Origin of the sequence: Lysobacter yananisis (assembly GCF_031199375.1) — a bacterium.
GTDB lineage: Bacteria > Pseudomonadota > Gammaproteobacteria > Xanthomonadales > Xanthomonadaceae > Lysobacter > Lysobacter yananisis.
In genome coordinates this window covers 4,345,740-4,402,627 of the sequence record NZ_CP133568.1, presented here as the reverse complement: position 1 = coordinate 4,402,627, position 56,888 = coordinate 4,345,740, and the positions used below count along the sequence as shown (strand labels likewise).

Sequence of the window (56,888 nt, the reverse complement as noted above, 5' to 3'; positions counted from 1 at the left end):
TCAACCTGCACCGCGCGCTGAGCCAGATCGCCGGCGAGGATCCCGGCCCGCTGCAGCCGCAGGACATCACCGCGATGGCGCGCGAAGGCGACGTGCGCTGCCTGCGCGCGATCGACGTGTTCTGCGCGGTGTTCGGCGCCGCCGCCGGCGACCTGGTGCTGACTCTCGGCGCCTGGGACGGGGTGTTCCTGCCCGGCGGCCTGGTGCCCAAGCTGATGCCGTGGCTCGCGCATTCGGGCTTCCGCCAGCGCTTCGAACACAAGGGCCGGTTCTCGCCGACCATGGCGCGCGTGCCGACCCTGGCGGTGACCCACCCGCAACCCGGCCTGCTCGGCGCCGCCGCGCTGGCCGCGCAGTGCGCGTTGAAAGCCGCCGCGTAGTTGCGGCGCAGCGTCTGCAGGAGCGGCGCAAGCCGCCGCCCCGGGCAGCCGCTCTGCCCAAAACCCGTCATTCCGGCGAAAGCCGGAATCCATTTTGACTTTGCTCTTGATGGGGCCAACCCAAAGCAAGATCAAAATGGGTTCCGGCTTTCACCGGAATGACGGCGTGGGGCTTCGCTGAAACCACGGCGCGGAGGTTTCCGCTTTCGCTGGAATCGCGGCGAAGCGATTGCGGCTTGTCGATGGATGCCGACGCGATTCCGGCACGTCGATCGAAGCTCGGGCACGTCGACCGGCACGATCCGAATGCCACGCCCGAACCCGCTGCGTCCCGTCCCTGCCCGCCTTAAGGCGCAATCCAACCGCCTGCACATGAGGCATCAGTCACATTCACTCAGCACACCGGCTTAAACCCGCGCATGCGAAGATCGCCGCATGCTCGACGACCCCACTCCCGTCCCGCACGATCCCGCCCAGCCGGAGGCCGCGCCGTATCGCTGGCACGAGCATCGCAATGCCGATGCGTGGGTCTGGGCCTGCGCGGTGGCCATCGCCGCCGAACTGCGCCGCGACCTCGCCCGGCGCCCGCGTTCGCGCTTGCTGCTGTCCGGCGGCACCACCCCCGCGCCGGTGTACCGCGCGCTGGCGCGCGCGCCGCTGGACTGGGCGCGGGTCGACGTGGCCCTGGTCGACGAACGCTGGCTGCAACCCAGCGATCCCGACAGCAACGCCTGGCTGGTGAAGCAGAACCTGCTACGCGACAACGCGGCGATGGCGCGCTTCGAATCGCTGACCCGCCCCGGCCACGGCATGGAGGAAGCCGTCGCCTTCGCCAACGCCCACGCCCGCCAGGACGTCTCCGCGGCGGTGTTGGGCATGGGCGAGGACGGCCACACCGCCTCGCTGTTCCCGGGCATGGCCGCGTTCGACCGGGTGCTGGCGTCGAAGCAGCCGTACGTGGCGATCGACGCCGGCGGCCTGCCCGGCGCGAAGCAATGGAGCAAGCGCATCAGCCTGACCCCGAACGGCCTGGCGTATGCGCGCTCGCGGTTCCTGCTGATCCAGGGCCAGGCCAAGCGCGAGGTGTTCGCGCAGGCGCTGGCCGACGGCAATCCCAAGCGCTGGCCGGTGTTGCTGGCGATGCAGGGCGAGGTGGCGCTGGACGTGCATTGGTGTCCGTGAGCGCAGAGTCGTGGGAAGGGCTTCAGCCCCGATGCTTTCGTCCAAGACGCGGCGATCCGACTGGAAAGCATCGGGCCTGAGGGCCCTCCCACAACACCCGCAGCGAGCGTGGGCCTGAAGGCCTTCACACCCGGCCTGGCATCGACGCCGTGCTTTCCTGTGGGAGGGACTTCAGTCCCGACGCTTTCGTCCAAGACGCGGCGATCCGACCGAAAAGCATCGGGCCTGAGGGCCCTCCCACGGATCCTCGCGACTCACTCCACTTCGACCGTCACCCGCGCCGGCGTCCGCTCCAGCCTGAGTTCGCCGTCTTTCCATTCGCGCGCCTTGCCATCGATCAGCGTGCGCCCCGGTTTCGCCGGCAACGGCCACTTCAGCGCCAGCCCGCCCGGCGGCGCGCGCAGGCCGGCGTCGAGTTCGAACACCACCTGCGAACCCGAGCGGCGCAGGCGATAGCCCAACGCTCCGTACGGCGTGCGCAGGCCCGAGACCGTCACGCCCTCGCCTTCCAACCAATCCGCCGGCACGCCCGCGGCCAGCACCAGCGACCGGTCGAGGTCGCGGGTGTAGGCGAACATCTCCAGCACCGAACGCACGTAGTCCGATTCGACCCAGGCATGCGGCAGGTCGCCGACGAAGAACGGCTTGCGCGGCGTGCGCGAGACCACTTCGGCCCACTGGTTCCAGCCGCGCGGCTGCTGGTCCTTGAAGAAGAAGTCCAGCGCCTCGTGCGCGCGCTCGCGCCAGCCCAGGCGCACGAAGCTGCCGACGGTGCGCAGTTCGTAAGGCGTGTAGTCCTTCCATTCGCGGCGGCCGTCGCGGCGATCGATGAACTCCTTCCAGTAGCGCTGGAACGTATTGTCCAGCAGTGGCTGCGGCAGCCAGCCCTGCTCGCCGCCGGGCGCCAGCGCGATGGTGGTCGAGGTGGCGTCGAAATCGCCGAGTTCGGCCGCGCCGGGAATGTAGTCGATGCCGTGGCGGCGGGTGGCGTGGCCGATGGAGGCGTACAGGTCGGCGCGGAACTGGTCGCGCGAAGCGGCGAACGCGCGCGCGTCCTCGTCCTTGCCGAGCCACTGGGCGATCTCGACCGCGTCCTTGTAACCGCGCAGCGCCCAGAAATTGTCCCAGTACGAATGCATCGGCTTGGCCGAATAGCCTTCGTGGCTGATCGAGGCCGGCATCATTCCGTAGAAGGCCGGATCGCGCGCGCGGTTCGCCTCGGTGCGCTCGCTCGCGCGCAGCTGGTCCATGTAGCGCACCGCGCCGACCACGTGCGGCCACATCTGCCCGAGCAACTCGCGGTTGCGGTCGTAGCGGTATTGCTCGGCGATGGCGAAGATCAGCTCGCCGTGGCTGTCGTTCTCCGGCACCGGGTCGCTGCCGCGGTCGTCGACGCAGCACGGCACCTTGCCGTTGGCGAACTGGTGCGGCGCGTACCAGCGCAGGAACTGCTCGGCCACGTCCTCGCGTCCCAGCCGCAGCAGGCCTTCGTTGATCATCGCGCCGTCGCGGATCCAGGCGCGCGCGTAGGAGCGCGTGCCCGGCTGCAGGCGCGGGCCGGTGCGGCTGATCAGCATGTGCGCGAGCGCGGTGCGCAGCGTATCGACCACGTGCCGGCCGGACGCGGGCACGCGCAGCTTGACCCGGTCGAGCTTGTCGCGCCATTGCTGCGCCACGACCCGCTGGCGCTCGGCGGCTTCGGCCAGATCGACGAAGCGGCCGTCGTCCTCGCCGATCAGCGCGCTGCTCCAGGCGAACTCGCGCGACTGCCCGGGCGCCAGCGTGACCCGATAGACCAGCGCGCCGGAGGCCATGGCGTTGCGGTCGTTGTCGACGCCGGTCGCGACCGAACCGCCGAAGCGGCGCAGGAACTCGGCCTGCGCGCTGCATTCGCCGCAGCGCAGTCGCCAGTCGGCCTGGGCCAGCAGCTTGACCACATCGCCATGGTCGAAGCTCGCCGCCAGCGTGGCGTCGGCCGCGCTGGCCTGGATCCGCCGCGCCGACACCCGCCCCTCGCCGCCTTCGACGCTGAAGCCGTGGCGGTCGGTGGTCAGGCTGCGGATGCGGCTGACGCCGCCGACCTGGCTCAGGAACTGGGTCGGCGGATTGACCTGCAGCGGCCGCAGCGCCAGCACGAACTGGTAGCTACGTTCGCGCTCGGTGTCGTTGCTGAGCCGGTAGCGCGCGATCAGGCGCGAGCCGCCGCCGCTTTGCCGGCGGTCGTCGGCGAAGGCGGTGATGTCGAGCTTGAACTGCGGATGCCGCCAGTGCGACGACGGGATCGGCAGGTAGCCGTCCTGCAGCGTCTGCGAGGTCCGCGCGTCGGCCCAGCCGACCAGCGCGTCGTCGCTGACCACGAACGGCTCCAGGCTGAAAGCGCCCTTGCCCACTTCGATCGCGCCGTCCTCGCCGATCAGCGCCTGGTCGGTGCCGCCGTCGACGCCAATGACGGTCCAATAGGGCTGCTCGCCGCTGAAGCCGCGCGGGAAGCGGCCGCGCGGCGCCTCGGCGGCGACGGCGCGGACGAAGTCGTTGGGCGTGGCGGCGAAGTCGAGCGGTTTCACTTCGAGCTCGGCCAGCGCGATGTCGGCGCCGGGGCCGCCTTGCGCGGTCAGGCGCAGGTAGCGCGCCTGCGCTTCGGGCAGCGCGAGGTAGTCCGCACCGCCGTCGCCGTCGCCGAGCGCGGCGGCGTCGCGCCAACCCTGGCCGTCGTCGGACAGCGCCAGGCGATAGCTCGACGCGTAGGCCGCGCCGAGCCAGCGCAGCACCACGCCGCCGAGTTCGCGCGAACGGCCGAGGTCGAAGGTGAACTGCGGCGGCCGCGCCGGGTCGAGCCGCGCGCGCCAGGCGGTGTCGCGCTTGCCGTCGACCGCCTCGCCCGCCGCGCCGCCGGGCAGCGCGCTGCTGGCGCTGGCGCGGCCGCTGTACGGCCCGCCCGGATCGACCGGCAGCGGCTGCATCGTCAGCGAATCGAAGCACACCGAGCCCTTGCCGCCGGCGCTGTTGTAGACGGTGAATTCGAGCTTGGCGCTGCGGCGCAGGCTCGGGTCCGGATCGGGACCCCAGGCGCGCGCGATATGCCGCTTCTTGTAGACCACCGGCGTCCATTGCCTGGGGTAGTCGTAGCGCGGCTTGTTGACCCACCACACGTTGTCGCCGCTGGCGTCGACCAGCTTGAACTGCAGGTCGTTGGCCGGCGAATCGCCGCGCAGTTGGAACGCGAACTGGTAGTTGTCGGGGTACTCCAGCGGCAATTCGCGCTGCAGGCCGGCATAGCCGGAGACGCCGTTGAAATCGTAGTCCAGGCACAGCGCGGCGCCGTCGGCGCCTTCGGTCTTGCGCAGCGTGGCGGCGACCTGATCGGAAACGACGACCGTCCACGGCGCGGCGGATTCGAAGTCGTCGAGCATGCGCGGCGAAGCGACGGAGACGGCCGCAGATGCAGCTTGGGCGGAACAGGCGAGCGCCAGCAACCCCGCCGCCAACATCGCGCCCCATCGCGCCTGTCCAAACTGCCACACCGTCATTCCGGCGAAAGCCGGAACCCATTTTGTCGTTGCTTCCGCATCCCCCGCGACGAGGAGCGGTGAAGCAAGATCAAAATGGGTTCCGGCTTTCGCCGGAATGACGGATCGGGAGAACCGGATCATCGGATAGAACCACTTCGCCATCGCTCGCACTCCTTCCGCCGCCGCTCGCGGCCCATCCCTCGCGACTATCGCAGCCCCGGGCGCCCGCGAGCGCCCGACGCGGTCTCAGCCCTTGACGCTGCCCACCAACAGGCCTTGCAGGTAATAGCGCTGCAACACCAGGAACAGCAACAGCACCGGCACCACGGTCACCACCGAGCCGGCCATCATCATCTCGTTGTCCTGCACGTGCTCGCGCGAGAGCGAGGCCAACGCCACCGGCAGGGTCTGCAGGTGTTCGTCGCTGAGCACGATCAGCGGCCACATGAAGTCGTTCCAGGCGCCGAGGAAGCTGAAGATCGCCAGGGTCACCAGGATCGGCCGCAGCGCCGGCAGCACGATCTGGAAGAAGATCCGCAGCTCGCCGGCGCCGTCGATGCGCGGCGCTTCCAGCAGTTCGTCGGGAATCGAGCGCGCGTACTGGCGCACCAGGAAGATGCCGAAGATGCCGGCCATGCCCGGCACCACCGCGCCGGCGTAAGTGTTGATCAGGCCCATCTGCTTGAGCATCAGGAACAACGGCATCATCGACACCTGCGCCGGGATCACCAGCGCCGCCAGCAGCAGCCGGAACACGCCCTCGCGCCCGGCGAAATCGAGCTTGGCGAAGGCGTAGCCGGCCAGGGTGTTGAGCAGCACCGCGATCGCCGTCACCAGGGTCGAGATCAGGAAGCTGTTGAGCAGGTAGCGGCCCATGCCCATGCGCGAGAACAGCTCGCTGTAGTTGTGCAGGGTCGGCGAGGCCGGCCACAGCGGCGGCGGGAACGCCGCGGCCTCGCCGGGCTGCATCAGCGACACCGCCAGCATCCACAGCAGCGGCGCCAGGCTCAACGCCGCCAGGCCGATCAGCAGGCCGTTGACGATCGCGCGCGCCAGCCAGGCCGGCATGCCGTCGCGGTTCATTCGACCCCCTTGCGCCGCGCCAGCCACATCAACGCGCTGGTGCTCGCGGTCATCAGCACGAACAGCAGGAACGCCACCGCCGAGGCGTTGCCCAGGTTCCACCATTTGAAGCCTTCCTCGTACATCAGGTACAGCACGCTGACGGTGCTTTGCAGCGGGCCGCCCTGGGTCATCACATAGGGCTCGGCGAACAGCTGGAAATAGCCGGCCAGGGTCAGGATGCTGACCATCAGCAGCACCGGCCCGAGGATCGGCAGGGTGATGTGGCGGAACTGGCGCGTGGCGCTGGCGCCGTCGATGCGCGCGGCTTCGTACAGGTCCTCGGGGATCGCCTGCAGCCCGGCCAGGAAGATGATCATGTTGTAGCCGAAGTTCTTCCACACCGCGAACACGATGATGCTCGGCATCGCCCAGCGCGGATCGCCGAGCCAGTCCACCGGATCGATGCCGAGCCCCGACAGCCCCCAGTTGATCAGGCCGTAGCGCGTGTGCAGCAGGTAGCGCCAGATCACCGCCACCGCCACCACCGTGGTCACCACCGGGGCGAAGAAGGCGGTGCGGAAGAACGGCTTGAACACGCCGAGCTTGGAATTGAGCAGCAACGCCGCGCCGAGCGACACCGCGATCGACAACGGCACGCCGACGGCGACGAAGTACAAGGTGTTGCCCAGCGCCTTCCAGAACAGCGGATTGCGCAGCAACCCCAGGTAATTGTCGAAGGCGACGAAGCGCAGGTTCTCGATGTGCGCCAGCGAGTAGATGTCGAAGTCGGTCAGGCTCAGCGCCAGCGCGGCCAGCACCGGCAGGCCGAAGAACAGGCCGATCACGCCCAGCGCGGGCGCGGCGAACACCCAGCCGGCGGTGGAGGGCTTCATCCGCCCTCCCCGGGCTCGGCCGCCGGCGACGCGGACTTGGCGGCCCGCTGGTCGGCCTGGTCGAGCATCCAGCGCCGCTTTTCCAGGATGCGGTCGGCGCGGCGGTCGAGTTCCGCCGCCGCCTGGTCGACCGTGAGGCGGCCGTTGGCGAGCTGTTCGCCGACCAGCTTGATCTCCATGGCGATGCGCTCCCACTCCGGCACCTTCGGCGCCGGTCGCGCGCGTTCGAGCTGGTCGCGGAACGCGCGCGCATACGGGTCGCCGACCAGCGCCGGCGCATTCCACGATTCGCGCCGCGGCGGCAGGTTGCCGGTCAGGCCGTGGAAACGCATCTGGGTCGCGGGCTCGGACAGGTAGGCGATCAGCTTCCACGCCGCGTCCTGGCGCGGCGAGCCGCGGAACAGCACGAAACTGGCGCCGCCGGCCACCGACGCGCCGGGCCCATGCTCGCCCGGCAGCGGCATGGTCATCCACTTGCCCTGCAGGTCCGCCGGCAGGCGCCGCTTGAACTCGGCGATGTTCCAGGGGCCGTTGACGTAGAAACTGAAGTAGCCGCGGCCGAATTCGTTCCACACGTTGGCGATCTGGGTGTTGCTCGCCAGCGGCGCCCACTGCTGCGCGAACGCTTCGCGGTAGAACGCCAGCGCGCGCTTGAAGCCCGGGCTGCGGAAATTGCCGTAGCGGCCGCCGTCGCGCAGCAGCGGCTCGTCGGCCTGGATGCCCAGGTTCAGCAGCGGCTCGGGCTCGTTGAGCGGGAACAGGACGGCGTAGCGATCGGGGCCGACTTCGCGCTTGATCGCCGCCATCGCCGTCTTCCATTCGTCCCAGGTCTGCGGCGGCCGGGCGATGCCGGCGTGTTCCAGCAGGTCGCGGCGGTAGTACGGCAGCCGCGTCTCCACGTACCAGGGCACCGCATAGGCGCGCCCGTCGATCACGCCGGTGTCCCACGCGCCGGCGAAATAGTCCTGCGCGCGCAGCCCGGGCGTCGCCGCGATGCGCCGGTCCAGCGGTTCCAGCGCGTCGAGCAGGGCGAACTCGGAGACCCAGGTGTTGCCGATCGCGCACACGTCGGGCAGCGAATCGCCGGCGAACGCGGTCAGCAGCTTCTCGTGCGCGGAGGTGATCGGCAGTTGCTGCACCTGCACGCGGATGTCTGGATTCTGGCGTTCGAACTCGGGGATCAGGCGCGCGACCATCTCGCCCTCGAAACCCATCGCCCAGAACTTGACCACGGTGCGGCCGTCGCCGCGGCCCGAGCAACTGCCCAGCAGCAGCACGAGCGAGGCCAGCATCAGCAGCGAAGCGATGCGCCGGCCCCATCGCCCGCAGACATACCTCGCCGGCCGCGCCGGCCCGCCGCGGCCGGCCGCGTCCGCCGTCCGCTCCGCCGGGCTTGCTCGCCGCGCGCGCGCGCTCAGGCCCACGCCGTCAATCCGGCTGCTTCGACGCCGGCTTCGGCGGCGTGCGGCCGGCGCGCGATTCGGCCTCGCCGAGCGCGCGCGCGGTGGCCGGATCGATCGGACCGTCGGGCTTGGCCGCCGGCTTGGCGTCCTCGGCCTTGTTCGCGTCCTTGCCGCCGTCCTTGCCCTTGCCCGCATCCTGCGCCGGCGCCAGCCAGCCGCCCTTGAAGCCCGCGCGCTCCAGGCCGGTGCGGATGTAGGCGTTGCGCTTCATCACGTTCCAGACGAATTCGTTGCGGTAGTTCGAGATCATGGTCAGGATCGGCCCCTGGTCGATGCCGATGTAGTCGCTCGACACCCAGCCCTGGTTCGGCACCAGCCGCCCGGTCTTGAGCGGGATGTCGTAGTTGAAGCTGGGGTTGAACGAATCCAGGAAGCCGTAGCTGGAATAGATGTACTCGCCGTAGCGCTCGTGCATCGACAGCGTGGTCGGGATCACGATCTCCGGCGCGAACGGCAGCGAGGCGATCGCCGCGGTCGGGGCGATGGTGCCGTCGTCGAAGTTCTCGCGCAGGCCGGCGCCGCGCGCCGAGTAATGGCGGAACTGGCGCTGCTCGCCGCGGTATTCCTGCAAGGTCTGCTGCGGGCCGTCGCTCGCGGTCAGGCCCCACAGCTCGGGGCCGTAGTCCTTCCACTTCATCGGATTGGCGATGGCGTAGGCGCGCTGGGCGTAGGCAGCGCGGCGGCTGTTCTCGAAATAATCGATGCCGCGCTCGCGCATGTAGTCGTCCTGGATGCCGCGGAAGTCGATCCAGACGTGGCTGTACTGGTGGCCGAACAACGGGCCGAAGGCCAGGAACTCCTCGCCCTGGTACACGCCCCAGACATCGTTGTAGGTGCGCGTCCACACCGTCCAGGCCTCCGGCTCGACCGGATGGCTCGGCGAGCCCAGCGCCAGCACGTACAGCAGCATGGCCTCGTTGTAGCCCATCCAGTCGTGCTTGATGAAGCCCGACTCGGGGAACCAGCCCATCGAGATCAGCGGCTTGTTCTGCTGCAGCCACTGCCAGTCCACGCGCTTGTACAGGGTGTCGGCGATCTCGCGGATTTCCTTCTCGCGCGCGTCGTCGCGGTCGTAATAGGACTGGGCGAACAGCACGCCCATCATCAGCAGGCCGGTGTCCACGCTCGACAGCTCGACCCAGCTGTCGTAACGCTCGCCCTTCTGCATGTCGAGGAAGTGGTAGTAGAACCCCTTGTAGCTGCCCTTGCCGCTGGCCTGCGGCCCGGCCGGCAGGTCGCGCAGGAACTTCAGCGTGGTCAGGGTGCGGTCGACCGCCTGGGTGCGGCTGACCCAACCGCGCTCGATCCCGATCGGATAGGCGGTCAAGGCGAAGCCGACCGAGGCGATCGAGGCGAACGGGCGCGAGGGATAGCGGTCCGGCGTCAGGCCGTTGCGCTCGTTGCTGGTGTCCCAGAAGAACTGGAACGTGCGCTTCTCGATGTCGCGGAACAGCGGCGGCAGTTCCAGCCGCTCCTGCTTGAGCGGCTCGACCACGACCGGCCCGGGACTGACGATGGGCTGGGTCTGCGATTGCGTCTCGGGTTTCTTGCAAGCGGACAATGCGAGCAGCAACGTGCCCAGGAGCGTGAAGGAAACCGCGCGCGTTGTCGTTTTCGCCAGTTGCATGAAACCGAAGACCCCTGTGTCTTGGTGGATACGTCGTCGCGAACCTCGCCGCGTCCTGCGCGTCCGCGTTCCGCGCGACCGGCCGCCCGAACCCGGGCGGCCGGCGCGAGGTTTACCAGTTGAAGCCCATCGACAGCTTGAACATGCGGGTCGGCAACGCAATGTTGTCGCGCCGCTCGCCCAGCTTCGGATTGGGCGCGCCGACCACGCCGCGATAGGTGTCGTAGTCGATGTAATTGCGCCAGTTGAACACGTTGAGCACGTCGCCGCGCGCCCACAGCTTGAAGCCGGCGCCGGTGTCCCACTCCTTCTGCAGCGCCAGGTCGAACTGCTTGAAGCCGATCGTATCGTCCGGCGTGTACGGATCGAAGAAGCAGGCGTTCGAGCCGTAGACGACGCAGTTGGTCGATTCCTCCGCTTCCGGGCTGGCCAAGGTCAGCTTGCCCGACAGGGTCATGCCGTAGAAGTCCATGATCCCGGTCGCGACGAAACGATGCCTGGAGATGCCCAACGCGCGGGTGAATCCGACGCGGTCCAGGTTCGGATAGTCGAACGTGAAGATGTCGGAGTTGTTGCGGTTCTCCTTGGCGTCGGTAAAGGTGTAGGCGAAGCTCACGCCCCAGCCCGACTCCTGGGTGAAGGGTTTCTCCAGCGACAGCAGCAACTGCTTGGTCTTGGTCTCGACCGCGTTGTTGCCGAGGAAGAACTTGCCGAAGCCCGGCAGGGTGTCGCCGAACGGCGCGCTGCCGAAGCTGACCCCGGGCGGGAAGAACGTGCCGTCCGGACGGCGGTTGCCGAGCGAGAACAGGATGCCGTCCTTGCTGTGCACGTAGACCGCGGTCGCCGAGGAATTCCACTCCTGGCCGAACAGTTCGAAGGCGTTGCGCATGCCCAGGCTGAACTGATCCGAATACGGCGTCTTGAGGTCGTTGTTGAGCAGGAACACCTCCGAGCCCGCGTTCGGCCGCTGCCGCGACAGCGCGGCCAGGGTCTCGGGATCGAAGAAGCTCGGATCGAAATTGAAGCAGTTGCCGTTCGGCGTGACCGTGCAGCTGTGGTTCGGCGAGTTGAACTGGTAGGTCACCTGCTGGAACGCCAGGCGGTAACGCTCGTACGACAGGTAGTCGAACTGGTTGCGGTTGTAGGACCGCCCGGCGCCGCCGAAGATCACGTGGCGCTCGTCGCCGTTCAAGTCGTAGGAGAAGCCCAGCCGCGGCTGCCAGCCGTCCTTGAACGCCTTGCGGTTGTTGCCGTTGCTGATGTAGTCGTTGTAGTCGTAATCGACGTTGGCGTTGTTGATGTTGGACCAGCCGCGCAGCGCCGCGACCAGGTTGGCCGGAGTGCGGTAGTCCTCGTAGCTCGGGGTCTGCTCGTAGTCCCAGCGCAGGCCCAGGTTCAAGGTCAGGTGCTCGTTGACCTCCCAGTCGTCCTGCAGGTAGATGCCGAACTGCTTGTTGCGCGACTTCACCTCGGGCGGGAAATCGCCGGCGGTGCCGGAGAACACCACCTCGTAAGGCGTGGCGAAGTCGCGGATGTCGTAGCGGAACTGCGGCGAGTACGGCTGCTTCTCCATCGCGTTGATGTCGACGACCTTGTACTTGAAACCGGCCTTGACCGTATGCCCGGTCCAGCCGCTCCAGGTGAAGTCGTTCTGCAGCCCGTAGCCCTTCTGGCCCTTGTCCTGGAAGTCGCCGCCGCCGCCGAAGAACAGCACCTCTTCCATGTCGGGGTTGTTGCGGGCCTCCTGGCCCTGCTTGGGCACGCGCAGTTGGTAGCCGTTCAACAGCGTCGCCGGACGCGGGCCGAAGCTGACGTCCTCGAAGGTGAGGTGCGCGTCGTTGAGCCAGTTCTCCGCGCTGTACTGGTAGCGCAGGTCCAGGCGGGTCTCCTCGCCGGCCTTGAGCGTGCCGTATTCGGGCAGGCGCGCGCCGCCGATGCCGGTCAGTTCGTCTTCCTTGCGGTACTTGGCGGTGAACTCGACCAAGTGATTGTCGCCCGGGGTCCAGTCGATCTTGCCGAAGTACAGGTCTTCCTTGAACGGCGCGCTCGGCGACTGCCGGGTCATTTCCTGGAACTGCGCCGGCAACTGGTCGATGCGGTAGTTGCGGCCGGGAATGATGGTGCGCGGCGAGCTGTACTCCTTGGCCTCGTAGGTCACGAAGAAGTGCAGCTTGTCCTGGATCAGCGGGCCGCTGAACGACGCGCCGTACTGCTCTTCCTTCTGCTGCGCCTTGGGCACCTCGCCCTTTTCCTCGCGCGGGGTCTTCGACGCCCACTGGTCGGAGGTGTAGTCCCAGAAGAAGCTGCCGTGGAAATCGTTGCCGCCGGACTTGGTCACCGCGGTGATCGCGGCGCTGCTGAGCTGATCGTATTCGGCCTTGTAGTTGGAGGTGATCACCTTGTACTCGGCGATGCCCAGCTGCGGGAACGGATTGCCGCGGCTGGAGTCCTGCCCGGTGATGCCGCCCTTGAGCACGTAGTCCTTCTGGCCGACGCCGTCGACGTAGACGTTGATGCCGTTGCTGAGCTGGGCGCCGCTGCGCAGCTTGGTCGAGCCTTCGGTGCCGGTGGTGAACTGCACGCCCGGCACGATGTCGGCGAAGGCGAGGAAGTTGCGCGAGCCCTGCGGCAGCGCGGCGATCTGCTTGTTGCTGACGTAGGTGGCGATTTCCGAGGTCTTGTTTTCCACCAGCGCGGTCGAGGTCACCGTGACCTTGTCCAGGTCGGTGGCCTCGCCCGCCGGTGCGGTCTCGGCGACGCCGCCGGTGGACAGGTTCAAGGTCGCCGACTGGCCGACGGCGACGGTGACGTTGCGGGTATTGGTCTGGCCGTCGGCGTCGACGTCGATGCGGTAGTTGCCCGGCGGCAGGCCGGCCAGGGTGTAGTTGCCGTCGCTGCCGGTCTGGACCTTGCGCACCAGGCCGCTGGCCAGGTTGGTCGCGCTCACGCTGGCGTTGGCCGACGGACCGGCGTTGCCGCTGACCACGCCGCGGATGGTCGCGGCGGTGCTTTGCGCCAGCGCCGCCGGCGCGGCCATCGCCAGGCAGCTGGCGAGCGCGCACGCGAGCAGGCTGCGGCCGGGCGCGAATCGGGACGGAGCAAGTGCGGTCCGTACGTATTGGGGCCGGTCGGGTTGCGACCGTGGATGTCGGCCTTGCGTGTCGTTGTCGTGGTTCATCTGCGTTCCTCCCTCCAAGGAGCACGTGACTGCAGTGCAGCGTTGACGAAGCGGCATTCGTTGTAATCGCTTACACGCGCGGCCAAATTTTTTTCGCCCGGATCAGGCGCCGCCCCCCCGGCGAAGTCCCGATTCGCGCACGATCAATTCAGGCCGCAGCGGCTCGCTTTGCCGCGGTTTTTCCGGGTTGGAATCGTTGTCGCCCGCTCTGTCGGCGGGTGTCGGGTCCTCGTCTGTCCCAGCCGCGTGGGCCGGGTTGGCATGGGCCGCCGCCGCATCCGCCGCGGCCGGTTCGGGATTGAGCCGGGCCAGCAGCATCCGCGCCGCGCGCGCGCCCAACTCGGCGATATTGACCCGCATGGTCGTTAGCGCCGGGTGGACGTAGCGCGCCAGCGGGATGTCGTCGAAGCCGGTCACGGCGATGTCGCCGGGCACCCGCAGCCCACCCTGGACCAGCCCGAACAGGCAGCCCAGCGCCATCATGTCGTTGGCGGCGAACACCGCGTCGGGACGTTCGTCCGCAGCCAGCAGCGCGCTGCCGGCGGCGTGGCCGGAGGCTTCGTCGAAGCGGCCCGGCAGCACCCATTCGCGCGCGCCCGGCAGCAGCCGCGCCAGCGCTTCGCGATAGCCGCGCAGGCGCTCGTTGGCGTCGAAGTTGTCTTCCGGCCCGGCGATGAAGGCGATGCGGCGATGCCCCGCCCCGACCAGATATTCGACCATCGCCTGGGCGCCGCCGTAGTTGTCGACGTTGAGCGACGGCGTGTCGGCGCTGGCGTCCTGGGCGTTGATCAGCACCGTCGGCAGGGTCGCCGACAGTTCCTCGGCGATCGACACCTGTGCGGCCGCATACGGCGACATCACCAGCAGGCCGTCGACCCGGCCGCGCATCGCCCGCAGCGCCGAAACCTGTTCCTCGGGCTGGCCGTGGTAACTCGACACCAGCAGGTGCAGGCGATGCTCGCGCGCGACCTGGTCGACGCCGCGCACCAGTTCGGAGAAGAACTCGCCGTGCAGGTCCGGCAACACCACGCCCAGGGTCTGGGTGCGGCGGCTGCTGAGGCTGCGCGCCGCCGCGTGCGGCGTGTAGCGCAGGTCGTTGGCCACGGCCAATACGCGCCGGCGCACGTCCTCGGCGACGTTGCCATGGCCGTTCAAGGTCCGCGATACTGTCGCCACCGACACTTGGGCCGCGCGGGCGACATCTTTGATCGTCACGCTCACCACAGTCCTCGACCGCCCCTCGCGGCTGGAAACTGCGACGACTGTAAACGTTTTCAGGAACGAGTGTAAAGCGCTTGTTATGAAAACCGGCTAGCGGCCCGAAAACCGCGCAATCCCCGGCGGATCCATGTTGCGCTGCAGCGCAGGCGAAGAGCCGAGAAGTGAGCGAAGAGAAGTGAGGAGTGAGCAAGAGCAATGCGGCTTTTGCTCGCTCCTCACTCCTCTTCGCTGTTTCCTCAAGCCTCTCCCGGCGTCTTGGCGCTGATCGACAACGCATGGATGTCGGTGGTCATCAGTTCGCCGACCGCGGCATACACCGCGCGATGGCGCGCGATCGGGTTCAGGCCGGCGAACGCGGCGCTGACCACGGCGACGCGGAAATGGCCGCGGCCGTCCTGGGCGCCGGCGTGGCCGGCGTGGCGGTGGCTCTCGTCCTCGATCTCCAGCGCGGTCGGCGCCAGCGCCGCCTCGATCGCGGCGCGGATCGCCGCGACCCGCTGCTCGCGCGGCAGGCTCACGGCAGCACCTTGCGGAACGGCCGCACGTCGACCCGCGCGTACACGCCGGCTTCGACGTACGGATCGGCGTCGGCCCAGGCGCGCGCGGCGTCCAGCGATTCGAACTCGGCCACGATCACGCTGCCGCTGAAACCGGCCGGACCCGGGTCCTCGGCGTCGATCGCCGGGCACGGCCCGGCCAGCAACAGGCGGCCCTGGTCGCGCAGATCGTGCAGGCGCTGCAGGTGCGCGGGCCGCGCCGGGCCGCGCTTGGGCAGCGCGTCGGCGACGTCGTAACCTTCGATCAGATACCACATGGCGAACCTCGGCACAGCGGCGTGGGAGAGCGCGCATTGTAGCGGCCGCCCGCGCCGCGGCGGCATTGCGCGACGCGGCGTTACGGGCGCGCAAACGAAACAGCCCGCATCCGAAGATGCGGGCTGCCGGTAACGCGAACCGCCGTGGCGATCAGGCGACCTTGGCCGGAACCTGCTGGTTGCGCTGCTGCTCCTGCTGCTGGCTCTGGTCCTGCTGCTTGGCCGACTGCGGCACGTCCTGCTGCAGGCGCTGGGTCGACTGCTCCACGCTCTGGTTGACCGCCTGGTTGGCGTCGACATACGCGCGCTTGTGGCTGGGATCGTTGAGCTCGCCCTGCACCGCGAACAGGCCGTTGCCGCTGGCGTTGCGGGTGACGTGGTTGATCTCGGTCAGGCCACTGATGCGCGCGTCGTAGGTCAGCGTGGCCGCGGCGCGCTCGAGCTCCTGGTGGTTCTTGAAGCCGCCGAGCTTCTCCAGCCCCGACACCGCCTGCTGGTACATGGCGTTGTCGCGGTGGGCCGGGTCCGACAGCAGCGGGCCGGCGTTGGCGTCGTGGCGCGGCTGCGCGGTCTTGAGCTCGCGCAGGGTGTTGGGGCCGGCGATGCCGTCCACGGTCAGGCCCGGGTGGTCCTTCTGGAACTGCTCCACCGCGTGCTTGGTGCGGTCGCCGAACTTGCCGTCGGCGACCAGCGCCTTGCCCTCGGCGTCGCGGTAGCCCAGCGCGTTGAGCCGCTCCTGCATCGCCTTCACTTCCGGACCGTGCTCGTCCTTGCGCAGCACGCCGTCGGCCATCGCCGGGGCGTCGTGCTTGTCGCCGGGCTTGTGGTCGTGGTTGTGCGCGTTGCCGGCGTTGGTGCCGGGGTTGTGCACGATGCTGCCCTTGCCCGAGACGTCGCTGACCTTGGCGTTGCCGGTCAGGTTTTCCGAATGCGGCGGACGCTTGTCGGTGGTGATCGCGCCGCTGTCCATGTCGCGGATGTAGCGGTCGGCCTGCGGCAGGTAGCTGGTGTTGATGTCGAGGTGGACGTGCTTGCCGAAGGCGTTCGGGTTGCCCTTGTTGAAGCCGCCCTGGATGCCGACCGACTCGCCGTACTCGATCTTCTGGCCTTCGCGCAGGTTGGTGTTGCGCAGGTCCAGGTGGCGGTACTGGGCGATCATCTCGCGGCTGGGGTCGTTGGCCGGCTTGTCGTAGATCTGGACGATGCCGTTGGCCGGGTCGATCTTGCCGATGTAGCCGTTGGCCACCGCCGGCACCTTGACCGAGGCCGAGCCGCCGGCCTGCAGGACGAAGTCCTTGGACACGAAATGGTCGCCGTCGCGGGTGACGGTGGCGCGTCCGTTGTAGTTGCCGAGCAACTCCTCGCGCTCGCCGTTGACCGTGCCGTAGACGCGGCCCTTCTCATTGCCGCGGCTGGGGTGGTGGCGATCGATGTCTTCGAAGTCGTGGACGTTCTGGACCTTGCTGCCGACCGATTCGACGATCTTGTAATTGGGCATCGCACTTCTCCATGTCGATGTTTCGTTGCGCTCGCGCGCAGGGTGATGGGGCCGGACCCGCGTCGGTGTCGCGGGCGCGCTGGTCAGCGCAGCTGCAGGGTCAGCTGCCAGCACCCTTGTTGGTGTTGGAACACGTACGCCTCGGGCGGACCCAAGGTCTTGACCACTTCATCGTCGGGCGAGAACTCGGCCTTGGCGAAATCCAGGCGCATGCGGTCGCCTTCGAGCTTGCGGTCGAGCTTGATCCGGGCCAGCTCGCCGTCGGGCTTGCCGGGCTCGAAATAGGACCACTGGTAGTCGACCAGGGCGATCCGGAACGGCTCGGTCGGCCCGGTCTGGTGCGCGATCGGCTGGTCCGGGGCCTTGATCTCGCGGACTTCGAAATTCGGCGAGGTGTACGCGGCGCGCTTGTCCGGCTCGGCGATGAAGGCCTCCAGGAAGCTGGCGAAGCCGTCCTCGGTCTTGGCGCAGGCGCCTTCGGGCAGGGCCGAGCGCGCGGCGGCGGGCGCGGCCGCCGGGCTGGCGGCGGGCGCAGGCGCGGCCGCCGCGGGCGGCGCGGGTGCCGGCTTGCTGCATGCGGCCAATGCCACGGCCAAGGCGAGGGCCGCGATCCTTGCTGATTTCATCCTGTGATTCCCCAAAAGCCGCGCGAAACGCGCGCGATACCGCGAGTCTAGCCGCATGCCGTCCCCCAACGGGCCTGCGCATGCAGAGCATAAACCACCTGCGCGCCCTGCACATTTTCCGAATCAGCTTGGCGCCGTCGAGTCGATCATTTGCACTAGAACGCGCCGCGCCATGGCAGGCGGCCGGCCGGCAGCGGCCCCGCCGGGCGGCGCAGCGTTCATGCCGGCGCTGGACACCATCGCCCCCAGCCCTTACCCTAAACCCCGATTGCCGTCAGGCCGGATGCAGCAAACCCCGTCGCGACCGGAACCCCACGCCCGTCGCCACGTTCGCCCTCGTACTCCCCCGCACCTCTCGTGCGCCGGTACGCGTGCATCGCCGCAGTCCTCCGGCCCGCGCCCGCAAGCCTCCTCAGCCCCCGCCCGCCAGGTTCCGACCGGCGCGCAGGCCGGACTTGTTCGGGCCAGCAGCGCACACCTTTTTGAGTGGTCCGTAGCACCCGTAGGGACGTTTCGTCCGGCCGCAGGGGTCTTCCCCGCAGCCCGGCGTCGGTCCCGGCGCAGCCCCGTGCCGCGCGCATCGTCGCAACAAGCTGTGCCCACGGCCCGGAGGGGCCGGTTTCCGATGACCAACCAAGCCGCGCCCGCCGACGAATCCGCCGCGGACTCCACCGCCGAATCCGTCGCCGGGCCCAAACCAGGCCAGGTTCCAGGCCCGACCGCGCCGCAGCAGCAGGAGATGCCGCTGGCGGTGGTGCATGGTCAGCCGGTGCTGCAGATCCCCCAGGACCTGTACATCCCGCCGGACGCGCTGGAAGTCATCCTGGAAGCGTTCGAAGGCCCGCTGGACCTGCTGCTGTACCTGATCCGCCGGCAGAACCTGGACATCCTCGACATCCCGGTGGCGGACATCACCCGCCAGTACGTCGAATACATCCAGGCCATGCACGAGATGCGTTTCGAGCTGGCCGCCGACTACCTGGTCATGGCCGCGATGCTGGCCGAGATCAAGTCGCGCATGCTGCTGCCGCGCGCGGTCAACGAGGAAGGCGAGGAAGAGGACCCGCGCGCCGAGCTGGTCCGCCGGCTGCAGGAGTACGAGCGCTACAAGAAGGCGGCCGAGGACATCGACGCCCTGCCCCGCCAGGACCGCGACACCGCGCCGGTGCAGGCCTTCGTCCCCGACCGCGCGGCGGTGCGGCTGCCGCCGCCGGTGGAGCTGAAGGAACTGCTGCTGGCCCTGCACGACGTGTTCAAGCGCGCCGAGCTGTACACCCAGCACGCGATCAAGCGCGACGCGCTGAGCGTGCGCCAACGCATGGGCGAGCTGCTCGCGCGCATGTCGGACGGCGCGTTCTACCGTTTCGAATCGCTGTTCACGGTCGAGGAAGGCCGTCTTGGCGCGGTGGTGACCTTCCTCGGCCTGCTGACCCTGGCCAAGGAGCAGCTGGTCGAGATCGTCCAGGACGCGCCGCTGGCGCCGATCTACGCCAAGTCGCTGGCGCTGATGAAGGACCCGGACGAGATCGAGCTCAGCAGCGAGTTCGACTCGGCCGCCAACGACGAAGACCCGGCGTGAACCGGCGCGCCGGCCCGTCCGCGTCGCGGACCCGCAAGCCGGCGCGCCTGCCCCGACCGCTGCACCCGCCCCGCCCGGCCGCCCGCGGCCTCGCCCCATCCCCGTTCCCGAATCGCGAATCCAGGCTGTAATGGACCAACCGCTGATCACCCGCATCGTCGAAGCCGCCCTGCTCGCGGCCAACCAGCCGTTGTCGCTGGCGCAGTTGCACGCGCTGTTCCCGGAGGACCAGCCGCCGCCGCCGGACAGCGTGGAGAGCGCGCTGCAGGCGCTGCGCGAGGGCTGCGCCGAGCGCGGCGTGGAGCTGGTCGAGGTCGCCTCCGGCTTCCGTTTCCAGGTCAAGGCCGACGTCCACGCCTGGGTCGCGCGGCTGTGGACCGAGCGCCAGACCCGCTACACCCGCGCCACCCTGGAAACCCTGGCCCTGATCGCCTACCGCCAGCCGATCACCCGCGGCGAGATCGAGCAGGTCCGCGGCGTGGCGGTCAGCAGCAACATCATCAAGGCGCTGGAAGAGCGCGAGTGGATCCGCGTGGTCGGCCACCGCGACGTGCCCGGCAAGCCGGCCCTGTTCGGCACCACCAAGGCTTTCCTCGACTACTTCGGCCTCAAGCGCCTGGACGACCTGCCGCCGCTGTCCGAACTCAAGGAAATCGGCGAACTGGAGCCGCAGCTGCCGCTGGACGGCGCGCCGATCCCGGCCGGCGTGAACGCCGACGGCGACAGCGCCGCGGCGACCGGCGACGGCGCCGACGCGGCGGCCAACGACGAAGCCGGCGCGAGCGCCGACGCCGACGACAAGGCCGAAGCCGACGCGGCCGCCGGCGACGAAGCCGACACGAACGCCGGCTCCGAATCTCAGTCCGAATCCGAACCCGGCGGCGAGGCCCAAGCGCCCGCCGCCGATTCCCAGGCCCGCGACGGCGAACCCACCGCCGAGGCCGAACCCGAATCCCAGTCCGCCGACGCGCCCGCCGCGGCGACGGACGAAGACACCGAACACACCGTCCTGTCGGACGACCCCGAAGCCGCGCCGGGCGAGCGCGCGGCGGACGCGAACGAACACGAACAAAGCGAACCCGCCGTCGAGACGACGACCGACGCTCTTAACGAGCACGTTCCGCAACTTGAGGCCGAGTCCGAAGACGACCGGCCGGAGCAAGACAAATGACTGAAGAAACCCGTCGCAAGCTTTCCCTGAAGCGCGCCAGCGACGCCGCGGCCGAAGCGCCGCGCCTGGAAGAACGCCTGCACAAAGTGCTCGCGCAAGCGGGCCTGGGCTCGCGCCGCGCCCTGGAGCAGCGCATCGCCGATGGCCTGGTCAAGGTCAACGGGGATGTCGCCCAGGTCGGCGTCAGCATCAAGGGCGGCGACAAGATCGAACTGGACGGCCGCAGCTTCGTCGCCAGCGCCCTGACCGAGCCCTCGCGCGTGCTGATGTACAACAAGCCCGAAGGCGAAGTCACCACCCGCGAAGACCCCGAAGGCCGCCCGACCATCTTCGATTCGCTGCCCGCGCTCAAGGGCGCGCGCTGGATCGCGATCGGCCGCCTCGACATCAACACCACCGGCCTGCTGCTGCTGACCACCGACGGCGAGCTGGCCAATGCGCTGATGCACCCCTCCTTCGAGGTCGAGCGCGAGTACGTCTGCCGCGTGCGCGCTCCCGAGGGCGAGGAGACCGTGCCGGACAACCTGGTCGACCGCCTCGCCCGCGGCGTGTCGCTGGAAGACGGCCCGGCCAAGTTCGACGAGATCGAACGCATCGGCGGCACCGATTCGCACGACTGGTTCCGGGTCGTGGTCAAGGAAGGCCGCAACCGCGAAGTGCGCCGCCTGTGGGAATCGCAGGGCTGCCAGGTCAGCCGGCTCAAGCGCATCCGCTACGGCGGCGTGGCGCTGCCGCGCGAACTGCTGCGCGGGCATTCGCAGGAACTGGCCGGCGACAAGGTCGAGGCGCTGCGCAAGGAGCTGGGCCTGGAAGACGGCCAGCCCTCGGCGCTGACCCTGCAGCCGGTGATCGGCCAGCGCAAGGCGACCAAGTCGACCGTGCACCTGTCCGGCGGCGAGCGCGCCCACGGCTACGTCGGCGGCCACAACACCGCCGACGAAGGCCGCGAGCTGCGCCGCTTCGACCATGTGCGCGAAGACCGCGGCGGCCGCGGCCGCGGCGGCCCGCGCAAGCACGGCGGCCTCACGGTCAGCGGCGAAGCCGCGGCCAAGCAGTCCAACAAGCCGTTCAAGACCCGCAAGGACAAGGGCGTCAAGCCGCTGCCCGAAGGCAATCCGGCGGCGTTCCGCACCTGGTACGTGCCCGAGGGCGTCGAGACCGGCCCCAGCGGCCACCGCAACCCCGACGGCCGCGGCAAGAAGGGCGGCGGCGGCGGCAAGCCCGCGGGCGCCGGTGCGCGCGCCGGCGGCCGCGGCCGTTCGCAGGGCGGCGCCGGCTTCGGCGGCGCGGGCGGCGGCGGCAACCCCTACGGCGGTGGCGCTGCCGGCAACGGCGGCCGCAGCCAGGGTCAGGGCCAGCGCGCGGCGCGACCCTACGGCCACCCGGGCAACGCCCCGAGCTTCCCCTCCGACCACGCCAACCCGGGCGGCTTCAACCCCTACGGCGGCGAGCGCCCCGCGCGCGGCAACGCCCGTCCTGGCGGCGGCAAGCCGCCGGGCGCCGGGCGCGCCGGCGCGCGTCCGGGCGGTGGCAACGCCCGCCCGGGCGGCAATGCCCGTCCCGGCGGCGCGCCGCGTCCGGGCGGCCCGCGCGGCGGTGGCCGTCCCGGCGGCGGCCGCGGTCCGCGCGGCTAAGCGCGCGCAGGCAGCGCCAAGGTGACCGACGAAGGGCGCGCGAGCGCCCTTCGTCGTTTCCGTAGCCAACAGATGCCAGGCAACGCCGGCAAACAAGCCGACAACATCGGCAAACAACGGCGAATCCCTGCGCCGATGCCCGGCCGCGCACAATCCGTTGCGCGACACCGCAGTGTTTCGCCACGGTCACTTGTGCAATGCACAATTCCTGCCATTTTCGTAGCGTCCCTGCGCAGGAGTGCCCGTCATGAACCTTCCCGCCTCCGCCGTGCCCGCCGCGGCCCTGTCCTTGCGCGACCGCGTCGACGACGCGCTCGACCGCGCCCTGGCCGAACGCCGCCTGGTCGGCGCGGTGGTGCTGGTCGCGCGCGACGGCGAACCGGTGTACCGCCGCGCCGCCGGCCAGGCCGACCGCGAGTCCGACCGGCTGATGCGCGAGGACACGATCTTCCTGCTGGCCTCGGTGACCAAGCCCTTCGTCGCCGCGGTCGCGCTCAAGCTGGCCGAACAGGGCCGGATCGACCTGGACGCGCCGGTGACGCGCTGGCTGCCGCAGTTCCGGCCGCAACTCGCCGACGGCAGCGCGCCGGAGATCTCGTTGCGCCAGTTGCTCGCCCACCGCTCCGGCCTGAGCTACCGCTTCGGCGAAGCCGCCGGCAGCGACTACGACACCCACGCGGTGTCCGACGGCTTCGACCAGCCCGGCCTGGACATCGAGGAAAACCTGCGCCGCCTCGGCGCGACCCGGCTGCGCTTCGCGCCCGATACCGGCTTCAAGTACTCGCTCGGCCTGGACGTGCTCGGCGAAGCGCTGGCGCGCGCCACCGGCACGCCGCTGCCGCAACTGGTGCAGGAACTGATCGCCGCGCCGCTGGCGATGGCCGACACTGGCTTCCAGGTCGCCGACTACAAGCGCCTGGCCGCGCATTACAGCGACGGTGTCGCCGCCGACGGCTCGCGCCGCCCGCTGCGCATGCACGACGGCAGCGAACTTGCGTTCTTCGACGGCGTCCTGCGCTACGCCCCGGGCCGGATCGAGAAAACCGCCTCGTACCCCTCCGGCGGCGCCGGCATGGCCGGCAGCGCCGGCGACGTGCTCAAGCTGCTGGAAGCGCTGCGCCGCGGCGGCGGCGAACTGCTGGCGCCCGAGTCGGCGGCCTCGATGCTGCAGCCGCACACCCCGGCCCCGATCGAAGGCCTGGACCCGGGCTGGGGCTACGGCTACGGCGCCGCGGTGCTGGTCGATCCCGTCGCCGCGGCCACCCCGCAATCGCGCGGCACCTTCGCCTGGGGCGGCGTGTACGGGCATTCCTGGTTCATCGACCCGCAACGCGGTTTGAGCGTGGTCGCGCTGACCAACACCGCGCTGGAGGGGATGAGCGGACAGTTCACCCTCGACCTGCGCGATGCGGTGTACGCCGGGCTGGACGCCTGAGGCTCAGCCGCGCCGTCGTCGCCGCGACCGGCGCCTGCCGACGAGTTCGACGCTGCGAGGCCTCGCCCCGCGCTCGCGGTTAGCCCCGCCCTCGCGGGGACATGGGCGTTTGCGACCAGATCGTCCGCATCCAACGGCCGCTCCCTGTAGGAGCGGCGCAAGCCGCGACCGCGCCAACGCACCTACGACGACTGCCGCCCGCAGCCGACGCGGCGACGCGCGCTTGCTCAAGGTCGCGACGCGATCTGCTACCCCGCGGTCGCGGCTCGCGCCGCTCCTACAGGGCAAGTCCGACGCTGGCGATCTACCTGTAGGAGCGGCGCAAGCCGCGACCGCGGAAATGCAGCTACGACGACAGCCGCCCGCAGCCGACGTAGCGACGGGCGCTTGCCCAGAGTCGCGGTGCGACCTGCCACCCCGCGGTCGCGGCTCGCGCCGATCCTACGCGGGCCCGGTCGGACTACAGGCCCAGTTCGCTCAAACCCGGATGATCGTCCGGGCGCCGACCTTGCGGCCAGTGGAACTTGCGCTCGCTGGCGGCGATGGGCCGGTCGTTGATGCTGGCGATGCGTCGCGCCATGCGGCCGTCGTCGGCGAATTCCCAGTTCTCGTTGCCGTAGCTGCGGTACCACTGCCCCGAATCGTCGCGCCATTCGTAGGCGAAGCGCACCGCGATGCGGTGGCTGTCGTGCGCCCACAGTTCCTTGATCAGGCGGTACTCCAGCTCGCGGCTCCACTTGCGTTGCAGGAACGCGGTCGCCGCCTCGCGGCCCTCGACGAATTCGGCGCGATTACGCCAATGGGTGTCGACGGTATACGCCTGGGCGACGCGCTCGGGATCGCGCGAGTTCCAGGCGTCCTCGGCCAGTCGCACCTTGTGCGCGGCGGTGTCGCGGGTGAACGGGGGCAGCGGCGGGCGCGGTTCCATGGGACGGCTCCTAAGCGAGGTAGACAAACTTGTCTACGTCCACGCTACGCCTTGTAGACCAACCTGTCTACATAGATGGCGCGCGTAGACGAACCGGTCTACCATCGGCCCATGCCTGCTCGCGCCGCCACCCACAACACCCACCGCAGCGCCGTAGCGCCGCAAAGCGCGCGCGAGCGCATCCTGCAGACCGCGCACGACCTGTTCTATCTCGAAGGCATCCGCGCCACCGGCATCGACCGGGTCATCGCCGAGTCGGGCGTGACCAAGGTGACGCTGTACCGGCACTACCCGAGCAAGAACGAGTTGATCCTCGCGTTCCTGGACTATCGCCACGAACGCTGGATGGCATGGTTCGACGCCGCCCTGCGCCGCTTCGGCGACGACGCGGCGGCCTTGCCGCCGGCGCTGGCCGAATGGTTCGCGCATCCACAGTTCCGCGGCTGCGCCTTCATCAACGCCGTGGCCGAACTCGGGCCGACGCTGCCGCAGGCGATCGAGCGCGCACAAGCGCACAAGCGCGCGATGCAGGCGCGCATCGCCGCGCTGCTGCCGGCGGGGGCCGCGCGCGAGACCCGCGCGCGCGCGCTCGCAGTGGCGGTCGACGGCGCGATCGTGCGCGCGGCCTGCGATGGCGATGCGGCCGATGCGCTGGACGCGCTGCGTTGCATGGTCGCGGCCACGATGGCGAAAAAGCCGCGCTGAGCGGCGCGCGCTGCGCCCCTGCGCGCGCCTATCGGGATCGCCAGCGCGGAAAGCCACGCGCGACAGTGCGCACACCCTCGCCGCAAGCGTCGCCACGACCCGCCGAAAAACGCCCTCTCGCGCATTCATCCGACCGCGTAAGCGCTTTGCGCGTGACCCTCGTTGCCACTTCACACACGCTCCATACGCGCTTCGTCTTCGGCCGACACACTGCGGCGCACCCCCTACCGAGGTCCGCGCCATGCTCACCGATACCGCCCGTTTCGATTGCGACCTGGTCGTGGTCGGCGCCAGCTTCGCCGGCGCCGCCTGCGCGTTGGCGGCCGCGCGCGCCGGCCTGCGCGTGGTGGTGCTGGAGCGCAAGCGCGATCCGGGCGACAAGCTGCGCACCACCGGCATCGTGGTCAAGGAAGCGGCCGAGCAGACCTGGCTCAGCCGCGCGCCGGACAGTTGCGTGCACCGGGTCGAGCGCGTGCGCCTGTATTCGCCGAACCTGCGCAGCATGGCGCTGAGCGCGCCCGGCTATTACTTCCTGACCACCGACACGCCGCGGCTGATGCGTTGGCTGGCGCAGGAACTGCAGCGCCACGGCGTCGACCTGCGCCTGGGCGCCTCGTTCACCCAGGCCGAGCGCGACGGCGAAGGCTGGCGCATCGAGGGCGTCGGCCGCGCGCGCTTCCTGGTCGGCGCCGACGGCGCCAAATCGCGCGTGGCCGAGCGCACCGGACTGGGCCGCACGCACGAGTTCCTGTACGGGATCGAGTACGAGTTCCCCGGCGCGTCGCTGCCCGAATCCGGCGCCCTGCACTGCTTCGTCAGCAAGCGCTACGCGCCGGGCTACATCGGTTGGGTCGCGCAGAACCCGACCGGCGTGCAGGCCGGCCTGGCGCTGCGCCACGACCCCGAACGCGCGCGCGTGCCCGACATCGACGGCTTCCTGGCGCGGGTGCGCGACGCGGTCGGCCTCGCGCCGGACCTGCAGCCGGCCGCCACCCGCGCCGGACTGATCCCCTGCGGCGGCCCGGTGTTCCCGCTGGCGCGCGACGGCGCGATGCTGACCGGCGACGCCGCCGGCATCGTCTCGCCGGTCACCGCCGGCGGCATCCATTCGGCCTGGGCGCACGGCGAGACCCTCGGCCAGGCCATCGCGCTGCACGCGCGCGGCGTCGGCCCGGCACCGGAATCCATCGCCGAAGACGCGGCCCCGCGCTTCCGCCGCAAGCGCGCGCTGCGCTGGGCCTTCGACCGGTTCCAGTTCGACTGGCCGTTCGACCTGCTGCTGAACTCCACGCCGCTGCGCTGGGCGGCCGAGCAGGTGTATTTCCACAAGCGCGGGCTCAGCGAAGAAGAGATCCAGGCGGACGCGGCGCGCTCGCGCGCGTCGGAGCACTATTGAAGCTTCGAACGCGCTTGCGGCGCGGATCGGGGGGCGCGAAACCTCAAGACCGTCATTCCGGCGAAAGCCGGAACCCATTTTGATCTTGCTTCAAAGCTGCCCGCAAAACAGAGCGCGGCAATAAATCAAAATGGGTTCCGGCTTTCGCCGGAATGACGGTGTGGAGACTTCGCGCGCAGGCGGTTGCGCATGCGCACAGGCCGCAACAGCCGGTGCGGCACCGCCCGCGACGGCTCAGGCCAGTTCGAACCGATCGCCGTCCAGCATCGCCGGGAACCGCGCGCGATGCGTGGCCAGTTCCGCCGCCTGCAACGTCGTGGTGACCACCACTTCCTCGTCGGTGCATTCGCTGACAGGATGGCCGAGGAAATCGATCACGGCGCTGTCGCCGGCGTAGTGCAGGCCGTTGCCGTCGGTGCCGACCCGGTTGAGGCCGGCGACGTAGCACAGGTTCTCGATCGCGCGCGCGCGCAGCAGGGTCTTCCACGGATAGGCGCGCGCCGACGGCCAGTTGGCGACGTACAGCAGCAGGTCGTAGTCGGGCGCGCCGGGGCGCTCGACGTCGTAGCGGTTGCGCGAGAACACCGGGAAGCGCAGGTCGTAGCAGACCAGCGGACAAATCCGCCAGCCCTTCCATTCCACGCTCAACCGCTCGCGGCCGGCGGCGTAGCGCTCGTGCTCCTTGGCATAGCGGAACAGGTGGCGCTTGTCGTAGGTCCGCAGCGCGCCGTCGGGCGTGGCGAACAGCAGGCGGTTGAACACGCCTTCGTCGGTGCGCAGTTGCACGCTGCCGCAGACCGCGGCGTTCAGGCGCGCGGCCTGCTCGCGGATCCAGGCCACGGTCGGCCCGTCCATGGTCTCGGCGTTGCCGATGGCCTCGTTGCTGAAGCCGCTGGTGAAGGTTTCCGGCAGCAGCACCAGGTCGGTGATGCCCTGGGCCTGGCCGATCAACTCGCCGTAGTACTCGCGGTTGGCGGCGGGATCGTGCCAGCGCGTGGCGCCTTGGATCAGGGTGATGCGCAGATCGTTCATGGGAGTCGGCCGGGCGTGCGTGCTGCCGGCATTATGACCCGCCGCCGCGTCGTTGGCGCGCGACCCGCGCCGCGAATGCCGTGCGCCGATGCCCTATTCCCAGAACCCGCAGTCATAAGCGAATGCCCGGCGCCAGGCGTCCGCCGCCGGGGAGGCCATGATCCGGCGCGCGTCAGGCCGCAGCCGCGCCGCGAGGCGTCACGATGCCGGTGAAATCGACCGGAATCGCGAAGCCTTCCAGCTGCATCCACGGCTTGGGCTGCTCCTGCACCTGGATGTCGAAATCGCGGGTCAACAGCGCGCAGAACAGCACCAGCTGCGCATGGCCGACGGAGCTGCCGATGCAGGCGCGCGAGGAGAATCCGAACGGCACGAACGCACCCTTGTTGGACTGCCGGCGCGAGGCCAGCCAGCGGTCCGGGTCGAACACGTCCGGCGCGTCCCAGTAATGCGGGCAATGGTGCTGGTAGTACGAGGAAATCTCGTACGCCCCGTCCTTCTTGACCCGGATGCCGTCCACTTCGATGTCGTGGAACGCCGGGCGGCGCAACGCGAACAGGCCCGGCCAGACGCGGATGGTTTCCTTGATGAACCGCGCCGTGCACGGCAGCTCCCTCATCGGCAACGCGCACAGCGCGTCCAGGCTCAGCGCGGCGGTCTCCGCGCGGATCCGCTCGCGCCATTCGGGAAAACGGTACATCGCGTACGCCAGGCTGGCCGCGGTGATCCCGGGCAGGCCCGACATGCCCGCCAGCACCACCGACACCAGGTAGGCGACCCGGTCCGTGCCGATGCGCTCGGCCAGCGGCAGCAGCGACTGCAGGAAATCCTCGCGGCGATCGCCGTCGCGCAGCCGCTGCCGGATCTGCCGGCTCACCGCGCGCGCCGCCCTGCGCGAACGGCCGAAGTCGACGATCCGCTGCCAGGGCGAGAAGTTCTGCAGGACGATGCCGTTGTAGCGGGCCTTCTGCTCGCCGATCAGCGCGTCCGTGTCGGCCTCGTCCAGGCCGTCGATCAGCATCGGCAGCAGCGATTGCGAGATGGTCCACCAGCTCAGCTCGCTGAGGTTGCGCACCGAGCCGGCGCGCTGCGCCAGGAACGCCTGCATGCGCGAGTAGAGGCCGCGCAGGTGCTCGGGTTGCGAGAGCCGCCCGGACTGTTCGATCAGCACCGTGCGCACCACGCTCCAGGCCAGCGGGTCCCTGGATTTGCGCAGCCCCAGGAAATCGATCAGCGAATCCGGCACGGTGAGCCGGTCGGTATTGGCCTTGTCGACCTTGACCGCCAGGACCGGGTCGAAGATGCCGACCACGTCGCCCTGGAAGTCGAGCACCGGCCCTTCCTGGCGGACGCGCTCGAGCAGATGGTCGATGGAAATCACTTCCGCGTTCGTCGTGCGTTCCGTCATCGAGCCTCCAAAGACCAGGGATGGTCTGCGACCATCCCTGGCGCTGCTACGAACTACGCGGAGCGTTGTCGCTTAGAACAGGATCCAGTAGATGTACTTGGAACGGATGCTCTGGGTCGAATTGTTGGCGCGCATGTTCAGCGACACCTGCACGGCACGGATCAGATTGCTCACGTTACGACTCCTTTTCGTTTCGTGGTTGTTCCGATGGAGCCAAGCCTGAAGGCCCGGCGATTCCGTTCTAGCACGCGGCCTTCGCGGCGATTGCTAATAAATTGTTAGCCGAACGAAACGCCAAACTCAGTCAAGTCGGCAGCGGCACTGCCCCGTTTCGCCGCGCGCGACGGCCGCCGGGTCGGAGCGGCGCCAACGGCGCCCCGCCCTCGCCCGCCGCGCCCCGCCCGTCCGCCGCCTGCGCGAGAGCCGGGGGCCGCGGAAACGAAAACGCCGCCGGAATCCGGCGGCGTCCTGGTGCGGTGCGTCCGCGGGCTCCGGCCCGATCAGCCGACCTTGATGTCCAGCATCGGCACGTTGACCTTCGGCAGCAGGCGCTGGGTGAACAGCTTGTCCTGGTAGTACTTGATCTTGTCGCACTTCACCGGGTGCGGGATGCCTTCGTACAGGAACACCTCGGCGTCGAAGCCCATCGCCTTGAGTTCCTGCGGCAGCATCAGCGCGCGGCGTTCCTCGGACTCGCTGCGCGAGACTTCCTTGCCGCGGGTGACGTTGGTCTTGCGCACCGTGGTGTAGCCGAGCATCTCGGAGTAGTCGTTGGCGTCCTGCTGCTCGCGCGGGGCGTAGATGATCTGCAGCGCGTGGTTGGTGATGATGGTGCGCGAGACGTCCTTGCCGTAGGTCGCGTCGAGCTGCGACATGCTCTGGATGATCGGCAGCAGGCGGATGTTGTAGCCGGCCATGTACGACACCGCCGAGGCGATGATGTCGACCTTGCCGATGGAGGTGAACTCGTCCATCAGCAACAGGCACTGGTGCTTCAGTTCCTTGTTGTTCTGCGGCAGCTCGCGGGTGTTGAGGTTGATGATCTGGCTGAAGAACAGGTTCACGATCAGCCGGCTCTCGGCCAGCTTGTTCGGCTGGATGCCGACGTAGATCGTCATCTTCTTCTTGCGCACGTCGGTCAGCAGGAAATCGTCGGCCGAGGTGGCCGCGTCCAGCACCGGGTTGATCCAGGGGTTCAGCGGTTCCTTGAACGTGCCCAGGATCGAGGCGAAGGTCTCGTCGGCCTGCGACAGCATGTTGGCGAACGCCGACTTGGCGTTGGCGCTGAGGAACGGACGCTCCGACAAGCCCTTGAGGAACGGCTTGAGCTCGCTCTTGCCGTCGCCGGACGACAGCCGGTAGACCGCGCCGATGGTCGGCTGGGTCGCGAACGGGAAGCCGACCTTCTGCGCGTCGTCGTAGGCTTCGAACAGGTACAGGGTGAAGGCCATGAACGCGTTGCGCGCCTGGCTGATCCAGAACTTCTGGTCGTCCGAGCCGTCCGGGTAGAGCATCGCGGCGATGCTCATCAGATCCGAGACCCGGAACGCCGGGTCGCTGGACACGTAGGTCAGCGGGTTCCAGCGATGGGTGCGGCGGTCTTCGGCGAACGGGTTGAACAGGAAGATCTCCTGGCCCTGCTGCGCGCGCCAGCCGCTGGTCAGGTCGAAGTTCTCCTGCTTGATGTCCAGCACCACCATCGAACCCTGGTAGTTGAGCAGGTTCGGGATGACGATGCCGACGCCCTTGCCCGAGCGGGTCGGCGCGGCGAGGATCACGAACTGCTGGCCGCTGAGCTGGACCAGCTTGCCGTTGTACTTGCCGACCACGACCGAGGTCGGGGTCGACTTGAACATGTCCTTCTTGTCCAGGTCGCCGGCGGTCGCAAAGCGCGCGTCGCCGTGCATGGACTGCTTCTTGGGCATGAACAGCAGATACAGCAGGCCCAGGTACAGCAGCACGGGGAAGCCGAAGCCGAGCAGGCCGCCGGCCTTGATCTTGCCGGCGTAGGGCTTGACCTGCGGCAGGTCGAGCGCCTTGAGGTACTGCAGATAGGTGTCCCAGGCCAGCGGCGCCTGCAGCTTGAGCAGCATCAGCGTCAGATAGCCCGACAGGTACAGTCCCGCGACCGCAGTCGCCAGCAGCGCCACGATGGCGCCAATCGCCTTCCCTTTCACGTTTTACTTCCTGCTTGATCCCCGAACCCGCTGTCGGTCAGCGTCGCTTCCGGCCTGTCCGGAGCCCGGAACGCTCCGCCGGGCGCGATTGCGCCATCATATCCGGCGAAAGGCTGCCGTTGGACAACAATTCCTTGAGGATCTCGTCATCCATCCACTTCTGGGCGTCGCCCAGGGTCAGTTCCTGGCGCAGCTTGACCCCGGCCGAGGACATCACCGCATAGGCGTAGACATCCTGCTGGTCGAACTCGGACTCGCGGGTCAGGGCGACGATCTGGAACTTGCCCTTGGTCTGGACGGTGTGGCGGTATTCGCTGGTGTTGCTCATCGGTCCTCCTGGGCCTGCGCGCCGGACGGCGCGCTCAGTCGCGCTCGCGCGTCAATGCGCGCGCGGCCGCGGACTGCTGCGGTTGCTGCTCGTCGTTGCGTTCGGGGTTCTGGCGCTGGCGCTCGTTGTCGCGCTCGCGCTCGGCCTGGCGCTGTTGGTCGCGCACGTCCTGTTCGCGCGCCAGCTGCGCGAATTGCTCGCTGCTGCGCTGCAGCGATTGCTGCGCGGCCTGTTCGGTGTCGACGAAGCTGATCCGCCGGGTCGGCGAATCGGCTTCGCCCTCGATCGCGAACGCGCGCTTGCCGTCCTGGCTGAAGGCGACGCCGTCCACGCGCTGGCGCTCGCGGGTGGCCTCCAGCAGCAGCGCGCCGGCCAGGTTGTCGCGTTCGCCGGGGCTGAACTGGCGTGCCGCATCCTGGCGGTCCAGGCACACGCGCACCTGCGAGAACAGATCGTGCTGGGGGTGGCTGGGGCTGCTGAGCAGATTGCGCTGCTGCGCCCGGCGCACCTCGTCGAGGGTCTGCGAGGAGGCATCGGTGCCGGCCCGCAATTGTTGGTCCTGCGAATTCATCGTCGTCTCCTTGCCGGAGCGGCTCCGGTCGCGATTCACGGCCGCCGCGGGCCCATCGAAGGCCCGCCTGCAGCCTACCCCTTTGCCGTGGCCATGGTCGAACCGGGGCGTCCGGCCATGCGCTTGCGACCCGCGACCCGCGAGCCCGGGCAAGCGGCAGCGGCAGGCTCGATCTCCCTAGCGATCGAGCCTGCCGTGCCTGCCCCGCCCTCGCGGACGAAGCCGGGACGTCCTTGTCGCGAACCCCGCAGAGACTTCGATGCCGTCCCTGGCCTGCGGGATCCTCTCGACCGATACCGGCGCTCCACCTCCACCGAAGACGCGGTGCCGGTACCGATCGAACTGCTGCGCCGCCGCGGCGTCCGTGCCGGGCGATGCCTGCTTGCTGTCGCGGCCGCGGCGCATCCGCCGCCGCGGCCCAACCGCATCAGCCCAGCGTCATGCGCGGCGGCTGGTGCTGCTGGGTCTGCTGTTTCTCCTGCGCCTGCTGGTCGAGCTTCGGCGCCGGCGCGTCCTGGGCCAGGCGCTGGCTGGTCTGCTCCACGCTCTGGTTCATGGCCTGCTGCTTGTCGGCGTACACGCGGTGATGGGCCGGATCGTTCAAGCCGCCCTGCACCGCGAACACGCCGTTGCCGTTGACGTTCTGCACGACATGGTTGATCTCCTTGAAGCCGCTCATGCGCGCCTCGTAGGTCAGCGTCGCGGCGGCGCGTTCGCGGTCCTGCGGGGTGCGGAAGCCGGCGTCCGGGCCGAGCCGCTCCAGGCCTTCCAGCGCCTGCCGGTACATGCGGTTGTCGGGGTGGTTCGGATTGGAGATCAGCGAGGTCTCGTCGCGGCGCGGGCCGGCCTCGCGCAGCGCGTCCAGGGTGCGCGGGCCGGCGACGCCGTCCTCGCGCAGGCCGTTCTCGCGCTGGAACCGCGCCACCGCCTGGCGGCTGCGTTCGCCGAAATCGCCGTCCGCCGCGAGCGGCCGGCCCTGATCGTCGCGATAACCCAGACGGTTGAGGGTTTCCTGCATCGCGCGCACTTCGGCGCCGCGCTCGCCCTGACGCAGCACGCCGTCGGCGCCCGCCGCGGCCGGCTGCGCGGCGCTGTGCCCGCCGGTGTTCTGCCCGCCGACGTGCTGGCGGCGGTTCCAGAAGTCTTCCGGATTGAGGTTGTTGCCCTGCGCGTCCTTCATTTGGTAGTGGACGTGCTGCGCATATTGCGCCTCGCCGTTCGGCCCGCGCCCGCCCATGGTGCCGATCGCGGTGCCCGGCTCGACCCGCTGGCCGACCACCACCGACTGGCTCTGGGTGTGCAGCAACTGGTGGCGGTTGCCCTCGCCATCGACGATGGTGACGGTGCCGTAGCGGCCGCCGACGAACTCGACCGTGCCCGCCACCGGCGAGTGGATGGTCGGATGGGTCAGGTTGACCCCGGCCTGGCCGCCGACGTAATTGAAGTCCGAGCCGCCGTGCGGCCCGTTGCCGCGGTGCTCACCGTAATGGCCGGTGATGTGCGGCGAACGTCCCTGCTGCGGCGGCAGGATGGTGTTCATGACGTCTTGGTAGGACATGTCGGCTCCTGGAATCCTGGAGTGGGTGACCGGTCGCGCCGGACTTGCGGATCGAAGCGGCGCTGATCGAAACGGGGTTCGTCAGCGCGGCCCGGTCACAGCGAGTCGTCGCGCATGCGGTACAAGGTCCAGCACTCGCCCTTGCGGAAGAAGAACGAGAGTTGGTAATCGGTATCGGGCTTGGCCAGCATCACTTGCTTGTCGCCGTTGAGCTCGGTCTGGCTCAGCACCAGTCCGTCGGCCTGCTGCTTTTCGCGGCTCGGCATCAGCGGGAAGCTCAGCGCATCGCCGTCGAGCATCGCCACCACCGGCTTGGGCTCGGGATCGGCGTTGGCGTCGACGCTCTCGCTGCGCAGCGGGCGCTGGGTGAAAGCACGCTGCACCTGCGCGCTGTCGGCGAACGCGGCCAGGAACGCTTCGAAGTCCTGCGACGGGCACGCCATCGCCGCCGCTGCCGGCGCGGGCGCCGCCACCGACGGTTTTTCCTGCGCGGCCGCCGCCGGCGGACTGTTGGAGGCCATGTCGCAGCCGGCCAAGGCCAGCAGCGCGGCCAGCGCCAGAATCCGGGAGCACCGCGTCGTCGTGAATGTCATGCCTTGCTTCCTCGTTGGAACACTTCGATCACTGTCGCAGCCGGAGCCGTCGACGTTCTGCGCACCGCGGCACGTCGTCCGCATCGGCCGCCTGCCGCCCCATCGCCGGGCCGTACGCGGCCCCGGCGTCCGCAACGCGCCAGGGTCCGGCGCTCACTGCCTGGGCGGCGATCCCTCGCCCGGCCGTCCCTGGCCTGCCCTCCCTTGCGCGCCGTCCGTTGCCGCTGCTGCCCTGCTCGCCGTCCGTGGCGGTGTTGCTTCTGGCGTCCTTGCATCGTGCGTGGTGCATCGTCCCTGTTGCGTCGTCCTTGATGCCTCGCGTCCCTGCTGCGTCCTTGCCGCTTCGTCCCTGATGTCTCGCGTCCGTGTCGCGTCGTCCTTGATGTCTCGCGTCCCTGCCGCGTCCGTGTCGCGTCGTCCTTGATGCCTCTTCCGCGCCTCGACGTCCCTGGCTTGCGATCCATCGCCGCGTCGTCCCTGACGGCGCATCCAGCGCCGCGGCTTCGTCCTTGTCCCGGCCTGCACCGAATCCTTTCGGCGCAGGCTTCGCTACCCGACCGAGTCCCCGCGCCGATGCGCATCCGCGCACGGCAGCGCGAATCGGCCGGCACGACTCAGGCGGTCATCGTCTTCGGAGCGCGCTCCTGCGCCTGCTCCGGCGCGAGCTTCGGCTGCTCCGGCACGTCCTGCTTCAGCTGCTGGCTGGAACGCTCCAGCGGCGTGTTCACCGCCTGCTCCTTGTCGGCGTGGACGCGGCGCGCGGACGGATCGTTCAATTCGCCCTGCACCGCGAACAAGCCGGTGCCGTTGGCGTTGGCGACGACGGCGTTGATGCTGGTCAGGCCGCTCACGCGCGCCTCGTAGGTCAGCGTGCCGGCGGCGCGCTCGAGCTCGGCGCGATCCTTGAACGCGCCCGGGCCGAGCTTCTCCAGCCCTTCCACCGCCTGCTTGTACAGGCCGTTGTCGCGGTTGGCCGGATCCGACAGCAGCGCGCCCTTCTCCGGCGGCGCCTTCTTCAGCGCCTCCAGGGTCTTGGGACCGGCGATGCCGTCGTCGTCCAGGCCATAGGCGCGCTGCGCCTGCTGCAGGGCGTGCTTGGTCGCGGCGCCGAAATCGCCGTCGGGCTTGAGCGGCTGGCCCTTGGCGTCGCGGAAGCCCAGTTCGTTCAAGCGCTCCTGCATCGCCTTGACCGCCGGGCCTTCCTCGCCGTGGCGCAGACGGCCGTCGGCCATCGCATCGGCCGGCTTGGCCGGCGTCGCGGGCTTGTGCTCGCCGGGCTTGTGTTCGGGCAGTTCCGGCGCGCCGCGGCTTTCGGCCAGGGCGATGCCGCGACGCATGGTCGGGCCGTTGAACACCTTGGCCAGTTGCTCGGCGTAGTGCGGGTCGGTGGCGTAACCGGCCTTCTGCAGCGCCTTGGCTTCCTTTTCCAGGTTGCCCAGGGTGCCTTCCTCGAACAGGCCGGCCTTGGTGTAGCGGCTGTTCTCCTTGAGGAACTTCACCCGGTCGGTCAGGGCTTCGTCGATCGAGCCGTAGACGCGGAAATCCTGGTCTTTCCAGACCTTCTTGCCGCCCTCGATCTCCCACACGTTGAAGGTCTTGCTCGGGCCGTCCCAGCCCTTGCTGTCCTTGATGTTGAAGATGTTGTTGGTGCCCGGCAGGACCTTCTCGCCCCAGCCGGTTTCCAGCGCGGCCTGCGCCAGGATCAGTTCGGCCGACATGCCGGTCTGCTTGGACACGCGCACCGCGGCCGGGTACAGGTCGGCGATGAATTCTTCCTTATTGCCCATGGTCCAACTCCTTGTCTGGTTTTCAGGCGCGCCGCGAAGGCCGGCGCCGATGAAAGGGAAACGTCGGCGGGAATCCGCTCAGGGGCCCAGGTCGGGCTTGAGCGTGGTGGAGAAATCGCGGCGCTGGTCGGGCGCGTCGAGCTGGAAGTACTGGCCGGACACCACGACGTTGCCGTTGTCCCAGCGCAGATGCTTGGCGCCCTCTTCCGCCAGCGCCGAATACGCGCCCTGCGCGCCGGGCACGGCCACGTCGCCGCCGGCCTGCACCGCGCCGTCGGCGAGGTTGAGCTTGACCACGCGCAACAGCGTCTGCGAAAGCGACTGCTCGGGCTGGGTGTCGGACTGCAGCAGCACGTACAACGCGTCGCCCTGGCGCAGGCAATGGGTGGCGCGGCTCTGGTAGGTGTCGGCGGGCAGGTCCAGCGTGCGGGTCCAGATCGGCTTGCCCGAGGCCTGGGCCAGGTAGGCCACCGGACGCTGGTTCATGCCGTCCTCGTCGCTGGCCGCGCCGGCCACGCACTGCTTGTTGTCGCCGATCGACTCGGACGCGTAGGAAGAAAAACCCTGCGGGATTTCGTTGTTCATGGCAGCGGCCTGGGCGGGGACGGAAGAAGCGGACGACGGAGAATCCGGGCGGGCGGACGCCGGGCTGGAGCCGGCCGCGCCGTCGGCGGGCGCCACGGGGGACGATGGCGCGCTCGCCTGCCGATCGCAGCCGACCAGCGCCAGCGACAACAAGGCGGCAAGGATCGAGAGGCGGTGGCGGTGCGAATTCATCGGCCGGTTCCAGGTGATGTCGAAGGTCATGGGTAGAAGAGCGGATTCGCCGGCCGACGCCGGCGCATCCGCCGAACACGAAAGAAACGAAACGACAAGGGACTGCGGGTTGGTGCGCCCGCCGGACCAGCCGGCGGACGCACCATCCCCAACGCTTGCGCGCGCGCCGCGACGGCGCGCGCGCCCGGCCTCACGCCACCCGGCGCGCGGCCTGCTCCTGCTCGCGCGCCTGCTCCGGCGCGGCTTGCTGCTGCGGCTTGTCCTGCGCCAGCTGCTGCGTGGTCTGCTCGACCGAACGCGACACCGCCTCCTGCGCGCCGACATGCACGCGCTGGTGGCTGGGGTCGTTGAGGCCGCCCTGCACCGCGAACAAGCCGCTGCCGTCGCCGTTGCGCACGACGTGGTCGATCTTGTTCATGCCCGCCACCGACGCGTCGTAGGTCAGCGCCGCGGCGGCGCGCTGCATCTCTTCCGGATTGCGGAAGCCGCCGTTCGGGCCGAGCTTGGCCAGGCCTTCCAGGGCCTGGTTGTACATCGGGTTGTCGCGGTTGGCCGGATCGGCCATCGACGGCGCGCGGGTCTGCTCGCCGCGGGTCTGCTCGGGCTGCTGGCCCTGCTGGCGCTCGACCGCCTCGCGCAACTTGCCCAGCGTGGTCGGGCCGGCGATGCCGTCGTCCTTGATGCCCTGGTCGCGCTGGAACTGGCGCAGCGCCTCGTCGGTGCGGCCGCCGAAGTGGCCGTCGGGATTGAGCTCGTTGCCGCGCGCGTCGCGATAGCCCAGCTGCTTGAGCTGCTCCTGCATGCGCTCGACCGCATCGCCGCGCTCGTTGAGCTTGAGCACGCCGTCGGCCATCGGGTCGCGGTTGGCGCGGCCCTGCGCGGGCAGGTTCACTTCGCCGCGCGCCAGGCCCTGCATCACTTCCGGGGTCAGCATGCCCTGCCACTGGGTCACCGCCGCGCGGCGCTCCGGCAGGTGGTTGTAGCCGCCGTTGATGTCGTGGGTCGCCGCGCGCACGTCGTCCTGGTGCCCGCGCGCGACCACCCGGCCCTGCCAGTAATGCACGGCGATGTTGGCGGCGTTTTCGCGATTGGACGCGAGGTCGGGATTGGCGGTCACGTCCAGGCCGGTTTCGCGCTGCACGCGCTCGTAGTTGTCGCGCCCGGTCAGCTGCACGTAGCCGCGGCCGTGGAAACGCCAGCCGTCGCCCTGCTCGGTGTTGCCCAGGTTCTCGCGGCCCCAGTTGCCGCCGTAGATCGCATTGGCGATGCCCTGCTGGCCGCCGCGCGCGACGGCGTCGGCTTCGGCGCGGGTGTCCATGCCGTTGCGGCCCGGGAACACTTCCAGCAAGCGTTCGCCGCTGTAGTTGAGGTTCTCGTGCATGCTGCGGAAATTGCCGGATTCGACCTGCATCTGGCCCATGAACGCGGCCAGTTCGCGCGGCTCGCGGATGCCGGACTCGTAGGCGCGCAGCAGCAGGTAATCGCGATTGTTCAACTCGGACATGATGTATTCCTCCCTGATCTGGTGAATGTCTTGGGCCGGTCAGCGCTTGGCCGGCAAACCGTGCTGGTCGATGCGCTCGTCGCGATCCCAGCTGCGGGTGAACTTGAACAGCGCGTCGTCTTCGTTGCGCACGACGCTGCCGGGCTCGCAGCCCAGCGCGGATTCGGCCTTGTCGGCGTCGCCGGCGACGGTCAACACGCCCTGCTCTTCCAGGCCGCGTTCGCCGGACACCGAATAGAAGATCCGCTTGCGGCCGCCGTCCTCGAACGAATACGCATAGCCGCCGGTGTTGCCGGCGAAGCCGAGCTGGGTACGCTTGAAGCGTCCCGCCGGCGCGGACTTGTCGGCCGGGAACACGTAGTCGGGCTTGCCGGCTTCGCCCTGGGCGAAATAGACGGTGCCGGACTGGTCGCTGACGCCCTTGGACGCGCACAGCGACAGCAGTTGCGCGCCGCCGGCGACCTTGCACGAAATCACCACGTCGTCGCCCGCGGCGCACAGCGAACGCGCGTCGCCGACCGGCGCGGCGGCGGCCGGCGCGGTCGTCGCAGTCGCAGCGTCCGCGCTCGCCGGCGCGGCGGCGGAGGACGTGGCGGCGGGCTCGGCGGCCGGCTTGGCGGCCGCTTCGGGCGCCGATTGGCCCGAGCACGCGGCCAGCGCCACGGTCATGGCAAGGCCCAACACATTCGCTGTCTTCATGGCATTTCCTGACTGTTTCATCGTGGGGAACGTAGTCGTCCAGGCGTGCGGCGCGATGGCCGCGAGCGTCCGCGCGCAGGCGCCCGCCGCCAGCGCTGCGCGCAGCGGCGGGCGAACGCGGACGTTCGCGCGCCACCGCGGCGGCGGCTCAGACGCTCTGGGTTCGGGCCTTGGGATCCTGGCTGGGCGCGTCGGTTTGCGGCGCGTCCAGCTTGACCTGGTGGGTCGACTGCTCCAGCGGCTGGTTCGCCGCTTGCTGCTTGTCGACGTGGACGCGCTGGTGGCCCGGATCGTTCAGGCCGCCCTGCACCGCGAACAGGCCGGAGCCGTCGGCGGTGGCGACGACGTGATCGATGCGCTTGAAGCCGCCGATCTTGGCTTCATAGGTCAGCGTACCGGCGGCGCGTTCGAGATCCTCGCGGTTCTTGAACGCGTTCGGGCCGAGCTTTTCCAGCCCCTCGACCGCGCTCTTGTACAGGGCGTTGTCGGGATTGGCCGGATTGGACAGCAGCGGCGATTGCGCCGCCTGCTTGAGCGCGTCGAGAGTCTTGGGGCCGGCGACGCCGTCCTCCTTGAGCCCGTGCGCGCGCTGGAACGTGCGCAGCGATTCGCCGGTGCGATCGCCGTAGTCGCCGTCGGCGCGCAGCGCATTGCCCTGCGCGTCGCGATAGCCGAGCTTGTTGAGCGTGTCCTGCATCGCGCGCACTTCCGCGCCGCGCTCGCCGTGCTTGAGCAGGCCGTCGTCCATCGCCGGCGCGTTCGCCGCGGCGCGCGCCGGATGCGCCGGCTGCGAATCGTCGCCGCGCGACAGCGTCTTCGGATCGCGCGCCATGTAGGCGTTCAAACCGTCGCGATCGCGGGTGATGTCGTGCAGGTAGTCGTAATTGCTGGTGCCGTTGGCGTCGCGGATCGCGCGACCACCGGTGACCGCGGCCTTGGCGCCGCCGTAGCCGGCGATGTGGCGCGCCTTGAGGAAGCCGGCCACCAGCTCGGGCTTGGAATCCTCGTCCAGCACGCCGTCCTTGACGGCCTGGCGGTACGCCTTGTCGCTGTTGATCTTGAAGGCCTTGTCCTGCAGCTCGGCCGAGCCCTTGTACTGGTCCAGGCTCATGCCCTGGTTCCAGTTGGACTTGTCGTCGAGGAAGCGGGTCATGCCGCCGGCGCTCGCCCACTTCCATTCCGCGCCGCGCACGGTGGCAGGGTCGAAGCCGTCGCGTTTCATCGCGGCGTCGAGTTTCTCTTTATCGACATAGCCTGCGTCGGCGAGCCAACCGGCTCCCGCTTGATAGCGACCGACGTAACCTTGCTTGTTGGTGATGGCCAGATCACCGCCGTTGCTCTCGGTCATGACCGTAGAAGCAACCAATCGCCGGGTCATCGCGTCGTCCAAGTTCGCGATAGTACCCTGGTGGTACTCGTGGGCAGTGGCCGCTGCCTTCTCACGTCTATCAGCCATGACGCTGTTCCTATATGGATAGACTGGATCGTTAAGTTGTGTGTGGTCCTTTCCGGGACCGGGTGCCGCAAGCCTCCGTCAGAGGCTTCAGAACTCCTTGCAACGCATCGACGCGATCTTCTGCGCCGGCTTGGTGAGGGTGAACTGATAAGTCGTGGTGCCGGGGCCTTGATTGCCGCCGTCGTCCACATAGCCCTCAGCATACACGATTTTCGCGTCTGTCAAGCGCACTTCGAAAAATTGATTGGCCTGGGTGTTCTCGGCCGTGGTGCCGAAGTCGAGCGCGCATTGCCCGGTGATCGGCTTCACCATCGCGCCGGCGCCGAACTGGCGCTGCAGCACCTGCTGGTAGTCCTCGCTGGCTTCGAACTTGACCAGCACCAGCGAATGCACCCGCTGCGCGTCGCCGTTCAACGTCGCCCCGACCTCGCCCTCGTTGGCCTGGCGAGTTCCCGCCTCGGCGCCGACCTTGCCGTCGGGCACCTCGATCGTGCCGCTGTACCCGCTCAGCAGCAAAGTGCCGGCGCGGTAGCGCACGTTGTCGGGAGCATCGGAATCGGGATTGTCCTGCGGCGCCGGATCGCGCCACTGCACGCCGGGAACGCGCTCGAACGCCGACCACGCAGCCCCGCCCTCGGCGAGCAACACATCCAGCAGACCTTGCAGCGGACTCATTTCCTGCTTTCCTTGCTCAGCTTGCGCCGTCGCGGCGGCCGCCGGAGCCGCCGGCGCGGCGGCCGGCGACGTCTGGGCGGACGACGGGGCCGAAGCAGGCTTACAGCCTACCATCAGGGCCACGGCGACCATCAATGCGCAATGGGGCGAATACTTCATGCGGACCTCGCCGACGAGCGGCGCGTGAGGTGGGGGTGTTGTATCACACTTGCGTGCAACGGCTGGGATGGGGCCGCGCTGCGACCGTACGCCTCCACAAGCGCCAACGCGCTCGCTTCTGCCGCCTACCTGCCCTCATTTGACCAGCGCGAAATCGGCCGATATCGATAAGCCGCCGCTTGTGGCGCGATCGCGCGGTGATCACTGGCCGCCGATCGCAATCCTGCACGCCTGAGGCTCCTGTCCGCATACCGCCTTTACAAGGTATTGGAAAAAGGAACCGGCTCGCTGCAACCGGAATAGAACACTTCGCACTCGCCGGACGCGGAATTCGGCGCGCAGGCCTGCTTGGCCGACGCCACGGCCGCGCCCAAGGTCGCCTGGCTGCGCGTCTCCATCGTAAAGCCCTGCCCGCTTTTGCTCGGTCCCCATACCACCGCGGCGCAACCGTTCGAGTACCACAGCACTTCCTTGCAGTCCGTACCGCCCTTGGACTGGCAATGCTGCAACGCCTCCTTGCGCGCGCGACGTCGGTTCTTCTGCCCCTCGCCGATGCCGACCAGCCCCTTCTCCGCGTCGAAGAACACCGCGCCGTAGCTGTTGTTCCACCCGGAATACTCGAGGCTTCCGCCAAAACTGCCGATGGGGATGCACTGCGTCGCACCCGGCGTGCCGGTCGGCGCCGGATTGGGAGTGAAGCCGTCCGGACAGCCCTGCTCGGCCTTGGCGTGAGTGGATAGACCCGCCAGCAACACGCCGACAAGCGCCACATATCGAAACTGCATGATCGATACCTCGTTCCTTGATGAGAATTGCAGAAGGCTGAGCCTCGTCCATACTCGCCCTGAGTCTTGCCTCCTGCCTATCAGCGACAGCGCGCCGCAAAGCCTGAGCCGAAGCGAAACTACGGATCGCGGCTAGCGAGGCTGCCCCCTCATGTCAGCGAGAGGAGGAATTGCGGCAGCATACGTCGCCCAAGCCAATAATCGCCAATCCGCGGGGCGAATAGCCCTGCTCGCAGCACATCGGGAAGATTAAAAATCCACCATTTCTACGCAAGTGCCCAAAACGAAATCGGCGCCCGAAGGCGCCGATTTCATAGCTCGCTTCCTTGCCGAATGCTCACTGCACCTGCTCAGCGTAACTGCATTCAGTTAAGAAAATTTCGCAACTTCCGGCACGCTTTCCACATTCCTGCAAGGCCGAACTCTTGGCCACCCCGGCGTTCACGCCGCTAACCGCAGAAACCGCAGTCGAACCTGCCACCTCTTTGCCCCATGCGATCGCCGCACATTGGTTGGTGAAGGCCAACAAAACCTTGCACTGAGCTCCGCCACGAGACTGACAATCACGTAGCGCTTCCTTCTCAGCCTTGCGCTTGCTGGACATCGCGGTTGCGACACCAATCTTGCCGGTTTGCGCATCGCTGGTGAAAGCGCCCCAGCGACGCTCCCAGTTCACGTAGGTGCCGCCAGAACCACTGCCACCCTGCCCGCCCGCAGGAATGCACTGAACATTTGGCGTGCCCGCAGCATTGGGGATGAAACCCGAAGGACATCCACCTTCCGCTGCTGCAAAGCGAGGCAAGGCCAGAGCCGACACCAGAACCATGAAGCCTACGAAATTTTTCATTCTTGTCGACCTCAGTCAGAAACTCTCAATCCCGGTGAATCTATGTGGATCGCTACCTACCCGGCTGCCCACTGTTCATCGTGGTATTGCCCATCGACTGGTTGTAGTTGCCAGGCGCGTAGCCGCTGCCCGGATGACCCGGAGGATAAGCGCCGCCACCGCCACCAGCACCACCACCTTGTTGCGGCTTGAAGTGTTCCGTGTTGCGTTCGAACGAGTTGGCGCCGTAGAACGAACCCATCACACCGTTGAAGAACGCACCCGCCATCGGCGGAGCGGCGAGGATCAGGGCCGACAGGATCGTGCCCAGACCGCCCTGCTGCAACGCCATGCTCATCAAGCTTTCTTTGTTCGTGCCCAGGCCCGGAATCATGCTCGGGACCCAGAACGCCGCGCCTACTGCCAGGATCAGGTCGATCGCGATGGTGGTCATGGTGATCAGCACCGCCATCGACATCATCGTGGCTATGCCATAGAACAACCATTTCTGGAACAACGCCTTCGTCTGGTCGAACAGCAAGCACAGGATGAAGAATGGTCCAAGTCCTATGAACAGGGCCATAGCGATCTTGTTGAGCATCATCGCGATCATCGCCATGATCACCGGGCCGCCGAGGCCGACGCCGATCATGGTCATGGATTTCTGCTTGGTGTCGTTGGTCATCACGTCGCCGCCGACGTCGATGGAGTTCACCAATTCGATACCGACCTGCAGCACGCCGAGCACCTTGTCCATGTCGGCGTACGGGCCGTCGTCGGTGCGGCCGGTCATGACCTCGCGGACCACCTTCGACAGGCCGTCGGTCAGGGCGTCGTAGCTCTTGTCGGCGGTGACCGCGGCCGACAGGGCGATGCCGACGATCAGCACCGACTTCAGCGAGTTCACCACCAGCGCCATCATCGGCTCGCGCGACTGGCCGGTGGCGATGCGGAAGCCCTGGACCAGGATCCAGAGCGTGACCACGGTCGCCGCGAACGCGCCGATGATCTTGCCGACGCGATTAAGCAGCCTGCCCTGGAACTGCAGGATCATGGTGTCCAGATGATCCTTGATGAGGGCGAAGAAGGCCATGTTCGGCAGATCCGCCGCCTGCATCCAGTCCATCAAGGAACTGGCCCCGAACGACACCATGTGGCTGTCCATACGTGTGTTTCCGTCTCCGTCGGCGGGCGCTGCGCCCGGCCGGTCCTATGCGATTGCTTCGTTAGCCGGACGCCGCACCCCCTAGGCAGCGGCGTCCGGAGCGGATCAGAGGTCGCGGCTCTCGGCCGCCTTCAGGCCCGCCTTCAGCGCGACGCCCTGCACCGCGGCGCCGGCCATGCTGCTCAGCCAGCCCTTGCCGCCGGGCTTGTTGGTCAGCGCGCGCTGGGCCAACGCGACCATGTCGTCGTCGAGGGTCTGCAGGATGGTGGTGTAGGTATCCAGAGTGGTCTTGCCGTTCTGGATATCGTTCTCCATCTGCGCCTGCAGCTGCATGACCTGGTTGGTGTTGGCGTCGAGCTTGCCCTTGTTCTCCGGACCGGTCAGGGTCTTGCGGTCGTTCATGAGCTTTTCGATCTGCTCGTCGCGCTTCTTCACTTCCTTGAGCATCTTGACCATCGCGTTGAAGCGCAGGTTGCTGATCTCGACGCGCTTGGCGCAGACCTTGTACTGGTCGTCGGCGACGCTGCTCTTGCCCTTCTGGCAAGACTCGTCCAGCCCGTAGCTGGCGGCCGGCAGGCGCTCGCTGAGTTCCTGGCTTTCCTTGTCGCGGAAGCCGGTCAGGCTACCGAGCTGGAAGTTGCCCGGGTTCAGCTGGTCGAACTGGGCCTTCAGCTGGGTGACCTGGTTGCGCAACTCGGTGAGCTGCTGCACCAGCTTCATGTTCTGCGCCTGCAGCTGGACCTTGTTGAGGACCTGGGTGATTTCGGAGGCGTAGAACGCCTGCGCCGGAACCGGCGCCAGCGCGGCCGCGCCGGCCACCACAACGGCCAGGGCCAGGGGCAGGATCGAGAGACGCTGAGTGATCGTCTGGTTCATGATCGGATGTCCTTAATCGTCGATATGGAAGGGGGGCGTTACAGGTCGCGGCTTTCGGCCGCGGCGAGGCCGGCTTTCAGCGCGGCCCCCTGCACTACCCCACCCAGAACGCTGCCCTTGTTGGCCAAGGCCTTGTTGGCGAGCAAGGCCATTTGGTCGTCCAAGGTCTTCAGCATCGTCGTGTACAGCTCCATGGTCGCGACATAGCTCTGCATGTCGTTCATCATGGCCGCGTCGATGGTCTTGCTGGCGTTGTCGTTGCCGGCCAGCCTGCCGTTGTCCTTGGGTCCCGAGATGCCGGCGCGGTCGGAGCGGATCTTCTGGATGTTCTGGTCGCGCTTTTCGATGTCCTTGAACATCTGCACCATCACATTGAAACGCTTGTTGCGCAGCTGCACCGCGTTCACGCAGACCTTGTACTGCTCTTCAGCGACGCTGCTCTTGCCCTTATGGCAGGTCTCGTCGCGCCCCTCGTTGATGTCGCGCGGCTTGAGGTCGCCGAATTCGCGGTTGCCGGCGACGGAGCCGATGTTCAGGCTGCCGGGATTGAGCTGCTCGAAGCGGGCCTTTTCCTGCTCCAGCTGCTGCTTCATCCGGTTGATCTTGTTCAACTCGGAGCCGACGTTCTTGATCATCTGCGCCTTGTTGAAGATCTGGCTGCCTTCGGTGTTGCAGATGCCGACCAGCTTTCCGTAGTACATGTAGCAGGTGAACGCCTGCGCCTGGGCCGGGCGCGGCGCGAACACCGCGAGCAGGCCGAGCAACAACGGCGCCAACGTCGACCAAACATGCGATTTCATCTTCATCGGTCGATTCTCCTCCCGGTATCCCTATCCCAAAGGCTGAACAACACAAGAACGCTCGTACTATTGTAGAACGGAACCGCCGGGGCGCTCAGGCCCTGGCCTTCCGCTCCTCGGCCACCGCCTTGCCCTTGCCCGAGCCCTTGCGGTTGGCGTAGAAGTCGGCCAGCCACTGCTCGGGGGTCAGGTCGTCCGGGCTGACGCCGGCCTTGTCGGCGGCGTTCTGCAGGACGCGGTGCATGATTTCGATGTTGTCGGTCGACGCCGAGATGACCGCCAGGGCGTCGTCCATGCCGCGCAGGTTGAGCTGGCACACGGTCGCCGCATGGCCCTGCTTGACCAGGAAGCAGCGCGAACGCTCGTCCAGGTTCTTCACCACTTCGTACTCCGCGTCGGTCAGCTTGAGGCCTTCCATGTAGTCCTCGCGGCTGGCGTTCGGGTTCGGCAGCAGGATCAGCGTCGCGGTCTGTTCGATCAGCGAGGCGGAGATGTCGCTGGCCAGCGCATCTTCCGGGCTCTGCGTGGCGAAAATGCCCAGGCCGTTCTGCTTACGGATGGTCTTCTGCTTGTTCTTGGCGAAATCCTTGAGGGCGCCGCCGCCGTCGAGGATCTTCCAGAACTCGTCCATGACGTAGATTAGCGGGCGTCCGTCGATCAATTGCTCCAGACGGTGCAGCAAATAGTTGATGACCGGGACCCGGACCTCGACGTTATCGATGACATCGGTGTAGTCGAAGCCGATGATGTTCGCCTTCTCCAGGTTGATCGTGTCCACCGGGTTGTCGAACACCCACCCCAGCGAGTTGCCGGCGGTCCACTTGCGCAGGCGCGCATACAGGCCGTCGTCGCCCATGTTGGGCAGGCTCTTCTGGAAGTTGGTCATGCTGCGCAGGTGCATCGGCGTGTCGAGGATGTTCTCGACCGCGCGGAAGATGTCCTCGTCCTCGCGCGCCGAATACTGCGACTTGTTGGCCAGCACCTTGATCAGGTCGGCGAGGAACTGGACGTTGGTCTCGTTGTTCTCGCACTGGAACGGGTTGAAGCCGGTCGGCTGGCCGTTGTCCAGCGCTAGGTAGTTGCCGCCGCAGGCGCGCACGAAGATCTCGGCGCCACGGTCCTTGTCGAAGAAGAAGATCGTCGGCGTCGGCTTGAGCTTCTGCACCTGGCTGAGCAGGAAGTTGATCAGCGCGGTCTTGCCGGTACCGGACTTGCCGATCACCATCGTGTTGGCGATCGCCTTCTCGCCCAGCGAATTCTCGGCCGGATGGGTGGCGTGGAAGTTGAAGTAGTACGGCTGGCCGTTGGTGGTCTGCAGCGTGGTCACGCTGTCGCCCCACGGGTTGTTGTGCTGCTTGCCGGTGGCGAAGTTGTGCAGCGGCGACAGGCCGAGGAAGTTCAGCGAGCTGACGTTGGCTATGCGCGTGCGGAACTTCCAGTTGGCCGGGAACTGCGAATAGAAGGACGCGGCGATCGCCATGTCCTCCTTGGCCGAGACGAAGCCGGCGTTGGACAGCTCGGCGCGCGCGGCGGCGACCTGGGCCGCCAGCTTTTCCTGGCTTTCGGCGTAGATGGCGAAGGTGAAGTGATACTCGCCGAGCACGAAGTTGCCCGAGGCGAGCTGGTCCATCGCGTAGTCGAGCTCGACGATCTGGCTGACCGCCTTGTCGCCGGAGGACACCATCATGCCCTTGGTGCGGTCGAGCACCTTGAGCGCGTCCTGGCGCCCCATCGGGCTGAAGGAATGGGTGATGACGTACTCGAAGTCGAGGTACTTCAAGCCGTTGAGGATGCCGGGGTACGTGCCCTCGGCATACTCCTTGACGTTGAGGATCGCGCCGAAGTTGTTGACGCCGGTCGGCGTGGTGATGACGAAGTCGCCGGTCTTGGCCGACAGGGTCAGGCGGCTCACCGGCAGGTAGTTGTAGACCGGCGCGTTGAGCACCGGCACCGGCTCGTCCAGGCGGTTGAGCAGGTAGCCGAAGAATTCCAGCGCCTCGGAGAACACGACGCCGTTCTTGGCCTCGTACATGCCCAGGCGGTACGGCGCGTAGTCCTTGATCACCGCCTCGACGTTGCCGGCCAGCTCCAGCATCTTGGCCACCGACTGATCCTGCTGTTCCTGCAGCATCTGCACGCTGGTCGACTTCTCGACGAAGCGTTTGCTGCCGACGATCGGCCGGTACAGCATGGTCAGGTACAGCTCGTTCTGCATCAGCTTCTGCGCCGACAGCGAGGCGTAGTAGCCGTCGGACATGTTCTGGTTGAACAGCTGGTCGAACTTGTTCTCGGTGCTGATGCGGCGGCGGCGGCGCACGTCGTGCACCCAGAACGCCACGTTGGTGAAGTCCGGCGCGCGCAGGGTCTGCAGCAGCCGGTTGAAGGTGTTGTGGCGGTGCTCGAGCTCCCACTCCTCGCGTCCCACGAACGGCAAGCCGCCCAGGCGCCAGACCAACATGAAGTCGCCTCCCGTGGTCTTGATCACGGTGGGCGCCACGTGCGTGGACAGCGGAATGAATTCGCTGATGGGAGTATCGGGCGTGAACATGAAGTGTTGGCGCTTTCCGTGATGAGGTAACGGGGACGACGCAACCGATCCGGGGCTAGGGTTCCCGAACCGGTGCAGCCGCCATGCGCGGTGCGCACGGCGGCTGCGGTACGGTCATTTTCAGGGTTTCTTGTCGCCCGGACTGCGATAGTAATTGGGCGTGAATACCCACATGCCCTGATGCTGCTGCAGGTTCCTCATCCGCATGCGGAACTGCAGGCGCAGCCCCAGCAGGCGGAAGATCATTTCATCGCGGCGCGCCATCTGGCGCATGATGAAAATGACGATCGGCAGCAGCAGGATGCAGAACATGTCGACGTAGAACGTCAGGAGCAGGCAGGCGCCCGCTCCGAACGTAAAGGGGATGTACGGCACGCCCAGGAACATGGCCGGGCGCGTACAACCCCTGAACAGCACGTTCTTATGCATAGTTCTGCAGGACGGCCATCACCATCGAGGTGGTGGTGTCGGAACCGACGTCTTCCGGAATGACCATCTTGGCCAGCTGGGCGGCGGCGCCGATCAGGAAGCCGCCGATCAGGACCGGGGCGACGTCCGACAGACGCTTGTGGGCGAAGGCGATGCCGTAGCCGGCGAAGATCACCGCGATGGTCACGATCGCGACCGAAGCGATGTTCAGCAGCGAGTTGAGGTTGTTCATGAAGTTGGACACGCGCGCCTTGGCGTCGGTCTGGGCGAAGCTGACTTCCGGCAGCATCAGCAGAGCGACGAACGCGGTGGCCATCAGGAACGCGGACAGGAAGTTCTTGACGTAGATGTTGGAGTTCATGAGATATCCCTTCTGTTCGTTGTGGGCGAAATCGAGATCGAGCTTGGAACGTAGGTGACGCGGTCGGTGGAGGAAAAACGGTACTGGCAGTGCGGGTTCGGTTCGATGCGGATTACGGACTGAACGGCGGAATCGACTGCAAGCGGATCGAAAATGAGGCAGGCGTGCTGAAGGCTTACCACTAGAAAACGAAGGCCTGGTCGCCTTGCGAAGGCGGCTGGGCGGGCGGCCGCGCCGGCGCGGCGGCGGCCGGGCGCGCCATCGACACGGTCACCGGCTGCTGCAACTGCGGCATGGCGGCCGCCGGCATGGGCTGGGCGGCGACGCGGGCCACGCCCATCGCCGCGGCGGACGCGGCGGCCTGGGTCGCGGCGGTATCGGGCTCGCGCACCTGCGCGGGGCCGGCCGAATCCAGGCGCAAAGTGCCGCTGCGGCGGGCCGGCGCGTAGGCGCTCGCGGCCGGCGCGGCCGCGGCGCGGGCGGCGCCCGGCGCGGGATTGTCGATCACCGCGATAGCGCCGCCGTCGGCCGTGGCGGCCTGGCCCTTACGCATCGAGGCATAGATCTTCTGTACGTAGCCGTGGCGGAAACCGGTGACGAAGTTGCCCGAGTAATAGCAGCTGAACGACTTGCCCCAGTCCTGCGAGCGCGTGTAGCACTCGGCCAGGATGCGCGAACCGGCCTGCAGGTTCGGGCAGACGTCGAAGGCTTTTTCGTAGGAATCCAGGCCGTACTTGCCGAGGTTGTAGCGATTGACCTGGGCGACGCCGAGGGAAAAGTTGTAGCCGCGACGCTCGAGCATGCGCACGGTCGCGACCGCCTCGGACAGGGTCTTGGGCTGGCGCACCAGGCGCCCGCCGACCACGCCGATGGCGTAAGGGTTGAAAGACGATTCCACGCGCACGACGTGGTGCATCACCTCGTGCGGAACCGCCAAGCCCGTGCAATTTGTAAGTTCTATCCCGGGCAACATTCCCTAGCTCCCCCCGTCCGCCAACCCTGGCGTCACTCCCCGTCCATTATTGAGATGGATAGCGACAGGGCTGCGAACCCAAATCGCCAACGCTATCATTCACATTTCAGCCAGCTTTGTCAACGCCGCTCTGCCCCATCGCCGTCAGTTCGCGGCGAGCTGGCGCTCCGGGTTGAAGTCGATGCCGGTGATGTGGCGCTGCCCCGCATGGGCCTTGATGTGGACGACGATATCGATCGTCAGCATCAACAGGCGCTTGATCACCGCGAACTCCAACCCCGACCCCTCGTTCGACGCCTTCACCATCAGTGCCAACTGGTCCCAGGTCTGCGCCGTGCTGCCAGCATGGCAGCTGGTGATGGAACCTGGATGACCGGATGCGCAGTTTCGGATGAAGTAGAACGATTCGTCGCCGCGCAACTCGGCCAGGATGATGCGGTCGGGCTTCATGCGCAGGCAGGCTTCCATGCAACTCTTCGCCGTCACGTTGCTCGTACTTTGTCCACCTTTCGAGTAGAGCAAGTGCACGACATTCGGCTGGGTGATGAAAAGCTCGCGCGCGTCCTCGATGGTGACCAGGCGCTCGTAGTCCGGGATGTGGCCGACCAGCGACTTCATGAAGGTCGTCTTGCCGCTGCCGGTGGCGCCGGCGACGACGATGTTCTTCTTGTACTGCACCGCTTTCTTGAAGAACTCGGCGTAGTTGCGCTGGCCGCGAATCTCCAGCAGCTCGCGATCCTGGTCGCTGACCGACGCGGTGCTTTCCAGGATCTGCTGGAAGAAGCCGTCGTCCTGGTACTGCTGCAGCGTCTTGTTGTGCTTGGACGGCAGGCGGATCGTGATCGACACCTTGCCCGCGTCGCAGGCCGGCGGAATCACGAACTGGGCGCGCTGACCGGTCGGGAAGGTCAACGAGACCACCGGGTCGGCATCGGTGATGCGCTGACCGGTGTTGCTCTCGTTGACCACCGCGGTGCAGAACTGCCGGGCCCGATCGAAGGTCAGGCTCGGCACCTCCAGGCGTTGCCAACCGGCGCGGGTTTCCAGGTACAGCTCGCCCGGACGGTTGATGCAGATTTCCGTGACATCCGGCGAACTCATGTACTCCAGGATGCCGAGCACCTGGTACTGGTAGTCCAGGAAGTCGTTGGAAACCTGCGCGATCGGTGAATTATCCGAATCCATTGCCTGTGTTCGTTCTGCTGTGCGTCGCGCTGCGGATCAACGCAGGACCGAGGAGAAGTCCACGTCCTTGGCGACGTAGATGTTCACGACCGAGCCCTGGTTGATGGTGATCGTCGCCGGACGGTTCACGCTCTTGTCCAGCGCCTGGTTGGCGAGACGCTCCATGGCCTTGGCGGTGTTGCTCTCGTACGGCTGGGTGATCACGGTGCCGCCCGGGGTCGCGGTGGTGCTCTCCGGACCGTTCTTCGCGCCGGCGTACTTGAACGCGTCGCTGATCAGGCTGATCAGCAGCGCCGAGGCGATGCGGCTGCCCCAGTGCGCGTCATACTGGCCGGGGATGCCGGCGCCGCCGAGGTTGTCCACGCCCGGGCTGGCCATGTTGACGTCCAGGCCGGTCGGGGTGGTGATGCGATCCCAGACCACCGCCACGCGCTTGATGTCGCCGTTGTTGTTCTGGTAGCGGCCGGAGACCTTCGAGCCCTTCGGCAGCAGCAGGCGGCGGCCGTTGACCGAATAGATCGGCTCGGTCACCACGCAGGAGGTGAAGCCCGGCACGTCGGTGATGATGCGGGTCTCCATCACGCAGCGGATGTAGGTGCCGCGCAGCAGCAGGGTGTCGGGGTTGTACAGCGGCTGGGCCGAGGTCGGCATTTCGCGCTCGGCGCGGGCCGGAGCCTGACCGCCGTTCTGCTGCTGGGTCAGCGCCTGCAGGTACTGCTGGTCGGCGGCGGTCATGCCGTCGGACGACGCGTTGCCGTTGTTGGACCCGCCGTCGCCCGCCATGCGGCGCTCGACCAGGCTCGGGCCGCGATCGCGCATGTCGGCCTCGCCTTCGGCGCGCTGCTGTTGCTGCGGCTGCTGCGGGGCGACCGGGATCGGCTCGACCGGCACCGGCTCCTGCGGCAGCGGCGGCAACGGCGCCGGCGGCTGCTGGGTGGTGACCGGCGCGTCCGGCACGCTGATGACTTCCTCGTCGACCTTCTTCGGCTTGTCGTCGCTGCCGGTGGCGCTCTTGAGCAGGAAGAACGCGACCACCAGCAACAGCAGCACGATGCCGCCGAGGAACAGCAGCGCCTTGCGGTTCAGCCGCTGCACGTCGGTGCTCTTGAGCAACGGCGCGTTGGCGTCGAGGTTCGGCGCGGCGGCTTCGCCGCCCTGCTGCTGGCCGTAATAGGGATTGGCGCCGGCGTAACCGTAGCTGCCGCCATCCTGCGGATTGCCGTTATCGGGCTGGCCTGGCTGATTGGGAGGCATGTTCTGGCTCATTTCTGCTTCTTCCTGCGCAGACCGACGACGTTGTTGCCGTGACGGATGATCAAATAGGGGTACGTGCCGTGCACGATGATGGTGTTGCCCTCGACCGTGGTGTTGACCACGAAGTCCTCGCTGCCTTCGCGCTCGCGCCCGAACACGGCGGGGAAGTTGCCGGTCGGCAGATCCTTCAGCGCGTTGATCTTGATGTAGGTGAACTGACCGTCGTCGTAGACGTTGGTCGGCACCAGCCAGGACTGCTTCTTGCGGCTGGAGAACTGGTAGTCGAAGTTGTACAGCCGGTTCTTGTCCAGCGTGGTGTTGAGCTCGGTCGCCGTCTGCTCGGTGCTTTCCTTGGCGGCGGAGAACTCGGTGCCGTTGGGATACACGAACTTGATCTTGTACTGCACGCCGGCCTGCTTGGCCTGCTCGAGCACGCGCCAGTCGGTCGCGACCACCTTCAGTTCCAGGATGTACGAGTGCGTCGTCGTCCGGATCATCATGTTGGTGTCGACGTCGACGTTCTTCGGCTTCAGATAGAAGATGTTGTCGCGGCGGCTGAGGTCCCAGCCGCTGCTGAAGCCGGTGCTGTAGTCGAGGATGTTCTCGCTCGGGCTCAACTCGATCTGGGTGGTGATGCCCAGGCCGGTGCGCACCTGGTAGATGCGATTGGCTTCGTATTCGTATTCCTGCACCACCTGCGCCGAGGCAGGCAGGGCCAGACCGGAGATCGCCAGCAGCAACAGGGCGATCAGGCTTTGTTTACGCAAGCAGTTCATCGGGTGCTGACTCCATTCGCAGTACCGGTCGGTGCAGGTGCAGGTGCCGCCGGCGCGCCGGCCGGATAGGCGGGATTCGGGACGCCGGGCTGCGGCGCGACGCCAGGCTGTTGCTGCTGCGGCGCCGTTCCCGGCTGCGGCGGCACGGTGCCGGGCGGATAGGCGGCCGGGGCCGGCGCCGGGACGGGCTGGCCGGTGGCCGGATCGATCACCATCGGCGCGGGCGCCGGAGCGGCGGCGGCGGGCGCGGCGCCCGCGTTGCTGGTCGCGCCAACCGGGTAATCCGGCGGCGGCGGCGGCGCCGGCGCGTAGTCGTTGTCGACGCGGTAGCCGCTGACCTGGAAGCCCAGCGGATTGAGGACGCGGCTGGCGTCGTCCATCTTCAGGTTGGACTTGTAGGTGTATTCGATGGCCGCGATCTTGCTGTCCATCAGCTGCTGGCCGCCGTTTTCCTTGTTGAACAGCGAGCGCTGGAAGCGCACGGTCGCGTTCTTGACCTTGGCGTTGGGCTCGCTGTGCAGCTGGATGCTGAGGATGCGCACGCGGATCGTCTTGGTCTTGCCGAACAAGGTGATCGGGTTCTGCGGGTTGGTCTGCGAGTAGATCGACTCGTAGGCCTTGTTGACCCCTTCCGCGCCCATCGCGTGCACGGTCGCCCAGTCGCGGTCGCCGATCTGCGAATAGTCGTACGACTCGCGCGCCATCACGAAGTGCGAGAGGTTGCTCTTGTTGATGGCTTCGTTGGCCGTGATGCTGTTCTTGCTGAAGTCGTCGCGCAGGCGCGCGATGGTGGCCTGGCCGGTGTAGGCGTCGGCCATCACCAGGTAGGGCACCTTCTCTTTCAGCGGCAGGAAGTAGAAGTAACCGCCGGCGAGGATCAGCGCCATGACGATGGACGCGAAGGCGACCATCCACGCGCGTTTCTCGCTGCGGCGCGCGAGGTCGGCGACGGTGACCTCGTAGTTGACCGCCTTGGCGACCGCGTTCTCCATTTGCGGAGTAACGTTCTTGTTCTTTCCGAACATCTGTGCTGCATCCCCTGGGTTTGCGCTATGCGGGAGCCGGAGCGACGCTCCGTCTCCCGCCGTGGCCACGGTGCGCGGTTACGGCGAGGCCGGAGCCGGAGCGCCCGACGAGCGCACCACGATCTGCTCGCCTTCGCGGCTGATCGACACACCATGGCCCGAGTAGGCGCTGTTGAGCTGCGAAATCGCGTCCGGCAGGCTGGTGGTGTTGATCTGGGACACGCCCTGGAACAGGGTGAAATCCGAATAGTGCTGGTAATCCAGCTTCAGATTCGCGTCCTTGGACCAGCGGGTGAGCATGTTCTTGAGCGTACCGTCCATCGGCGACGGGTAGTACACGTAGGACTTGTGCAGCGGAATCTCGTCCGGGACTTCCGCATAGCGGTTGACCGGCTTCCAGCGGCCGCCGAAGTCGGGCGCCGGACGAGTGGCGCAGCCCGCCAGGGCGACCGTCAAGGCGATCGCAGTCCACAGACGCGGGCTGGTTGCAATTGAATTTCTCACGCTATCCCCTGCCATAGGTTGATCTTGTACGCGCAGTCGTCCGGTCGGAGCCGCGCCGCTGGCCATTCGGCCATGCGCGCGTGGCACCCTCGTTGCGGTTAACGGAATTGCGGCGGCCAGGCCAAAGCCGACCAAACTGAGACATAGGACACACCCCGCAAACAAGGGCGCGCAAGTCCTGCCCCCTGATCGCAAGGCAGCGACTGCATGACCGCGCCGGACGCGCAGCTCATGTAGATCGTTCTGTCCATGAACTCCCCATAGAAACGAACGGCACTCTTCCGAACACCCTTAACGGCGCTCGTGCTCAAAGAGTAGACCGAAGCTGAAGCTTACGACAAGACCGGGTGAGATATCCATCTCAAGAATGCAATTAAAGTGAGACAAGGCGCTTGATTGCCGCATCCAGAGTGGCCTGGTTCTTGGCGAAGCATAGCCGGGCCAGACGCTGCCCGGCCGGCGGCGACTCGTAGAACGGCGACAACGGGATCGCCGCGACGCCCTTTTCGATCGTCAGCCAGCGGCAGAAGGCGGCATCGTCGAGGTCGCTGACCGCCGAGTAGTCCACCAACTGGAAGTAGCCGCCCGGCACGGGCAGCGGCTTGAGCCGGGTGGTCGACAGTTGCTCGCGGAAACCATCGCGCTTGTCCTGGTAGAACGCGCCGAGCTGCCGGTAGTGCTCGGGCTCGTCGCGGATCATCTCGGCGAACGCCCACTGGGCCGGGGCGAAGCTGCAGAAGCTATTGTACTGGTGGACTTTGCGCAATTCGGCCGACAGCGCCGGCGGCGCGATGCAGTAGCCGATCTTCCAGCCGGTGCAGTGGTAGGTCTTGCCGAAGCTCGACACCACGAAGGCGCGCTCGCGCAGTTGCGGATAGCGCAGCACCGATTCGTGGCGGCGGCCGTCGAACACGATGTGCTCGTAGACCTCGTCCGACAGCAGCCACACCCCGGTGGACTCGACGATTTCGCTGAGCCGGGCGATGTCGTCGGCGTCGAACATGGCGCCGGAGGGGTTGTGCGGCGAGTTGACCATCAGCAGGCGGGTGTTGGGGCCGATCGCCGCGCACACCCGGTCCCAGTCGACCGCGAAGGTCGCCGGGTCCAGCGGTACGTGCACGGCGCGGCCGCCGGCCAGGTCGATCGCCGGCTCGTAGCTGTCGTAGCACGGGTCCAGCACCACCACTTCCTCGCCCGGGCGCACCACCGCCTGGACCGCGTCGAAGATCGCCTCGCTGGCGCCGGACACCACGGTGATCTCTGCGTCGGCGTCGGGGCGGTAGCCGTAGCAGGCTTCGGTCTTGTCGGCGATGGCCTGGCGCAGCGCCGGCACGCCGGTCATCGGCGCGTACTGGTTCTTGCCCTCGGCCATGGCCCGGGCCAGCGCGTCGACCAGGCGCTGCGGCACGTCGAAGTCGGGAAAGCCCTGGCCGAGGTTGACCGCCTGGTGCTCGAGCGCGAGCTGCGACATCACGGTGAAGATGGTGGTGCCGACTTTCGGCAGCTTGGTGGCGAGCGTCATGGGCGCGACGTGGTGGCGTGGAAAGCGTCGAGTGTACGGAAACCGCGTTGCCGTCGGTGAGACTGGGTGAGGCGAAGGCGATGACGCGGCGGCATATGGCTATCGCCGCGCGCGACTGGACAGGTCTGTCGCCGAGGCTGCAGGCGCGCGGCGGCGCGAGCCGCGCCGGCTTCCGCCCGTCGGTTGGATTTGCGCGCCGCGCGGCGCCCCGCGACACTGCCGGCATGCGCGAATTGCAGGTCGTCAACGCCGCCGAACTGGCGCTCGCCTACGCCGCCGCCGAGTATGCGGTGGCGCTGGACGGCGACGCCCTGCCCTTGCGCGTGGGCCGCCCGGCGAACGACCTGGAGGCGTACTGGCCGGCCGCGCGCTATCTGTTCGTGAGCGCCTGGAACCCGGCGTCGCAGCCGCATTCGGACAGCGCCAACCAGGCCGCCGACGAGCGTCTGGTCGCGCGGATCCAGGCCGCCGGGGTGCAGCGCCATGCCGCCTGGGCCCAGGACAGCGCCGGCCAATGGCGCGAGCCGGGGTGGCTGCTGGCCGACCTCGACGACAGCGCCGCCGACGCCCTGGCCCGCGAGTTCGGCCAGGCCGGCGTGCTGGCCTGGCGCCGCGGCGAACCGGTGCGGCTGCGGATGCTGATCGCGCGGCCGCAGGACGCGGCGGCGAGCGAGCATACGGATTGGGTGGAAGGGTGATCGTTGCGGGCGGGGCGTTGGGTCGGGTTCCGGCAGTGCTGTGCCCTCGCCTCTGCGCTCTTCCCGGTTCCTAATCTCGCAGGTCCTTTCTCTGTAGGTCCTGCCTGTTCGGCCCCACCTCTTCGGCCAGTCC

At 67.9% G+C, this 56,888-nt stretch carries 49 protein-coding genes and 2 pseudogenes (1 of these 51 only partly in view); 9 read left to right on the top strand and 42 right to left on the bottom strand.

What is annotated here, in order from left to right; translation table 11 throughout:
* Together glk and pgl are read left to right on the top strand one after the other, a co-directional pair.
* Positions 1–380, top strand: partial view of a glucokinase gene (gene glk, locus RDV84_RS18535; protein WP_309151161.1) — the final stretch only. The gene continues 610 nt to the left of window position 1, outside the view; 380 of the gene's 990 nt are visible here — the last part of the coding sequence; its start codon lies beyond the left edge, outside the window; it ends in the stop codon at positions 378–380.
* A gap of 435 nt (positions 381–815) precedes the next feature.
* Complete coding sequence (gene pgl / locus RDV84_RS18530; protein ID WP_078996275.1) at positions 816–1,562, top strand: 6-phosphogluconolactonase; 747 nt, start codon at positions 816–818, stop codon at positions 1,560–1,562.
* Positions 1,563–1,597: 35 nt separating this feature from the next.
* Here pgl and RDV84_RS26840 read toward each other — a convergent pair.
* The 13 genes and pseudogenes from RDV84_RS26840 to RDV84_RS18475 form a co-directional block, all read right to left on the bottom strand.
* Positions 1,598–1,654 (bottom strand): annotated as a pseudogene (locus tag RDV84_RS26840) (DUF6053 domain-containing protein); the annotation flags it as partial.
* 32 nt (positions 1,655–1,686) lie between these two features.
* A complete protein-coding gene (locus RDV84_RS26835; RefSeq protein WP_425606230.1) occupies positions 1,687–1,803 on the bottom strand; it encodes a DUF6053 domain-containing protein in 117 nt (38 codons plus the stop codon).
* A 13-nt stretch (positions 1,804–1,816) separates the two neighbouring features.
* Positions 1,817–5,050, bottom strand: a complete 3,234-nt coding sequence (locus tag RDV84_RS18525; RefSeq protein WP_425606231.1) for a discoidin domain-containing protein — start codon at positions 5,048–5,050, stop codon at positions 1,817–1,819.
* A 267-nt stretch (positions 5,051–5,317) separates the two neighbouring features.
* On the bottom strand, positions 5,318–6,154 hold the full coding sequence (locus RDV84_RS18520) for a carbohydrate ABC transporter permease (protein ID WP_309151159.1): 837 nt from the start codon (positions 6,152–6,154) through the stop codon (positions 5,318–5,320).
* Entirely contained in the window at positions 6,151–7,029 is an 879-nt protein-coding gene (locus tag RDV84_RS18515; protein ID WP_078996277.1) for a carbohydrate ABC transporter permease, read from the bottom strand. Before RDV84_RS18515 ends, RDV84_RS18520 begins: the two co-directional genes overlap by 4 nt.
* On the bottom strand, positions 7,026–8,321 hold the full coding sequence (locus tag RDV84_RS18510) for a sugar ABC transporter substrate-binding protein (protein ID WP_309151158.1): 1,296 nt from the start codon (positions 8,319–8,321) through the stop codon (positions 7,026–7,028). Before RDV84_RS18510 ends, RDV84_RS18515 begins: the two co-directional genes overlap by 4 nt.
* 136 nt (positions 8,322–8,457) lie before the next feature.
* Positions 8,458–10,119, bottom strand: a complete 1,662-nt coding sequence (locus RDV84_RS18505; RefSeq protein WP_057947811.1) for a glucoamylase family protein — start codon at positions 10,117–10,119, stop codon at positions 8,458–8,460.
* 112 nt (positions 10,120–10,231) lie between these two features.
* A complete protein-coding gene (locus tag RDV84_RS18500; RefSeq protein WP_309153754.1) occupies positions 10,232–13,189 on the bottom strand; it encodes a TonB-dependent receptor in 2,958 nt (985 codons plus the stop codon).
* A 210-nt stretch (positions 13,190–13,399) separates the two neighbouring features.
* On the bottom strand, positions 13,400–14,518 hold the full coding sequence (locus RDV84_RS18495) for a LacI family DNA-binding transcriptional regulator (protein WP_425606233.1): 1,119 nt from the start codon (positions 14,516–14,518) through the stop codon (positions 13,400–13,402).
* A gap of 236 nt (positions 14,519–14,754) precedes the next feature.
* Positions 14,755–15,030, bottom strand: a complete 276-nt coding sequence (locus RDV84_RS18490; protein ID WP_078996358.1) for a BolA family protein — start codon at positions 15,028–15,030, stop codon at positions 14,755–14,757.
* A gap of 2 nt (positions 15,031–15,032) precedes the next feature.
* The gene (locus tag RDV84_RS18485) at positions 15,033–15,332 is read right to left on the bottom strand and encodes a YciI family protein (protein WP_057947812.1); all 300 of its coding nucleotides are present in this window, start codon (positions 15,330–15,332) and stop codon (positions 15,033–15,035) included.
* Positions 15,333–15,483: 151 nt separating this feature from the next.
* A complete protein-coding gene (locus RDV84_RS18480) occupies positions 15,484–16,830 on the bottom strand; it encodes an XVIPCD domain-containing protein (protein ID WP_309151157.1) in 1,347 nt (448 codons plus the stop codon).
* An 83-nt stretch (positions 16,831–16,913) separates the two neighbouring features.
* Positions 16,914–17,456: a hypothetical protein gene (locus RDV84_RS18475; protein WP_309151156.1), complete on the bottom strand. Its 543-nt coding sequence runs from the start codon at positions 17,454–17,456 to the stop codon at positions 16,914–16,916.
* Positions 17,457–18,081: 625 nt separating this feature from the next.
* Between RDV84_RS18475 and RDV84_RS18470 the strand changes: the two genes are divergently transcribed.
* The 4 genes and pseudogenes from RDV84_RS18470 to RDV84_RS18455 all read left to right on the top strand — a co-directional run bounded on the left by RDV84_RS18470 (position 18,082) and on the right by RDV84_RS18455 (position 23,275).
* Positions 18,082–19,035 (top strand): segregation and condensation protein A, encoded by a 954-nt coding sequence (locus tag RDV84_RS18470; protein WP_057947815.1) that lies wholly within the window; start codon positions 18,082–18,084, stop codon positions 19,033–19,035.
* Positions 19,036–19,165: 130 nt separating this feature from the next.
* A pseudogene (gene scpB, locus RDV84_RS18465) lies at positions 19,166–20,210 on the top strand (SMC-Scp complex subunit ScpB).
* Complete coding sequence (locus tag RDV84_RS18460; protein ID WP_309151155.1) at positions 20,203–21,840, top strand: pseudouridine synthase; 1,638 nt, start codon at positions 20,203–20,205, stop codon at positions 21,838–21,840. The pseudogene scpB and the gene RDV84_RS18460 overlap by 8 nt, the downstream one beginning before the upstream one ends.
* 247 nt (positions 21,841–22,087) lie before the next feature.
* Positions 22,088–23,275, top strand: a complete 1,188-nt coding sequence (locus RDV84_RS18455) for a serine hydrolase domain-containing protein (protein WP_309151154.1) — start codon at positions 22,088–22,090, stop codon at positions 23,273–23,275.
* A 460-nt stretch (positions 23,276–23,735) separates the two neighbouring features.
* On the opposite strand, the gene RDV84_RS18450 is transcribed toward RDV84_RS18455, so the two are convergent.
* Positions 23,736–24,203, bottom strand: coding sequence for a nuclear transport factor 2 family protein (locus RDV84_RS18450; protein ID WP_309151153.1), 468 nt, complete (start codon positions 24,201–24,203; stop codon positions 23,736–23,738).
* A 111-nt stretch (positions 24,204–24,314) separates the two neighbouring features.
* Here RDV84_RS18450 and RDV84_RS18445 point away from each other — a divergent pair, with 111 nt between their 5' ends.
* Both RDV84_RS18445 and RDV84_RS18440 read left to right on the top strand, forming a co-directional pair.
* Positions 24,315–24,908: a TetR/AcrR family transcriptional regulator gene (locus RDV84_RS18445; protein WP_309151152.1), complete on the top strand. Its 594-nt coding sequence runs from the start codon at positions 24,315–24,317 to the stop codon at positions 24,906–24,908.
* Positions 24,909–25,149: 241 nt separating this feature from the next.
* The gene (locus RDV84_RS18440) at positions 25,150–26,304 is read left to right on the top strand and encodes an NAD(P)/FAD-dependent oxidoreductase (protein WP_057947819.1); all 1,155 of its coding nucleotides are present in this window, start codon (positions 25,150–25,152) and stop codon (positions 26,302–26,304) included.
* Between the two features lie 234 nt (positions 26,305–26,538).
* Here RDV84_RS18440 and RDV84_RS18435 read toward each other — a convergent pair whose 3' ends face one another.
* The 28 genes from RDV84_RS18435 to RDV84_RS18300 form a co-directional block, all read right to left on the bottom strand.
* Complete coding sequence (locus tag RDV84_RS18435) at positions 26,539–27,336, bottom strand: amidohydrolase (RefSeq protein ID WP_309151151.1); 798 nt, start codon at positions 27,334–27,336, stop codon at positions 26,539–26,541.
* Between the two features lie 172 nt (positions 27,337–27,508).
* The gene (locus RDV84_RS18430; protein ID WP_057947821.1) at positions 27,509–28,744 is read right to left on the bottom strand and encodes a cytochrome P450; all 1,236 of its coding nucleotides are present in this window, start codon (positions 28,742–28,744) and stop codon (positions 27,509–27,511) included.
* Positions 28,745–29,244: 500 nt separating this feature from the next.
* A complete protein-coding gene (locus tag RDV84_RS18425) occupies positions 29,245–30,921 on the bottom strand; it encodes a type IV secretory system conjugative DNA transfer family protein (protein WP_425606234.1) in 1,677 nt (558 codons plus the stop codon).
* A gap of 37 nt (positions 30,922–30,958) precedes the next feature.
* A complete protein-coding gene (locus RDV84_RS18420) occupies positions 30,959–31,249 on the bottom strand; it encodes a hypothetical protein (RefSeq protein ID WP_057947822.1) in 291 nt (96 codons plus the stop codon).
* Positions 31,250–31,283: 34 nt separating this feature from the next.
* Positions 31,284–31,820 carry an XVIPCD domain-containing protein gene (locus RDV84_RS18415; protein WP_057947823.1) on the bottom strand — a complete coding sequence of 179 codons (537 nt, stop codon included), beginning with the start codon at positions 31,818–31,820 and terminating at the stop codon, positions 31,284–31,286.
* A 427-nt stretch (positions 31,821–32,247) separates the two neighbouring features.
* Entirely contained in the window at positions 32,248–33,378 is a 1,131-nt protein-coding gene (locus tag RDV84_RS18410; RefSeq protein ID WP_057947824.1) for an XVIPCD domain-containing protein, read from the bottom strand.
* A 95-nt stretch (positions 33,379–33,473) separates the two neighbouring features.
* Complete coding sequence (locus RDV84_RS18405; RefSeq protein WP_309151150.1) at positions 33,474–33,971, bottom strand: hypothetical protein; 498 nt, start codon at positions 33,969–33,971, stop codon at positions 33,474–33,476.
* 614 nt (positions 33,972–34,585) lie between these two features.
* Positions 34,586–35,758 (bottom strand): glucosaminidase domain-containing protein, encoded by a 1,173-nt coding sequence (locus RDV84_RS18400; protein WP_309151149.1) that lies wholly within the window; start codon positions 35,756–35,758, stop codon positions 34,586–34,588.
* Positions 35,759–35,836: 78 nt separating this feature from the next.
* Positions 35,837–36,343 (bottom strand): hypothetical protein, encoded by a 507-nt coding sequence (locus RDV84_RS18395; RefSeq protein WP_250449974.1) that lies wholly within the window; start codon positions 36,341–36,343, stop codon positions 35,837–35,839.
* Positions 36,344–36,725: 382 nt separating this feature from the next.
* A complete protein-coding gene (locus tag RDV84_RS18390; protein WP_057947828.1) occupies positions 36,726–38,039 on the bottom strand; it encodes an XVIPCD domain-containing protein in 1,314 nt (437 codons plus the stop codon).
* Positions 38,040–38,078: 39 nt separating this feature from the next.
* A complete protein-coding gene (locus RDV84_RS18385; RefSeq protein WP_175429212.1) occupies positions 38,079–38,738 on the bottom strand; it encodes a hypothetical protein in 660 nt (219 codons plus the stop codon).
* A 148-nt stretch (positions 38,739–38,886) separates the two neighbouring features.
* On the bottom strand, positions 38,887–40,086 hold the full coding sequence (locus RDV84_RS18380; RefSeq protein WP_309151148.1) for an XVIPCD domain-containing protein: 1,200 nt from the start codon (positions 40,084–40,086) through the stop codon (positions 38,887–38,889).
* Between the two features lie 195 nt (positions 40,087–40,281).
* Positions 40,282–41,028 carry a hypothetical protein gene (locus RDV84_RS18375; RefSeq protein WP_309151147.1) on the bottom strand — a complete coding sequence of 249 codons (747 nt, stop codon included), beginning with the start codon at positions 41,026–41,028 and terminating at the stop codon, positions 40,282–40,284.
* Positions 41,029–41,285: 257 nt separating this feature from the next.
* Positions 41,286–41,813, bottom strand: coding sequence for a DUF4189 domain-containing protein (locus RDV84_RS18370; protein WP_309151146.1), 528 nt, complete (start codon positions 41,811–41,813; stop codon positions 41,286–41,288).
* A 337-nt stretch (positions 41,814–42,150) separates the two neighbouring features.
* Positions 42,151–42,660 carry a DUF4189 domain-containing protein gene (locus tag RDV84_RS18365; RefSeq protein ID WP_309151145.1) on the bottom strand — a complete coding sequence of 170 codons (510 nt, stop codon included), beginning with the start codon at positions 42,658–42,660 and terminating at the stop codon, positions 42,151–42,153.
* 52 nt (positions 42,661–42,712) lie between these two features.
* Positions 42,713–43,804 (bottom strand): TrbL/VirB6 family protein, encoded by a 1,092-nt coding sequence (locus RDV84_RS18360; protein WP_309151144.1) that lies wholly within the window; start codon positions 43,802–43,804, stop codon positions 42,713–42,715.
* Between the two features lie 105 nt (positions 43,805–43,909).
* On the bottom strand, positions 43,910–44,680 hold the full coding sequence (locus RDV84_RS18355; protein WP_057947832.1) for a hypothetical protein: 771 nt from the start codon (positions 44,678–44,680) through the stop codon (positions 43,910–43,912).
* Positions 44,681–44,718: 38 nt separating this feature from the next.
* Entirely contained in the window at positions 44,719–45,480 is a 762-nt protein-coding gene (locus tag RDV84_RS18350) for a hypothetical protein (protein WP_267272168.1), read from the bottom strand.
* A gap of 94 nt (positions 45,481–45,574) precedes the next feature.
* Positions 45,575–48,028 (bottom strand): VirB4 family type IV secretion/conjugal transfer ATPase, encoded by a 2,454-nt coding sequence (locus tag RDV84_RS18345; RefSeq protein WP_057947834.1) that lies wholly within the window; start codon positions 48,026–48,028, stop codon positions 45,575–45,577.
* Positions 48,029–48,148: 120 nt separating this feature from the next.
* Positions 48,149–48,457, bottom strand: a complete 309-nt coding sequence (locus RDV84_RS18340) for a VirB3 family type IV secretion system protein (RefSeq protein ID WP_057947835.1) — start codon at positions 48,455–48,457, stop codon at positions 48,149–48,151.
* Positions 48,450–48,818, bottom strand: coding sequence for a TrbC/VirB2 family protein (locus RDV84_RS18335; RefSeq protein ID WP_057947836.1), 369 nt, complete (start codon positions 48,816–48,818; stop codon positions 48,450–48,452). Before RDV84_RS18335 ends, RDV84_RS18340 begins: the two co-directional genes overlap by 8 nt.
* Positions 48,819–48,999: 181 nt before the next feature.
* The gene (locus RDV84_RS18330) at positions 49,000–49,779 is read right to left on the bottom strand and encodes a lytic transglycosylase domain-containing protein (protein ID WP_309153753.1); all 780 of its coding nucleotides are present in this window, start codon (positions 49,777–49,779) and stop codon (positions 49,000–49,002) included.
* Between the two features lie 156 nt (positions 49,780–49,935).
* Positions 49,936–50,976 carry a P-type DNA transfer ATPase VirB11 gene (gene virB11, locus RDV84_RS18325; RefSeq protein ID WP_057947838.1) on the bottom strand — a complete coding sequence of 347 codons (1,041 nt, stop codon included), beginning with the start codon at positions 50,974–50,976 and terminating at the stop codon, positions 49,936–49,938.
* 36 nt (positions 50,977–51,012) lie between these two features.
* On the bottom strand, positions 51,013–52,242 hold the full coding sequence (locus tag RDV84_RS18320) for a TrbI/VirB10 family protein (protein ID WP_057947839.1): 1,230 nt from the start codon (positions 52,240–52,242) through the stop codon (positions 51,013–51,015).
* Positions 52,239–53,006, bottom strand: a complete 768-nt coding sequence (locus RDV84_RS18315; protein ID WP_057947840.1) for a TrbG/VirB9 family P-type conjugative transfer protein — start codon at positions 53,004–53,006, stop codon at positions 52,239–52,241. The genes RDV84_RS18320 and RDV84_RS18315 overlap by 4 nt, the downstream gene beginning before the upstream one ends.
* The gene (locus RDV84_RS18310; protein WP_082644500.1) at positions 53,003–54,031 is read right to left on the bottom strand and encodes a VirB8 family type IV secretion system protein; all 1,029 of its coding nucleotides are present in this window, start codon (positions 54,029–54,031) and stop codon (positions 53,003–53,005) included. Before RDV84_RS18310 ends, RDV84_RS18315 begins: the two co-directional genes overlap by 4 nt.
* Before the next feature lie 78 nt (positions 54,032–54,109).
* Positions 54,110–54,550, bottom strand: a complete 441-nt coding sequence (locus RDV84_RS18305) for a hypothetical protein (RefSeq protein WP_231736084.1) — start codon at positions 54,548–54,550, stop codon at positions 54,110–54,112.
* A gap of 358 nt (positions 54,551–54,908) precedes the next feature.
* Entirely contained in the window at positions 54,909–56,057 is a 1,149-nt protein-coding gene (locus RDV84_RS18300) for a pyridoxal phosphate-dependent aminotransferase (RefSeq protein WP_309151142.1), read from the bottom strand.
* Between the two features lie 224 nt (positions 56,058–56,281).
* On the opposite strand from RDV84_RS18300, the gene RDV84_RS18295 reads away from it, so the two are divergent.
* Positions 56,282–56,755, top strand: coding sequence for a DUF3293 domain-containing protein (locus tag RDV84_RS18295; protein WP_057947842.1), 474 nt, complete (start codon positions 56,282–56,284; stop codon positions 56,753–56,755).
* The last annotated feature ends 133 nt before the right edge of the window (positions 56,756–56,888 follow it).

What these genes read in the sequence shown, in the direction of transcription:
- RDV84_RS18370 (WP_309151146.1), bottom strand. Translation starts at nt 41,813, where the DNA reads ATGCAGTTTCGATATGTGGCGCTTGTCGGCGTGTTGCTGGCGGGTCTA.
- RDV84_RS18380 (WP_309151148.1), bottom strand. Translation starts at nt 40,086, where the DNA reads ATGACCGAGAGCAACGGCGGTGATCTGGCCATCACCAACAAGCAAGGT.
- RDV84_RS18525 (WP_425606231.1), bottom strand. Translation starts at nt 5,050, where the DNA reads ATGTTGGCGGCGGGGTTGCTGGCGCTCGCCTGTTCCGCCCAAGCTGCA.
- RDV84_RS18305 (WP_231736084.1), bottom strand. Translation starts at nt 54,550, where the DNA reads ATGGCAGGGGATAGCGTGAGAAATTCAATTGCAACCAGCCCGCGTCTG.
- RDV84_RS18405 (WP_309151150.1), bottom strand. Translation starts at nt 33,971, where the DNA reads ATGACATTCACGACGACGCGGTGCTCCCGGATTCTGGCGCTGGCCGCG.
- RDV84_RS18310 (WP_082644500.1), bottom strand. Translation starts at nt 54,031, where the DNA reads ATGTTCGGAAAGAACAAGAACGTTACTCCGCAAATGGAGAACGCGGTC.
- RDV84_RS18365 (WP_309151145.1), bottom strand. Translation starts at nt 42,660, where the DNA reads ATGAAAAATTTCGTAGGCTTCATGGTTCTGGTGTCGGCTCTGGCCTTG.
- RDV84_RS18515 (WP_078996277.1), bottom strand. Translation starts at nt 7,029, where the DNA reads ATGAAGCCCTCCACCGCCGGCTGGGTGTTCGCCGCGCCCGCGCTGGGC.
- RDV84_RS18455 (WP_309151154.1), top strand. Translation starts at nt 22,088, where the DNA reads ATGAACCTTCCCGCCTCCGCCGTGCCCGCCGCGGCCCTGTCCTTGCGC.
- RDV84_RS18345 (WP_057947834.1), bottom strand. Translation starts at nt 48,028, where the DNA reads ATGTTCACGCCCGATACTCCCATCAGCGAATTCATTCCGCTGTCCACG.
- RDV84_RS18470 (WP_057947815.1), top strand. Translation starts at nt 18,082, where the DNA reads ATGACCAACCAAGCCGCGCCCGCCGACGAATCCGCCGCGGACTCCACC.
- RDV84_RS18395 (WP_250449974.1), bottom strand. Translation starts at nt 36,343, where the DNA reads ATGAACAACGAAATCCCGCAGGGTTTTTCTTCCTACGCGTCCGAGTCG.
- RDV84_RS18475 (WP_309151156.1), bottom strand. Translation starts at nt 17,456, where the DNA reads ATGAAATCAGCAAGGATCGCGGCCCTCGCCTTGGCCGTGGCATTGGCC.
- RDV84_RS18375 (WP_309151147.1), bottom strand. Translation starts at nt 41,028, where the DNA reads ATGAAGTATTCGCCCCATTGCGCATTGATGGTCGCCGTGGCCCTGATG.
- pgl (WP_078996275.1), top strand. Translation starts at nt 816, where the DNA reads ATGCTCGACGACCCCACTCCCGTCCCGCACGATCCCGCCCAGCCGGAG.
- RDV84_RS18400 (WP_309151149.1), bottom strand. Translation starts at nt 35,758, where the DNA reads ATGGGCAATAAGGAAGAATTCATCGCCGACCTGTACCCGGCCGCGGTG.
- RDV84_RS18420 (WP_057947822.1), bottom strand. Translation starts at nt 31,249, where the DNA reads ATGAGCAACACCAGCGAATACCGCCACACCGTCCAGACCAAGGGCAAG.
- RDV84_RS18460 (WP_309151155.1), top strand. Translation starts at nt 20,203, where the DNA reads ATGACTGAAGAAACCCGTCGCAAGCTTTCCCTGAAGCGCGCCAGCGAC.
- RDV84_RS18450 (WP_309151153.1), bottom strand. Translation starts at nt 24,203, where the DNA reads ATGGAACCGCGCCCGCCGCTGCCCCCGTTCACCCGCGACACCGCCGCG.
- RDV84_RS18315 (WP_057947840.1), bottom strand. Translation starts at nt 53,006, where the DNA reads ATGAACTGCTTGCGTAAACAAAGCCTGATCGCCCTGTTGCTGCTGGCG.
- RDV84_RS18510 (WP_309151158.1), bottom strand. Translation starts at nt 8,321, where the DNA reads ATGCTGGCCTCGCTCGTGCTGCTGCTGGGCAGTTGCTCGGGCCGCGGC.
- RDV84_RS18410 (WP_057947824.1), bottom strand. Translation starts at nt 33,378, where the DNA reads ATGTCCTACCAAGACGTCATGAACACCATCCTGCCGCCGCAGCAGGGA.
- RDV84_RS18440 (WP_057947819.1), top strand. Translation starts at nt 25,150, where the DNA reads ATGCTCACCGATACCGCCCGTTTCGATTGCGACCTGGTCGTGGTCGGC.
- RDV84_RS18350 (WP_267272168.1), bottom strand. Translation starts at nt 45,480, where the DNA reads ATGAAATCGCATGTTTGGTCGACGTTGGCGCCGTTGTTGCTCGGCCTG.
- RDV84_RS18340 (WP_057947835.1), bottom strand. Translation starts at nt 48,457, where the DNA reads ATGCATAAGAACGTGCTGTTCAGGGGTTGTACGCGCCCGGCCATGTTC.
- RDV84_RS18415 (WP_057947823.1), bottom strand. Translation starts at nt 31,820, where the DNA reads ATGAATTCGCAGGACCAACAATTGCGGGCCGGCACCGATGCCTCCTCG.
- RDV84_RS18320 (WP_057947839.1), bottom strand. Translation starts at nt 52,242, where the DNA reads ATGAGCCAGAACATGCCTCCCAATCAGCCAGGCCAGCCCGATAACGGC.
- RDV84_RS18505 (WP_057947811.1), bottom strand. Translation starts at nt 10,119, where the DNA reads ATGCAACTGGCGAAAACGACAACGCGCGCGGTTTCCTTCACGCTCCTG.
- RDV84_RS18485 (WP_057947812.1), bottom strand. Translation starts at nt 15,332, where the DNA reads ATGTGGTATCTGATCGAAGGTTACGACGTCGCCGACGCGCTGCCCAAG.
- virB11 (WP_057947838.1), bottom strand. Translation starts at nt 50,976, where the DNA reads ATGGATTCGGATAATTCACCGATCGCGCAGGTTTCCAACGACTTCCTG.
- RDV84_RS18520 (WP_309151159.1), bottom strand. Translation starts at nt 6,154, where the DNA reads ATGAACCGCGACGGCATGCCGGCCTGGCTGGCGCGCGCGATCGTCAAC.
- RDV84_RS18390 (WP_057947828.1), bottom strand. Translation starts at nt 38,039, where the DNA reads ATGTCCGAGTTGAACAATCGCGATTACCTGCTGCTGCGCGCCTACGAG.
- RDV84_RS18300 (WP_309151142.1), bottom strand. Translation starts at nt 56,057, where the DNA reads ATGACGCTCGCCACCAAGCTGCCGAAAGTCGGCACCACCATCTTCACC.
- RDV84_RS18295 (WP_057947842.1), top strand. Translation starts at nt 56,282, where the DNA reads ATGCGCGAATTGCAGGTCGTCAACGCCGCCGAACTGGCGCTCGCCTAC.
- RDV84_RS18445 (WP_309151152.1), top strand. Translation starts at nt 24,315, where the DNA reads ATGCCTGCTCGCGCCGCCACCCACAACACCCACCGCAGCGCCGTAGCG.
- RDV84_RS18435 (WP_309151151.1), bottom strand. Translation starts at nt 27,336, where the DNA reads ATGAACGATCTGCGCATCACCCTGATCCAAGGCGCCACGCGCTGGCAC.
- RDV84_RS18355 (WP_057947832.1), bottom strand. Translation starts at nt 44,680, where the DNA reads ATGAACCAGACGATCACTCAGCGTCTCTCGATCCTGCCCCTGGCCCTG.
- RDV84_RS18480 (WP_309151157.1), bottom strand. Translation starts at nt 16,830, where the DNA reads ATGCCCAATTACAAGATCGTCGAATCGGTCGGCAGCAAGGTCCAGAAC.
- RDV84_RS18360 (WP_309151144.1), bottom strand. Translation starts at nt 43,804, where the DNA reads ATGGACAGCCACATGGTGTCGTTCGGGGCCAGTTCCTTGATGGACTGG.
- RDV84_RS18385 (WP_175429212.1), bottom strand. Translation starts at nt 38,738, where the DNA reads ATGAAGACAGCGAATGTGTTGGGCCTTGCCATGACCGTGGCGCTGGCC.
- RDV84_RS18430 (WP_057947821.1), bottom strand. Translation starts at nt 28,744, where the DNA reads ATGACGGAACGCACGACGAACGCGGAAGTGATTTCCATCGACCATCTG.
- RDV84_RS18335 (WP_057947836.1), bottom strand. Translation starts at nt 48,818, where the DNA reads ATGAACTCCAACATCTACGTCAAGAACTTCCTGTCCGCGTTCCTGATG.